Source organism: Hallella mizrahii (assembly GCF_009695775.1).
Classification (GTDB): domain Bacteria; phylum Bacteroidota; class Bacteroidia; order Bacteroidales; family Bacteroidaceae; genus Prevotella; species Prevotella mizrahii.
In genome coordinates this window covers 1-57,671 of sequence record NZ_VUNG01000024.1, presented here as the reverse complement: position 1 = coordinate 57,671, position 57,671 = coordinate 1, and the positions used below count along the sequence as shown (strand labels likewise).

46 protein-coding genes and 1 tRNA gene (1 of these 47 running past the window's edge) are annotated in these 57,671 nt (G+C 52.0%); 20 read left to right on the top strand and 27 right to left on the bottom strand.

Annotation, left to right across the window (positions count from 1 at the left end; translation table 11 throughout):
- Positions 1 to 917, bottom strand: the 5' portion of a protein-coding gene (locus tag FYJ73_RS09765) for a C1 family peptidase (protein ID WP_154534535.1). 490 nt of this gene lie to the left of the window's left edge; the window shows 917 of its 1,407 coding nt (coding positions 1-917); it begins with the start codon at positions 915 to 917; the stop codon falls past the left edge of the window.
- Between the two features lie 129 nt (positions 918 to 1,046).
- On the opposite strand from FYJ73_RS09765, the gene dxs reads away from it, so the two are divergent.
- The 4 genes from dxs (at position 1,047) to FYJ73_RS09745 (ending at position 6,888) form a co-directional block, all read left to right on the top strand.
- The gene (gene dxs / locus FYJ73_RS09760; RefSeq protein ID WP_154534534.1) at positions 1,047 to 2,957 is read left to right on the top strand and encodes a 1-deoxy-D-xylulose-5-phosphate synthase; all 1,911 of its coding nucleotides are present in this window, start codon (positions 1,047 to 1,049) and stop codon (positions 2,955 to 2,957) included.
- A gap of 4 nt (positions 2,958 to 2,961) precedes the next feature.
- On the top strand, positions 2,962 to 4,302 hold the full coding sequence (trkA, locus tag FYJ73_RS09755) for a Trk system potassium transporter TrkA (protein ID WP_154534533.1): 1,341 nt from the start codon (positions 2,962 to 2,964) through the stop codon (positions 4,300 to 4,302).
- A gap of 54 nt (positions 4,303 to 4,356) precedes the next feature.
- A complete protein-coding gene (locus FYJ73_RS09750) occupies positions 4,357 to 5,814 on the top strand; it encodes a TrkH family potassium uptake protein (protein ID WP_336509596.1) in 1,458 nt (485 codons plus the stop codon).
- Positions 5,815 to 5,925: 111 nt separating this feature from the next.
- Positions 5,926 to 6,888, top strand: a complete 963-nt coding sequence (locus tag FYJ73_RS09745; RefSeq protein WP_154534532.1) for a type I phosphomannose isomerase catalytic subunit — start codon at positions 5,926 to 5,928, stop codon at positions 6,886 to 6,888.
- 502 nt (positions 6,889 to 7,390) lie between these two features.
- On the opposite strand, the gene recA is transcribed toward FYJ73_RS09745, so the two are convergent.
- From recA to FYJ73_RS09715, 6 genes are all read right to left on the bottom strand, one after another.
- Positions 7,391 to 8,440 carry a recombinase RecA gene (gene recA / locus FYJ73_RS09740; RefSeq protein WP_154534531.1) on the bottom strand — a complete coding sequence of 350 codons (1,050 nt, stop codon included), beginning with the start codon at positions 8,438 to 8,440 and terminating at the stop codon, positions 7,391 to 7,393.
- Positions 8,441 to 8,516: 76 nt separating this feature from the next.
- Positions 8,517 to 9,755, bottom strand: coding sequence for a saccharopine dehydrogenase family protein (locus tag FYJ73_RS09735; protein ID WP_154534530.1), 1,239 nt, complete (start codon positions 9,753 to 9,755; stop codon positions 8,517 to 8,519).
- 66 nt (positions 9,756 to 9,821) lie between these two features.
- Positions 9,822 to 10,439 carry a DUF6621 family protein gene (locus tag FYJ73_RS09730; protein ID WP_154534529.1) on the bottom strand — a complete coding sequence of 206 codons (618 nt, stop codon included), beginning with the start codon at positions 10,437 to 10,439 and terminating at the stop codon, positions 9,822 to 9,824.
- Between the two features lie 59 nt (positions 10,440 to 10,498).
- Positions 10,499 to 11,539, bottom strand: a complete 1,041-nt coding sequence (locus FYJ73_RS09725) for a DUF4435 domain-containing protein (protein WP_336509595.1) — start codon at positions 11,537 to 11,539, stop codon at positions 10,499 to 10,501.
- A 124-nt stretch (positions 11,540 to 11,663) separates the two neighbouring features.
- Positions 11,664 to 12,035, bottom strand: a complete 372-nt coding sequence (locus FYJ73_RS09720) for a four helix bundle protein (protein ID WP_154534528.1) — start codon at positions 12,033 to 12,035, stop codon at positions 11,664 to 11,666.
- A 326-nt stretch (positions 12,036 to 12,361) separates the two neighbouring features.
- Positions 12,362 to 13,180 carry an AAA family ATPase gene (locus FYJ73_RS09715; protein WP_154534527.1) on the bottom strand — a complete coding sequence of 273 codons (819 nt, stop codon included), beginning with the start codon at positions 13,178 to 13,180 and terminating at the stop codon, positions 12,362 to 12,364.
- A gap of 120 nt (positions 13,181 to 13,300) precedes the next feature.
- Here FYJ73_RS09715 and FYJ73_RS09710 point away from each other — a divergent pair, with 120 nt between their 5' ends.
- Both FYJ73_RS09710 and FYJ73_RS09705 read left to right on the top strand, forming a co-directional pair.
- Positions 13,301 to 14,224, top strand: a complete 924-nt coding sequence (locus tag FYJ73_RS09710; protein WP_154534526.1) for a DMT family transporter — start codon at positions 13,301 to 13,303, stop codon at positions 14,222 to 14,224.
- A 37-nt stretch (positions 14,225 to 14,261) separates the two neighbouring features.
- On the top strand, positions 14,262 to 15,500 hold the full coding sequence (locus FYJ73_RS09705) for an MFS transporter (RefSeq protein ID WP_154534525.1): 1,239 nt from the start codon (positions 14,262 to 14,264) through the stop codon (positions 15,498 to 15,500).
- 1 nt (position 15,501) lies between these two features.
- Here the strand turns inward: FYJ73_RS09705 and FYJ73_RS09700 are convergent, their stop codons facing one another.
- Entirely contained in the window at positions 15,502 to 16,764 is a 1,263-nt protein-coding gene (locus tag FYJ73_RS09700; protein ID WP_235899310.1) for an ATP-binding protein, read from the bottom strand.
- A 226-nt stretch (positions 16,765 to 16,990) separates the two neighbouring features.
- Positions 16,991 to 17,716: a nitroreductase family protein gene (locus FYJ73_RS09695; protein WP_154534523.1), complete on the bottom strand. Its 726-nt coding sequence runs from the start codon at positions 17,714 to 17,716 to the stop codon at positions 16,991 to 16,993.
- 376 nt (positions 17,717 to 18,092) lie between these two features.
- On the opposite strand from FYJ73_RS09695, the gene FYJ73_RS09690 reads away from it, so the two are divergent.
- From FYJ73_RS09690 to FYJ73_RS09665, 6 genes are all read left to right on the top strand, one after another.
- Positions 18,093 to 18,584 carry an RNA polymerase sigma factor gene (locus FYJ73_RS09690; protein ID WP_154534522.1) on the top strand — a complete coding sequence of 164 codons (492 nt, stop codon included), beginning with the start codon at positions 18,093 to 18,095 and terminating at the stop codon, positions 18,582 to 18,584.
- The gene (locus FYJ73_RS09685) at positions 18,581 to 19,252 is read left to right on the top strand and encodes a DUF4974 domain-containing protein (protein ID WP_154534521.1); all 672 of its coding nucleotides are present in this window, start codon (positions 18,581 to 18,583) and stop codon (positions 19,250 to 19,252) included. Before FYJ73_RS09690 ends, FYJ73_RS09685 begins: the two co-directional genes overlap by 4 nt.
- Positions 19,253 to 19,254: 2 nt before the next feature.
- Positions 19,255 to 21,798 (top strand): outer membrane beta-barrel family protein, encoded by a 2,544-nt coding sequence (locus FYJ73_RS09680; protein ID WP_154534520.1) that lies wholly within the window; start codon positions 19,255 to 19,257, stop codon positions 21,796 to 21,798.
- Between the two features lie 307 nt (positions 21,799 to 22,105).
- Entirely contained in the window at positions 22,106 to 24,202 is a 2,097-nt protein-coding gene (locus FYJ73_RS09675) for an outer membrane beta-barrel family protein (protein WP_154534519.1), read from the top strand.
- Positions 24,203 to 24,339: 137 nt separating this feature from the next.
- Positions 24,340 to 25,779: a sensor histidine kinase gene (locus FYJ73_RS09670; RefSeq protein WP_206081758.1), complete on the top strand. Its 1,440-nt coding sequence runs from the start codon at positions 24,340 to 24,342 to the stop codon at positions 25,777 to 25,779.
- A gap of 82 nt (positions 25,780 to 25,861) precedes the next feature.
- Positions 25,862 to 26,572, top strand: coding sequence for a response regulator transcription factor (locus tag FYJ73_RS09665; protein WP_154534517.1), 711 nt, complete (start codon positions 25,862 to 25,864; stop codon positions 26,570 to 26,572).
- A 122-nt stretch (positions 26,573 to 26,694) separates the two neighbouring features.
- Here FYJ73_RS09665 and FYJ73_RS09660 read toward each other — a convergent pair whose 3' ends face one another.
- The 5 genes from FYJ73_RS09660 to FYJ73_RS09640 form a co-directional block, all read right to left on the bottom strand.
- Positions 26,695 to 28,962: a TonB-dependent receptor domain-containing protein gene (locus FYJ73_RS09660; RefSeq protein ID WP_154534516.1), complete on the bottom strand. Its 2,268-nt coding sequence runs from the start codon at positions 28,960 to 28,962 to the stop codon at positions 26,695 to 26,697.
- A 43-nt stretch (positions 28,963 to 29,005) separates the two neighbouring features.
- Positions 29,006 to 29,362 (bottom strand): GntR family transcriptional regulator, encoded by a 357-nt coding sequence (locus tag FYJ73_RS09655; protein WP_154534515.1) that lies wholly within the window; start codon positions 29,360 to 29,362, stop codon positions 29,006 to 29,008.
- A 26-nt stretch (positions 29,363 to 29,388) separates the two neighbouring features.
- A complete protein-coding gene (locus FYJ73_RS09650; protein ID WP_154534514.1) occupies positions 29,389 to 30,168 on the bottom strand; it encodes a GIN domain-containing protein in 780 nt (259 codons plus the stop codon).
- A gap of 67 nt (positions 30,169 to 30,235) precedes the next feature.
- Entirely contained in the window at positions 30,236 to 31,045 is an 810-nt protein-coding gene (locus tag FYJ73_RS09645) for a hypothetical protein (protein ID WP_154534513.1), read from the bottom strand.
- Between the two features lie 54 nt (positions 31,046 to 31,099).
- Positions 31,100 to 31,924, bottom strand: coding sequence for an ABC transporter ATP-binding protein (locus FYJ73_RS09640; RefSeq protein WP_154534512.1), 825 nt, complete (start codon positions 31,922 to 31,924; stop codon positions 31,100 to 31,102).
- Positions 31,925 to 32,327: 403 nt separating this feature from the next.
- Here FYJ73_RS09640 and FYJ73_RS09635 point away from each other — a divergent pair, with 403 nt between their 5' ends.
- Together FYJ73_RS09635 and cysK are read left to right on the top strand one after the other, a co-directional pair.
- Positions 32,328 to 33,623: an O-acetylhomoserine aminocarboxypropyltransferase/cysteine synthase family protein gene (locus FYJ73_RS09635; RefSeq protein ID WP_154534511.1), complete on the top strand. Its 1,296-nt coding sequence runs from the start codon at positions 32,328 to 32,330 to the stop codon at positions 33,621 to 33,623.
- A gap of 104 nt (positions 33,624 to 33,727) precedes the next feature.
- Positions 33,728 to 34,675: a cysteine synthase A gene (gene cysK, locus FYJ73_RS09630; RefSeq protein WP_154534510.1), complete on the top strand. Its 948-nt coding sequence runs from the start codon at positions 33,728 to 33,730 to the stop codon at positions 34,673 to 34,675.
- A gap of 209 nt (positions 34,676 to 34,884) precedes the next feature.
- Here the strand turns inward: cysK and nhaD are convergent, their stop codons facing one another.
- From nhaD to rsfS, 5 genes are all read right to left on the bottom strand, one after another.
- Positions 34,885 to 36,246, bottom strand: a complete 1,362-nt coding sequence (gene nhaD / locus FYJ73_RS09625) for a sodium:proton antiporter NhaD (RefSeq protein WP_154534509.1) — start codon at positions 36,244 to 36,246, stop codon at positions 34,885 to 34,887.
- Positions 36,247 to 36,475: 229 nt separating this feature from the next.
- Complete coding sequence (gene dnaG / locus FYJ73_RS09620) at positions 36,476 to 38,449, bottom strand: DNA primase (RefSeq protein WP_154534508.1); 1,974 nt, start codon at positions 38,447 to 38,449, stop codon at positions 36,476 to 36,478.
- A 9-nt stretch (positions 38,450 to 38,458) separates the two neighbouring features.
- Complete coding sequence (locus FYJ73_RS09615) at positions 38,459 to 39,325, bottom strand: phosphatidate cytidylyltransferase (RefSeq protein ID WP_154534507.1); 867 nt, start codon at positions 39,323 to 39,325, stop codon at positions 38,459 to 38,461.
- Positions 39,326 to 39,400: 75 nt separating this feature from the next.
- Complete coding sequence (gene ftsH / locus FYJ73_RS09610; protein ID WP_154534506.1) at positions 39,401 to 41,515, bottom strand: ATP-dependent zinc metalloprotease FtsH; 2,115 nt, start codon at positions 41,513 to 41,515, stop codon at positions 39,401 to 39,403.
- 49 nt (positions 41,516 to 41,564) lie between these two features.
- The gene (gene rsfS, locus FYJ73_RS09605; RefSeq protein WP_154534505.1) at positions 41,565 to 41,924 is read right to left on the bottom strand and encodes a ribosome silencing factor; all 360 of its coding nucleotides are present in this window, start codon (positions 41,922 to 41,924) and stop codon (positions 41,565 to 41,567) included.
- 284 nt (positions 41,925 to 42,208) lie between these two features.
- Between rsfS and FYJ73_RS09600 the strand changes: the two genes are divergently transcribed.
- Positions 42,209 to 42,279 (top strand) — tRNA-Gln (locus FYJ73_RS09600).
- A 271-nt stretch (positions 42,280 to 42,550) separates the two neighbouring features.
- Here the strand turns inward: FYJ73_RS09600 and FYJ73_RS09595 are convergent.
- The 3 genes from FYJ73_RS09595 to FYJ73_RS09585 all read right to left on the bottom strand — a co-directional run bounded on the left by FYJ73_RS09595 (position 42,551) and on the right by FYJ73_RS09585 (position 44,518).
- Positions 42,551 to 43,081 (bottom strand): RsmD family RNA methyltransferase, encoded by a 531-nt coding sequence (locus FYJ73_RS09595; RefSeq protein ID WP_154534504.1) that lies wholly within the window; start codon positions 43,079 to 43,081, stop codon positions 42,551 to 42,553.
- A 135-nt stretch (positions 43,082 to 43,216) separates the two neighbouring features.
- The gene (locus tag FYJ73_RS09590; RefSeq protein WP_235899309.1) at positions 43,217 to 44,032 is read right to left on the bottom strand and encodes a DUF3822 family protein; all 816 of its coding nucleotides are present in this window, start codon (positions 44,030 to 44,032) and stop codon (positions 43,217 to 43,219) included.
- 3 nt (positions 44,033 to 44,035) lie between these two features.
- Positions 44,036 to 44,518 carry a hypothetical protein gene (locus tag FYJ73_RS09585; protein ID WP_154534503.1) on the bottom strand — a complete coding sequence of 161 codons (483 nt, stop codon included), beginning with the start codon at positions 44,516 to 44,518 and terminating at the stop codon, positions 44,036 to 44,038.
- An 87-nt stretch (positions 44,519 to 44,605) separates the two neighbouring features.
- On the opposite strand from FYJ73_RS09585, the gene FYJ73_RS09580 reads away from it, so the two are divergent.
- Positions 44,606 to 46,063 (top strand): ATP-dependent DNA helicase, encoded by a 1,458-nt coding sequence (locus tag FYJ73_RS09580; protein WP_336509594.1) that lies wholly within the window; start codon positions 44,606 to 44,608, stop codon positions 46,061 to 46,063.
- Positions 46,064 to 46,511: 448 nt separating this feature from the next.
- Here the strand turns inward: FYJ73_RS09580 and FYJ73_RS09575 are convergent, their stop codons facing one another.
- From FYJ73_RS09575 to rsmA, 5 genes are all read right to left on the bottom strand, one after another.
- Positions 46,512 to 47,420, bottom strand: coding sequence for a helix-turn-helix domain-containing protein (locus tag FYJ73_RS09575; protein ID WP_154534502.1), 909 nt, complete (start codon positions 47,418 to 47,420; stop codon positions 46,512 to 46,514).
- 22 nt (positions 47,421 to 47,442) lie between these two features.
- The gene (locus tag FYJ73_RS09570; RefSeq protein WP_154534501.1) at positions 47,443 to 48,105 is read right to left on the bottom strand and encodes a SprT-like domain-containing protein; all 663 of its coding nucleotides are present in this window, start codon (positions 48,103 to 48,105) and stop codon (positions 47,443 to 47,445) included.
- Positions 48,106 to 48,314: 209 nt separating this feature from the next.
- On the bottom strand, positions 48,315 to 49,250 hold the full coding sequence (gene rsgA / locus FYJ73_RS09565; protein WP_154534500.1) for a ribosome small subunit-dependent GTPase A: 936 nt from the start codon (positions 49,248 to 49,250) through the stop codon (positions 48,315 to 48,317).
- A 10-nt stretch (positions 49,251 to 49,260) separates the two neighbouring features.
- Positions 49,261 to 49,821: a ribosome recycling factor gene (frr, locus tag FYJ73_RS09560; protein WP_154534499.1), complete on the bottom strand. Its 561-nt coding sequence runs from the start codon at positions 49,819 to 49,821 to the stop codon at positions 49,261 to 49,263.
- A gap of 75 nt (positions 49,822 to 49,896) precedes the next feature.
- On the bottom strand, positions 49,897 to 50,703 hold the full coding sequence (rsmA, locus tag FYJ73_RS09555) for a 16S rRNA (adenine(1518)-N(6)/adenine(1519)-N(6))-dimethyltransferase RsmA (RefSeq protein WP_154534498.1): 807 nt from the start codon (positions 50,701 to 50,703) through the stop codon (positions 49,897 to 49,899).
- 588 nt (positions 50,704 to 51,291) lie between these two features.
- Here rsmA and FYJ73_RS09550 point away from each other — a divergent pair.
- The 4 genes from FYJ73_RS09550 to FYJ73_RS09535 all read left to right on the top strand — a co-directional run bounded on the left by FYJ73_RS09550 (position 51,292) and on the right by FYJ73_RS09535 (position 57,454).
- On the top strand, positions 51,292 to 52,311 hold the full coding sequence (locus FYJ73_RS09550; RefSeq protein ID WP_154534497.1) for a lysylphosphatidylglycerol synthase transmembrane domain-containing protein: 1,020 nt from the start codon (positions 51,292 to 51,294) through the stop codon (positions 52,309 to 52,311).
- 35 nt (positions 52,312 to 52,346) lie between these two features.
- Positions 52,347 to 53,801 (top strand): aminoacyl-histidine dipeptidase, encoded by a 1,455-nt coding sequence (locus FYJ73_RS09545; protein ID WP_154534496.1) that lies wholly within the window; start codon positions 52,347 to 52,349, stop codon positions 53,799 to 53,801.
- A gap of 549 nt (positions 53,802 to 54,350) precedes the next feature.
- The gene (locus FYJ73_RS09540) at positions 54,351 to 55,277 is read left to right on the top strand and encodes a magnesium transporter CorA family protein (protein ID WP_154534495.1); all 927 of its coding nucleotides are present in this window, start codon (positions 54,351 to 54,353) and stop codon (positions 55,275 to 55,277) included.
- A 191-nt stretch (positions 55,278 to 55,468) separates the two neighbouring features.
- Positions 55,469 to 57,454: a DUF349 domain-containing protein gene (locus FYJ73_RS09535; RefSeq protein WP_419471146.1), complete on the top strand. Its 1,986-nt coding sequence runs from the start codon at positions 55,469 to 55,471 to the stop codon at positions 57,452 to 57,454.
- Positions 57,455 to 57,671: the final 217 nt, after the last annotated feature.

Genomic DNA, 57,671 nt, shown 5'->3' with positions numbered 1-57,671 from the left:
CGGTCATATTCCACTTCGTACGTCTTATGGTAAGGCCGTCGTGGGTCGTTCATCACCATGATGAACGTGCCGTTGAGCGGTTCGCCTACCGTAGCCTGATAGAACGACTTCGGCGTGTAGGTCTTTGCGGATCCCACGGCCTTGCCGTTTTTGTCACGGAAGGTGTAGGTAAACTCCTTGACCGGCTCGCCCAGCGTCAGCGTGAGGATGTGATAGATGGTCCCGAGCATCTCGGTCTTGCGCTTCTTGATATCGGTAGCTTTCTTGCCGTCAGCGACCATTCGACGCAGTTCCAGACCGAACTCACGGAGTTTTGACGACACCATCTTCTGCATCTGCGAGGTATTGTCGCTGGAGAAAGTCTCCGGCATGACATTCATCGGCACCAGTCCGTATTTCTCGCTCAGGTCAGCAACGCCACAGAAGGTGCCGCCGTCTCCGATGGGGTTGCGGAAGAAAAATTGCACGCGTGTGTCGTCCATCGGCTTGCGTGCACAGTCGATGACCCCTTGCAGCATGAGATTGGCCTTTTCCAGCTGATCATAGAAGAAGAGGTAGGAGTGAGAAAACTCCACGCGCACCGAGTCGCCGTGAGCCTTGGCAAAGTTGGCGCGCAACACGTTGAGTCCGGAGAACATCCAGCAGCGTCCTGAACTCTTCTGGTCTTCGATATTCTGCTTGGGAGTCTCCACACTGAAATAGGTATCGACTTCACCTAAGTTTTTGTAGTTCTTGGCCAGGTCATCGATCTTGTTTGAAGCGATAGCGTTGGCCAAAGCCTTGTAAGCCGGGTTCTTGCTTTGCGACTGCTCAATCTGTTGCAGCATTGAGGCAGAGATGCCGCCGTCGCGTGTCTGTGCCAGCATGGAACTGGAGGCAGCCACGAGGAGCACAGCCAGAAATGTTCTTTTCTTCATATTTGTGAGATTATGGTTGATGTTCATGCAAAGATATTGTTCCTTGCAAAGGTAGCAAAAATTATGGTCTTTTCACTATATTATCAATTAAATATTGTACCTTTGCAAGGCTATAGCAAACGAAATTGAATGGATAAGAATAAATACGGACTTCTTAGTCAGATCAAATATCCTTCCGAATTGAGGAAACTCAGCGTCGAGCAGTTGCCGGAGCTTTGCCGGGAGCTCAGGCAGGATATTATCGACGAAGTGTCAGTCAACCCCGGACATTTCGCTTCCAGTCTTGGTGTGGTGGAGATCACCGTGGCATTGCACTATGTCTTTGATACACCCGAAGACCGTATCGTATGGGATGTGGGCCATCAGGCCTACGGCCATAAGATTCTGACGGGCCGAAGAGACACGTTCTGCACCAACCGCAAGATGGGTGGTGTGCGTCCTTTCCCTTCACCGGAAGAGAGTCCATACGACACCTTCACCTGTGGCCACGCGTCGAACAGCATCTCTGCCGCGCTGGGCATGGCAGTGGCAGCCCGCAAGAGCGGACATCCCGAGCGTCATGTCGTAGCCGTCATCGGCGACGGTGCCATGAGTGGCGGACTGGCTTTTGAAGGACTGAACAATGTCAGTTCCACGCCCAATGATCTGCTGATTGTTCTCAACGACAACGATATGAGCATCGACCATGCTGTTGGCGGCATGGAGAAATATCTGCTCAACCTCGACACCAACGAAACTTACAACCGACTGCGCTTCAAGGCTTCGCAATGGCTGCACGCCAAGGGCTATCTCAACGATGACCGGCGGAAGGGAATCATCCGACTCAACAATGCCTTGAAGAGCGCCATCAGCCATCAGCAGAATATCTTTGAGGGCATGAACATTCGCTACTTCGGACCCTTTGACGGACACAACGTGAAGGAAGTGGTAAGGATCATGCGTCAGCTCAAGGATATGCGGGGCCCTAAGCTGTTGCATCTCCACACGGTCAAAGGCAAAGGTTACGAGCCTGCCGAGAAAGCCGCCACCATCTGGCACGCTCCTGGCCGCTTCGATCCGGAAACGGGCGAGCGCATTGTGCCCGACACAAGCAACGAGCCTCCAAAGTTTCAGGAAGTCTTTGGCCATACGCTGTTGGAGCTGGCAAGGCGCAATCCCAAGATTGTTGGGGTTACTCCCGCCATGCCTACGGGTTGCTCGATGAACATCATGATGAAGGAGATGCCTGACCGTGTCTTTGACGTGGGTATCGCTGAGGGTCATGCCGTGACATTCTCCGGTGGTATGGCCAAGGACGGCTTGCTGCCTTTCTGCAATATCTACAGTGCTTTTGCTCAGCGCGCCTACGACAATATCATCCACGATCTGGCTATCCTCAACCTGCCGGTAGTGCTTTGTTTAGACCGTGCTGGTCTTGTCGGCGAGGACGGACCGACACATCATGGTGCTTTCGATATGGCGGCTTTGCGTCCTATACCCAACCTTACCATTGCCTCGCCGATGGACGAGCACGAGTTGCGCAAACTGATGTATACCGCCCAACAGCCAGGGATGGGGACCTTCGTGATCCGCTATCCACGTGGTCGTGGGCATCTTGTCGACTGGCAGTGCCCGCTTGACGAGATAGCTGTCGGCACCGGACGTGTCATCCATGAGGGCACCGATGTGGCAGTGATCACCATCGGACCCATCGGCTACGACGTGGAGAGTGCCATCCAACAGATCGAGAGCGAAGATCCAAACCGCAAAAACCATGTGGCTCACTACGATCTTCGCTTTCTCAAACCACTCGACGACCATCTGCTCAACGAGGTCGGCTCGAGGTTCAAGCACGTGATCACTGTAGAGGACGGCGTGCGCAACGGCGGCATGGGATCGGCAGTGCTTGAGTGGATGAGCGATCACGGCTACCATCCCGATGTCGTCAGACTGGGACTGCCCGATTGTTTTGTGGAGCACGGCACCGTGGCCCAGCTGCGGGAGAAGTGGGGACTGGATGTCCCAAGTATTAAAAAGACGATAGAAGAAAGTTTGACATAGACTTATGAAAATCATCATTTCCGGCGCATACGCCATTGGTACCTATTTGGCACGGTTGCTCTCCCGCAATCAGGAAGAGATCACCGTGATCGATGACGATGAGGAACGGCTGGCCCGCATAGGCACGGACTATGATTTGCTGACTCTTTGCGGCTCGGCCTCCAGCGTGAAGACACTCAGGGAAGCCAATGCCGGTGACGCGGATCTGTTTATTGCCGTGACACCCGACGACAATGCCAACATCAACAGTTGTGTACTCGCCCACGCCCTGCACGCCCGCAAGACGGTGGCAAAGATCGACGACAGCGAGTATATGGAGCCCGACATCCGGCAGTTCTATAAGGAGCTGGGTGTTGACGAGCTCATCTATCCAGAGATGCTCGCCGCACGCGACATTATCAACGGATTGCGCATGTCGTGGGTCAGACAGCGTTGGGATGTGCACAACGGCGCACTGGTGATGCTTGGCATCAAGTTGCGGGAGTCGTGTGAAATTCTCAACCGTCCCCTCAAGGAACTTTGCGGTCCTGATGACCCTTACCATGTGGTGGCCATCAAACGCAAGGACGAGACGATCATCCCCGGCGGCAATGACGAGCTGAAATGCTACGACTTGGCCTATTTCATGACCACGAAGCAATATATCCCTTATATCCGCAAGATAGTCGGCAAGGAACATTATGTCGACGTGAAGAACGTGATGATCATGGGCGGCGGTGCCACTGCCGTGCGTGCCGTGCAGACCATGCCGGAATATATGAACACGAAGATCTTTGAAGTGGATCCTGATCGCTGTGACGAACTCAACCAGTTGCTCAACGACCAAGCCCTGGTCATCAATGCCGACCCGCGCGATATGGGCGTGCTGACCGACGAGGGTATCTACAACACCCAGGCTTTCGTCTCTCTCACGGGCAATGCCGAGACCAACATCCTGGCCTGTCTGGCAGCCAAGCGCATGGGCGTACGCAAGACCGTGGCCATGGTCGAGAGCATGGGCTATGCCAGTATGGCCGAAAGCCTCGATATCGGCACGATCATCAATAAAAAAGCCATCGCCGCCAGTCGCATCTATCAGCTCATGCTCGACGCCGACGTGATGAATGTCACCTTCTTGCTGTCGGCCAATGCCGACGTGGCAGAGTTTATTCCCAAGCCCGATTCCAAGGTGACCAGGAAAGCGGTCAAGGATCTAGGACTGCCGCAAGGCATGACCATCGGCGGACTGGTCAGAGACGGAGAGGGAATGCTGGTATCAGGAAACACACAGATACAGGCCGGCGACGATGTGGTGGTGTTTTGTCACAACGTCAACATGAAGAAGATCGAGAAGTTCTTTAATTGATGCGCGTCACTATCGCATCTGCAGACAAGTTTTAAGAAATAGGAGACAATAGGTGTGATCAACTTTAAAATCATTTATAAGATCCTGGGCTCGCTGCTCTTCCTTGAGGCTATTATGATGCTGGCGTGTCTGGGCATTGCTCTGTACTATGGCGAGGAAGACACCTTTGCTTTTCTCGTCTCCGTCCTCGTCACCGTGCTCTCGGGCATTATCCTCGGGTATAAGGGCCGCAACGCCGACAATATCATGTCGCGCCGTGACTCTTATCTGATTGTCACGCTCACCTGGACCGTATTTTCTCTCTTTGGCACGATTCCTTTCATGGTGGGTGGCTATCTCCATAGTTTCACGGATGCTTACTTTGAGACGATGTCGGGCTTTACCACGACGGGAGCCACCATCATCGATGATGTGGAGATTTTGCCCCATGGCATATTGTTCTGGCGGTCGTTGACTCACTGGATCGGCGGTTTGGGTATCGTGTTCTTCACCATCGCCGTGCTGCCGCAGGTGGTCGGCGGAAGCACGAAAGTGTTTGCCGCTGAGGCCACCGGACCGATCAAGAGCAAGCTCAGCCCAAGGCTCTCGACGAGTGCCAAATGGATTTGGCTCGTCTATCTGTTTATCACCTTTGGCTGCATGGCCGGTTTCATGCTCTTTGGCATGAACTGGTTTGAGGGGATCAACTATGCTATGTCGACAGCAGCGACAGGTGGCTACTCGATCTATAACGACAGTATCGAGCATTTCCATTCACCCGGAATGGAGTATACCGCCACGTTCTTCTGCTTCATCTCGGGCGTCAACTTCACGCTGTTTTATTGCGCGGTGGCGAAGAAAAAGGTACGGGCACTGTGGCGCGACACTGAGTTCCGGCTCTATCTGATACTCACAGCGCTGTTCACGGTCTTCATCATGATGGAGCTCATCGCGCGTAACCACTATGGCTTGGAGCATGCGTTCCGCTCTTCGCTGTTCTCCGTAGTGTCGTTTATGACGACGACGGGACTCTTCAACGACGATGCGGGCAAATGGCCTCATGTCACGTGGGTCGTTCTGGCCGTGTGTATGCTGGTCGGGGGCTGTTCGGGGAGTACGGCCGGCGGCATGAAATGCGTGCGCATCACCATGCTCTTTAAGGTGCTCCGCAATGAGCTCCGCCAGCGTCTCCACCCCCATGCCGTGCTGCCGTTGAAGATCAGTGGCGTGAACATCACTTATCCTCAGCGTGTCTCGTTACTGGCGTTTTTCACTGCCTATCTGTTGCTTATCTTCATCTCGGCTTTTGTGATGATAGCAGCGGGCATCGACAACACCAACGCCATCACCATCGCCATGAGCTGTATCGGCAATGTGGGACCGACATTGGGTTTGGAGATAGGCCCGACGATGTCGTGGTCGATGCTTCCCGACTTTGCCAAGTGGATCTGTACCATTATGATGCTCTTTGGCCGTTTGGAAATCTTCTCGGTGATCGTTTGTCTCACGCCTTCGTTCTGGACGAAAAATTAGTAAGATAGTGTCATGTTTGGATAATTGAGATGGTATGATGTCTTTTGTATTTACGTAACTTTGCAGTGTAAAATCGTATCTATAAATAGACATTAAATAAACTGATAAGACATGAAACCATTACGTTTTAAACCGCTTCTGAAGCAAACGCTGTGGGGTGGTGACAAGATCATACCATTTAAACATCTCCATGAGAATCTCGAAAACGTAGGAGAGAGTTGGGAGATCTCCGGTGTTCCCGGCAATGAGACCATTGTTAGCGAAGGGAAATATGCCGGCCAGCCGCTGAGTGCTGTCGTGGCAGACATGAAGGAGAAACTGGTGGGTGTGGCCAACTATCAGCGCTTTGGTAACGAGTTTCCGTTGCTCATCAAGTTCATCGATGCCGCCCAGCCTCTGTCCATCCAGGTGCATCCGACCGACGAGATAGCCCATAAGCAAGGCAAGGAGCGCGGCAAGACCGAGATGTGGTATGTCATGGACTCTGATCCCGATGCCAGCATGCTTGTGGGACTGAAGGAGAAGATCACTCCCGAGGAGTATAAGGAGATGGTGGCCAACGACACGATCGTGGACGCTATCGACCACTATGACGTCAAGGAGGGCGATTGCTTCTTCCTCCCCGCCGGACGTATCCACAGCATCGGCAAGGGATGCTTCCTCTGTGAAATCCAGCAGACGAGCGATGTCACCTATCGCATCTATGACTTCAAGCGTAAGGACAAAAACGGCAACTACCGGCAGCTCCATACCCAGGAGGCTGCCGAGAGCATCAACTACACAGTGTTGCCCAACTACCGCACGGAGTATGTACCCGAGGAAAACAAAGGCGTCATGCTCGTGCAGTGCCCTTATTTCCATACCCTGCTCTACGATCTGAGCAGTCCTGTGACCATTGACGTATCGGCTTTGGACAGCTTCATCATCACCATCGTCACAAAAGGCAGTGGTAAGCTCACCGACAACGAGGGCAACGTCATCGATGTGCAGGCGGGTGACAGCCTGATCTTCCCCGCTACAACCAAGCAGATCAAGACCGAGGGAAAGATGAAACTCATCGAGACCTACGTGTAAGCTAAACGAAAAAACGATTAGATAGATGATAGCGAAATAGCAAGTAGGAAAGACCTGCTTGCTATTTCTTTTTACAAAACACCTTCCACTTCAACTTGCAATCTAGAGAAGAGAAAACTGATATTCTCTCCTTAAAAACTCAAAATGCCGTCGTGTCCCCTCGATTTCTGTTGGGTCATGGGTAGAAAACAGTTGTTTGATACGGTCATTTCAGTTGTTTGACTCGGTCATATCAGTTGTTTGATCGGATCAAAAGCCTTTTCTGACCGAAAATTTTCTAGATAATTTTGCAAGAAAAGCCCTTCCTAATTTTCATGAGAAATGTATATATTTGTAACACATTGATTATCTGGTAGATACAAAAAAATTGCTATTTTTCGCGAAAATCAGAGCCAAGGAGGTCTTCGTGAAAAAGAATCGATTCTCAGAGCTCGTTTCTTGTCAGAAAAAACAACAAAGGGAAGAACCGCTCTGCAGGCTCTTCCCTTTGGCTTGTGGGTGATTATTCTTTGTGATCCTTGATGGCTTTCATCACCAGACCTGTAATTTCTTCCGAGAGTTCCGGGTTGTCGTTGATCAACTTGATGGTGGCGTCGCGGCCTTGGGCCAGCCGGCTGCCGTTGTAACTGAACCAGCTTCCGCTCTTCTGGACGATATTGTACTCCACACCGAGGTCCACGAGCTCGCCGGCCTTGTTGATGCCTTGTCCGAAGAGAATGTCGAACTCAGCTTTGCGGAAAGGAGGAGCCACTTTGTTCTTCACCACTTTCACGCGCACGTGGTTGCCATAGACTTCATCACCGTCCTTGAGCTGGCTGGTACGGCGAATGTCGAGACGAACGGAAGCGTAGAACTTCAGTGCGTTACCGCCCGTGGTGGTTTCAGGGTTGCCAAACATCACGCCGATCTTCTCACGCAACTGGTTGATGAAGATGCAGCAGGTGTTGGTCTTGGAAATCGTGCCGGTGAGCTTGCGCAGTGCCTGGCTCATCAGTCGGGCCTGCAGGCCGACGGCAGAGTCGCCCATGGTGCCCTCGATCTCTTTCTTCGGGGTCAGTGCAGCGACAGAGTCCACCACGAGGATGTCCACGGCCGATGAGCTGATGAGCTGGTCGGCAATTTGCAGTGCCTGCTCACCATTGTCGGGCTGGGAAATCCAGAGGTTGTCAACGTCCACACCGAGTTTCTCAGCATAGAAGCGGTCGAAGGCGTGCTCTGCGTCGATGAAGGCGGCGATGCCGCCCTGCTTCTGTGCCTCGGCAATGGCATGGATGGCCAGCGTCGTCTTACCTGACGACTCGGGACCGTAGATCTCGATGATGCGGCCACGGGGGTAGCCGCCTACGCCCAAGGCGCAGTCCAAGCCGATGGATCCCGTGGGGATGACCTCCACGTTTTCCACCTTCTCGTCGCCCATGCGCATGATGGAGCCCTTGCCAAAGTCCTTCTCGATCTTTGCCATGGCATCCTGGAGCGATTTCAGTTTGCCTTCACGCTCTTTCTTATCTTGTGCTGCCTTTTCTGCAGCCAATTCTTCTTCTGTCTTTGCCATTTCTGTTGTTGTCGTTTTAGGGTTTATGGAGAGGATGAGTATCGATGCTCATCCGCATGATGCCAGGGTGGAAAGCTTATAGTTCCAAGTCACCGTCGTGAATCTCGTGCCAGGGCAGTCCCTGCTCGCCGAGAACTTTCAAGAATGGATCCGGATCGAACTCCTCGACGTTGTATACGCCGGGTTTGCGCCAGATGCCTTTGAGGAACATCATGGCACCGGTCATGGCCGGCACGCCGGTGGTGTAGCTTACGCCCTGCATACCTGTCTCCTTGTAAGCGTCCTGATGCTTGCAGTTGTTATATATATAATAGGTGTGCTCCTTGCCGTCTTTGATGCCACGGATGCGGCAGCCGATGGAGGTCTCGCCGTCGTAGTTTTCGCCGAGGTCCTGCGGGTTGGGCAGTACGGCCTTGAGGAACTGCAGTGGTACGATGTTGACTTTCACCATCTTGCCCGAGCCGTCGGCGAGCGGTGCTTCATAGGTCACCTCGTCGATGCGCGACATGCCGAGGTTCTGAATGCAGTCGAGATAGGTCAGATATTGCTTTCCGAAGGTCATCCAGAAGCGTGCGCGGCGGATTGTCGGGAAGTTGATCACCAGGCTCTCCAGCTCCTCGTGGTGCATGAGATAGCTCTCGCGGGGACCGATGTTGGGGTAGGTGAGTGCCTTGTGCACGGCGAGCGGGTCAGTCTCGATCCATTTGCCGTTCTCGTAATAGAGACCTTTCTGTGTGATCTCGCGGATGTTGATTTCTGGGTTGAAGTTGGTGGCGAAAGCCTTGTGGTGGTTGCCGGCATTGCAGTCTACGATGTCGAGATCGATGATCTCGTCGAAGACATGCTTGGCAGCGTATGCGGTGAACACCTGGCTCACGCCCGGGTCGAAGCCGCAGCCGAGGATGGCGGTGAGCCCTGCCTTCTTGAATCGGTCGCGGTAAGCCCACTGCCAGCTGTACTCAAAGTGGGCCTCGTCCTTGGGTTCGTAGTTGGCGGTGTCGAGATAGTTGACGCCGCAGGCCAGACAGGCATCCATGATGGTCAGATCCTGATAGGGCAGGGCGAGGTTGATGACCAGTTCGGGCTTATAGCTGCCGATGAGCTGCTTGAGCTGCTCCACATCATCGGCATCGACCTCAGCGGTCTTGATGTCCATCTTATATCCTTTGTCGTGGATGGCCTTGACGAGTTTGTCGCATTTGTCCTTGTGGTGGCTGGCGATCATCAGCTCAGAGAAGACATCCTGGTTTTGTACCATCTTGAAGGCGCAGACCGTAGCTACGCCTCCGGCTCCAATCATTAATACTCTACTCATACTGTAATATATCTTTTTATTGTTTTTGTTTTGTAGTGAGCTCTTGGGTTCCGCTTCTTTGTCGGCTTAGTCCTCAGCCTTCAGCTCATCGGCCTTGATGCCGAGGGCGTTCATCAGTGAGTAGCCGAGAATCTCCTGCCGGAAATTGCCACCGGGCATGGGCTGCATGGCGAAGACGGTGACGCGCTTGTCGTCAGGAGCTTCGCGCAGGGCATGGCTCACGATGTCGTAGGTCTCACCTTCCTCGCCGTTGGGGATGATCATCAGCCGGCGCACCTCGTCGTGCTCAAGGATGGTGCGGATGGCATCCTGCAGGTAGTCGTCTTTGTCGACCATGCTGCCCGTGGGATAAGCGTTGACGAGGAACTCGCCGAGCTTGTCGTCGCGGAAAGCCTGGGCGTTGAGCTCTGTGTCGTAGACCGATGGCGAGAAATTGTCGAGCTGTTTCTTGCTTTTGTCGTGAATCAGAACCAGTTGGGTCTCGTGTGGCTTGCTGTCTTCGCGCAGTCCGCCGTCCAGGGCAATGTCCACGGCCCAGCGGCTGAGATCAGCCTTGGGGATGCGTCGGCCGATCATCCGCTCGAACTGTACGCTCAGGCGGAAGGCGACGAGGTCGATATAGTCGGCATCGGCAAGAATGATGTTTTCGCTAAGTTTTACGTTTTGGGTATTTGGCATGTTCATATTGCAAAGGTACAGCAAACGTCGGGAATATCAAAGGAAAATAGTGTTTATTTTTTGTTTCATTGATCCTTCTGCTTGTTGTCTGGCAGACTGTTGGCCAACGTATTGCAGCTTTGTACAAATGTGTTGAGATCTCTTTCGATCTGATGGTATTGTGGGGAGCGCAGGAAGCCGGCGTTTTTCTTGAGCATGGAGGTGATGTCGGCCAGGCTGTTGGTGTAACACGAGAGCTCGTTGCGGCGTTGGGTGCCGTGCACGCTTTCTCGGGCGATCTCACTCTGCCGTTGTCTGACGAGTTTGTCGCAGACCTTGCTGAGCATCGGCACGACGACCTTGTCGAAAAGGTGATGGCCCTGAATATACATGTAGGTGTTGTCGGGAGTGACCCCTAATTCTGTCAGGCTCACCTCTACTTGGTGATAGCTTTTCTTTTCGTTGGGATGGCTGCGCCATAGTTGCGCGACTTTCTTTTCTGCTTTGTTTTTGACTCTGCTGATGGGTTCCCAAGGGTTGGAAAGGGAAAAGCCGCCTGGCTCGATGATACGCAGAAAGTCGGTGAGCGTGAACTCGCTGTAGTGGGGGGTGCGGTAATACCAGATGTTCCAGACAAAGAGAGAATAGATGGCGCGGGAGTACTGTCGCAGATACTCTTCCATGTCGAAGATGCTGTGGTCGTTGAGCGTCACGGCGACACAGACTTCGTGGAGCGAAGGAGCGTAGCACTGCATGTTCTCGATGGCGTAGGCATAGGTGTGGAAGACGTAAGGATTGGAGATGACGGCACGCGAGGTCTCGGTCTTGCCCTGGATGAGATAGTCGTAGTCGGCGTCGACACAAGCGATCATGCTCTGTCCGGTCTTGCCGGAGAGCAAGCGCATGAGCACGGCTTTCTTGCCCCGCTCGAGATGCTGCATTCTCGATGGTAGCATGATCTCGAAATAGAGACTGTCGGTCTCAAACTGGCTGAGGATCTGCCGCCAGAAAAAGACGTCGTCGTAGCTTTCGACATAGGCAACGACTTTTTTGCGCGCGCGTTTGGACTGGAGCCGGTTTGCAGCCTCGAAATAGCTGGAGGTGAGGTTGTCTCTTAAACGTTTCACTTATAAGTTGAGAATTGAGAGTTGAAAAGTTGAGAGTTGAAGAGTTGAGAGTTATATCGCCCAACGGAATAGGGGGGCGAGGAACTCCGTAGATCTTTATAAAATTCAGATTATCAGCATATTCTCAACATCGGGCATGTTGCTTTGCAAGAGAGTTTTCTTTGGTTGTGATGATAATAGAGGTGAGGATCTTGATGATTTCAACTAAGTCATCATGGATGGATGCATATTCAGCCTGAGAGATATACTCTGTTGCTTGCAGTAGATCAAGCCAGTAATCGGTCTCGTGTGCTTCTTTGAGTGCGATACTCATCTTAGAGACAAAGTCTGCTTTGCTTTGTGCTTGTGTGCCCTCGCGCACATTAGCACCTATGCTTGTTCCGCTGCGCATTATCTGTTTAGAGATGCATTTCTCTTGTCGGCAGAGCAGATATTTTTGCAGTTTAATGATCCTTATTGCAAAGTTCCTGCTTTTATTATATATAATGCTATTCATAAAAGTTGAGAGTTGAAAGTTGAGAGAGTTGAGAGTTGAAAGCTGAGAGTTGAGAGAGTTGAGAGTTGAGAGAGTTGAGAGTTGAAAGCTGAGAGTTGAGAGAGTTGAGAGTTGAGAGAGTTGAGAGTTGAAAGCTGAGAGTTGAGAGAGTTGAGAGTTGAAAGCTGAGAGTATAGAGAGTTGCAAGTTGAGTGTGAGAATTGGAAGGATAGGGTAAGAGTCCGCTATGCGTATCTTTTATTTTGTAGCCCTCTGTCCTACGGTTGTATCAACTCTCAACTCTCAGCTTTCAACTCTCAACTTTCTCAACTCTCAACTCTCAACTCTCAACTTACCGTGATGTCGCTGACCTCGGTGACCTTGTCCATCCATCCGTTCATGATCACGGCGGGGGAGTGGGTAGTGAGGATGATCTGCACGTTGGGGTTGAGACGGAGGATGAGGTCGATGAGCTGTTTCTGCCATTCCACGTGCAGGCTCACCTCGGGCTCGTCCATGAAGAGCACATAGTTCTTCTGATCCTCCACGAGCACGGTGAGCAGGATGACGAGGATCTGCTTCTCGCCGCTGGAGAGCTGGTAGGGAAGGAGGGTCTCGCCGATCTGCGTGAACTTGATTTCGTTTTCCGTACGGATAATCTTCTTGCCGGTCTCGGCGAAGAGGCTGTCCATGATGTCCTGGAAGTCCTTCTTCGGTTGCGAGAGTGCCTGTGCCTTCTCTGCGGCGTCGGGCTCACCGCTCTGCAAGGTGGCGATGATGCGGTTGCCGATGTTGACCTGGTAGTCGAGATATTTCCTTTGCAACAGGAAGATCTGCCAGTCCATCTCGGTGGCGAGGGTAAGTCCCATCTTCGTCACCGCCTCTGAGTTGATGATCGGACGGTCGAAGCTGCGGATGATGTCGAAGCGGATAAGGCGCGCGTCCTCCGGCTCCACCTTCAGATGTACGCCCTTGAGCAGATGGCTGGGGAAGTCGCCGCCGGAAGAGAGACCTTTGACCACTTTGTTGAGAATGGTCGACTTGCCCACACCGTTGACTCCGCTGAGAATGTTGACCTGCCGGTCGAGGTCCCAGATGATATGCTTGCGCCCGCTCCAGAGGGCGTCGATCTCTATCTGCTTGATATAGTCTGCGTATTTCTGCATAGTTGTTTCGGTTTTTCTTTTGGCAAATATAAGGAAAATATCGGTAAGTTGTATCTCTGAAAGGCAATTATTAGTAACTTTGCATATGAATTTGACAATAATAAGAAAAGGAAAGAAAAGATGAAGGATAACCGTGTGCCCCTGCAGGCACATCTGAGTATGTTTGCTGCCGAGGCTATTTGGGGGCTGATGGCGCCGATCGGCAAGGCTGCGATGAACAGTGGTTTTGATGGCATCTCTGTGGTGTCGTTTCGTGTGGCGGGGGCTGCTCTGCTCTTTTGGGTGACCTCGCTGATAGGTCCGCGCGAGCATATTCCGGCGCGCGACATCGTGAAGTTGGCGGGCGCAGCATTGCTCGGCATCGTGTTTAACCAAGGACTGTACAACATAGGACTGAGTATCACCTCGCCCGTCAATGCCAGCATCGTCACCACGTCGATGCCTATCTTTGCCATGGTGCTTTCCTTCTTCATTCTCAAGGAACCGATCACGTGGAAGAAGGCACTTGGCGTGGCTATCGGTTGTGGTGGCGCGCTCATCCTCATCCTCAGCAGTGCGCACGCGGGAAGTGCGAAGGTCGGCAACATCCGCGGGGACCTGATGTGCTTCGGTGCACAGTTCTCTTTTGCCCTTTACCTGGCTCTCTTCAATCCGATTATACGTAAATATAATGTGTTCACGGTCAACAAGTGGATGTTCACGTGGGCTTCGCTCTTCGTCCTGCCGTTCACTTCCTGGCACGTCAGCCAGTTGCCGTGGACGACGTTCACGGCGGCCACGTGGTTAGAGGTGGGCTATGTGGTCGTCTTCGGTACGTTTGTCAGCTATCTGCTCAGCGTGGTGGCTCAGCGCGTGTTGCGGCCTACGGTGGTGAGCGTATATAATTATGTGCAACCTATCGTGTCGGTGATCGTCAGTGTGGCCGTGGGACTGAGTGTCTTCACGCTGCCTCAGGGCGTGGCCGTCATCCTGGTCTTCTCCGGTGTGTGGCTCGTCATTAAGTCAAAGTCGAAGAGAGACGAACAGAAGAATGTTGAGTGTTGAGTGATGAATGAAATGTGAGAGATAATTAGTTTGAAAGATGAGTGAGAAGAAAAGGCGGATGTCGGCAGCGATGACGTTCATTGTGCTCTTCGGCGTGGTGAGCTTGTTCTCGGATATGACCCATGAGAGTGCGAACAGCATACGTGGAGCGTTCCTCTCGTTGGCCGGTGCGTCGGCGACTGTCATTGGCTTTGTGTCGGGACTTGGTGAACTCGTGGGCTATGGCTTGCGCTATGTCTTCGGACGACTGACCGACCGGACACGTCGCTATTGGCCGATGGTGCTCTTCGGCTATGCGCTTGATGTGGTGGCTGTGCCGGCATTGGCACTCGTTGGCCGTCATGGTTGGGCGCTGGCGTGTGCGTTGCTCATCGTTCAGCGGTTGGGTAAAGCTATCAAAAAACCGGCGAAAGACACGGTGATGTCTTTCGCAGCCTCGCAGGAAGGGGTGGGGAAGAGTTTCGCCATCCAAGAGTTACTCGACCAAATCGGTGCCGTGCTCGGACCTCTGTTGCTCTATCTCATCATGCTCATTCAGCACCGCGACGACACGTTCAGCGACTACCGCACGTGCTTTGCCTTTCTCGCTATTCCTGGTGCCATCACCTTATTATTATTATGGCTGACGTACAAGCGCTTCCCGCATCCCGAGAACTTTGAGCCGGAACCGAAGGAGTATGTACCCTTTCGTGTCAGCAAGCGCTTCGTGGTGTATATCGTTGGCATCAGCCTCTTTGCCTTTGGCTTCGCCGACTACTCGCTGATCGTCATGCACTTCTCGCGTCAGCATCTCTTCACGGCTGCTGTCCTGCCGTTGCTTTATGCTTTGGCGATGCTCACCGATGCGGCTTCCGCCTTTGTCTTTGGCTGGCTTTTCGACCGTCATGCCCGTTTGTCGCTGGTTGTCTCCACATTAGTGGCCGCTCCCTTTGCTGTATTCGCTTTCTTGGGCGGTGACGTGACGAGCCTGCTTGTCGGAGGGACGAACACCGGCATTGCTTTGACTTGCGCTATCATCGGCGTGGTGCTGTGGGGCATTGGCATGGGTGCGCAGGAGTCCATCCTCAAGGCTTCCGTGGCTACAATGGTGCCTAAGCGCAGCCGTGCCACGGGTTACGGCATCTTTGAGTGCTGTTTCGGTGCTGCCTGGTTCTTGGGCAGTTGGCTTCTCGGTGTACTCTACGATCAGAGTCTCGTGGTCATGGTCGTTGTCAGCGTCGCCGCTCAGCTCCTTGCCGCAATCATGTTTTGGTGGAAGGTGCCAAAGGAGGAATAACTTATAGGAATATGATGTCATAGATAGGCAGATAGGTGATACCTTGCTCCTGATAAATGCGACGCTCATTGGAGAGTACAAAGGCTTGGTGGATGTTGTATTCACTGATGCTGAGGAAACGGTCCAAGGCACTGTGCACCTTGTAGTCCTTACCAGACTTCACCTCAATGGGGACGACGGACAGATGCTGCTGGTCGTCGATGAGATAATCCACTTCGCCCAACTTCTTATTGTCATAATAGAACAGTCCATGTCCATGTGCCCGCAGTTCTTGTGCCACTACAGACTCATAGACTGATCCCAAGTTGATGCTGGCGATGTCTTTCAGAATAGGCATTATGTTTGTGCCATAGAGCACGTCGGTGAGTAGCCCCACATCGTTGAGGTAGAGCTTTAGCAGATTCTTACCGCTGTTCTGTACCAAGGGATAGCTTGGCTTGCTGATGGCTTTCACTTCCAGTGCTACTCCGGAAGAGATAAGGTATTCAAATTCATCGAGGTAGTCGGTCATGCGCTTGCCTTGCTTCCCTTCTATGTCTTTGGCAACGATTCGTTTCTTTTTGTTTTCCATGTTGGACGGAATCATGCGGTAGATACGCATGATCTGTAGCTTGCGTGCAGATTCCTGTTCGTATTTAGCGGCATCATCACCATAGAGTTCGTGGATGTCAGTCTGTATCTGTCGCGTTTCCACGATATTCTGAGTAGAGAGAAAGGTGTTGACGGCATCGGGCATGCCACCGGTAAGCAGATAGGAGCGGAAGAGAGACATCAGCTTCGTATGAATGCTTTCGGGTAGAGAACGCCTATTCTCATAGCTCTCTTTCATGGCTTGGATGAGTGGCTCGCCCACACCGTTGGCCCAAAGAAACTCTTCGAAGTCAAGTGGATACATGTGCTCGCGTATAATGCTTCCAATAGGGATGGACTGCGTCTTCTTCAGCGTGACGCCCAAGAGAGAACCGCTGGCTATAAAGGTGAACCGACGGTCCGACATGAGAAATTTCACTAAGGTGAGCAGATGGTTGTAAGCTTGGATTTCATCGATGAAGACAAGTGTATTCGCCCGGTCTTTCATCCTGTCACCGGCCACCACGCTTAGTGCAAGATAGAAGTCTTTCACGGTCTTTGCCTCGGCAAAGATACGGTCGCCTAACTTGTCGGCTTCCATGTTTATCTCGATGTAGTTGGGAAACAACTCTTTACCCACTTGCCGAATGATAAATGACTTGCCTACCTGCCGTGCTCCATCGATGATCATCATCTTGTTGGAATCACTTGATAAATAAGCTCTTATGTCTTGCTCTATTTTCCTTCGTAATGCCATAGATACACTTTTCCTTGGTTTTTACCCTTGCAAAAATACACTTTTCCTACGAAATAAGCAAGCGAAAACTATACTTTTCCTGCATTTTGGGACCTCTAAAACTACACTTTTCCTAAAATTGGGGCAACAACCTTCTTGTCTTGGCAAAGACAAGAAGGTTTTGCTACACCCTGTGATAGGTCTCGCTGAATGGCTGGCGATAGCGGTCGCCCCATACACCATCAGGTTGGCGGATGCCGCAAGTGATGACCATGTTGATCTCTACTTTACGGGGTAAGCCGAGGGCCTTCTTGACCAGCAGGCTGTCAAAGCCTTCCAACGGACACGTGTCGTAGCCTGCCTCGCTCATGGCCAGCATAAACGTTTGTGCAGCCAAGGCACAGCTCTTATGTACGACGACGCGTATGTCTCCCTCCGATACCTGGCGTACGATGGGACGGCTCAGACCAATGAGTTGGGCCAGCAGTTTGCGCAATAATCCCCATAGGCCGAAGCCGCGCGAGTAGAGGAAGGGCATGACCTTGCCGTAGTAGGTGTCCCATTTCTTGATGCGCTTCTCCTGCTTCTCCTTCGGAGCATGACGTCGTTGGTTGCCCTCCTCAAACTTACGGGCGGCTTCGGCGTGCTGCTTATAGAGGTCCTGGCGTGTGACGAAAACCACCATCTCCTGGGCTGAGCGTGCCGAGAGCTGGTCGAGGCAGGCGTGGGCGAGCTTCTCTAACACCGCTTTGTCCGTGACGTGATAAGCCTCCCACAACTGCATGTTGGAACTCGTCGGTGCCAGCGTTGCCATCCTGATGCATTCTTTCACCCGTTCCGGGTCAAGCGGCTTCTCAGGGTCGTAGTGACGAATGGCGCGACGATGGTCTAAAATCTCTTGTAAACTCATGGTTATTTGCTTTATGTGTTACTGATGAGTGGCAACTATGCCGTTGCCCTACATTCTATTCCTCAGTAAAGTTAGGTATAAATAGTCTTTCCGCCAAACGAAAGCATCATTTTCTGTTGAAAAAGAGCATCTTTTTAGTATTTCCTGTCATCAATTGTAGGTTGGGAAGGTGGCCTTAGCTTTGGTAGCTCTGCTGGTGGATTTGGGGAGAAAATTGCACCTAACATGCGAAAAAGCGTAGGGCTCGGTCTTCTGTGTGCTTGAAAAAGAGTATCTTTGTAAATATGCTTATCAAGTTGAACGGGAAATTTTAGCGCGGGGGGTTAACATTCTCTTCGCTGAAGGGTATTGATAATAAAAAAACACAAGACAGACGATGGACAGACAACACGTTGAACAGCTCTTCCGCCAGCACTACCGCCACATGTATGCCGTGGCCTGCTCCCTGCTCTACGATGGGCAGGAGAGCGAGGACGTAGTGAGCGAGGTCTTCGCCCAGCTACTGGAGAGCGACACCGAGCTGCTACCCGTCTCAGCCGAAGGCTACCTGATGGTGGCCGTACGCAACCGCTGTCTGAAACGGCTGCGCGATAAGAGCAACCGCGAGCGCATTCTCCGCCTCTATACCGACGAACTGCACGACGGTGATGACTGGCTGGACGACGAGCGACGACTCAAACAGCTGCGCCAACTCGCCCACACACTGCTCTCACCACAGGAACTGCACCTCTTCACCCTGCGCTTCCTCGACGGCAAGGACTATAGAGCTATCTGCGCCGAGACGAGCACGAGCCGCATCGCCGTGTGGAAACATCTGTCGCACATCGTCAAAGTGTTGAAAGAAAACATCAATACCCCGGAGCCATGAACTATTCAGACGAAGAGAAAATCAAGCGTCTCCTTGACGCACAGGAGCACCCCGAACACTACACCGACGAGGAGCTCTGTGAAATCATACGCGATGCCCGACCGCTTGCCCAGTTGAAACGTGCCCTCGCGAAAGAGCGGGCCGAAGACGAAGACATCGATGTGGAAAAAGCATGGAAAGCATTCAGCCAGTCACATCCCGAGAGCTCTCATCCGCTTTCCCGCCATCGCATTCCCCGCTGGCTGCGTGTGGCAGCTGTCTTCCTCGGCTGTGTCCTCCTTGCTGGTGTGACCTTTGCCGCTATGACACGGCTGGGCTGGATTCAAAGTCCTTTTGCCGCAGAGAAGCCGGAAGTGGCGCAGCACGCTCCCGTCACAGCGGCGTTGCGTGACACCACCGCCACCGCCGACAGCATTACGCCAAAGCAGGAGACGAAGAAGCCGGCGCCCGTTGTCAAGGTCTTCGACAACACCACTTTGTCCGACATCCTCTCTGCGATGGGGCAGTACTACGGATTGAAGGTCGTCTACAGCACCGCAACCGCCAAGGCCATCCGCCTGCACTTTGAGTGGGACCAGGCTAAGTCCGTTGATGCCAACATTGCCATCCTCAACGGCTTCCAGCAGATTTCCATTACACGTAATGGTGACACCCTTAACGTAGAATAGCTATGAGAAAGATATACCTATTATTATATATTCTCCTGTTAGGTGCCGTCCAAGTCCGTGCCCAGCGTGTGAGCCGCGACTTCCGCAACGTGACGATGCCCACGGCCCTGCAGCAGCTCGGTGGCATGACCCATCGCTACACCATCAACTTCATCTACAACGACTTGGAAGACTTTCACGTGACGGCATCAATCAAGGGCGCAACCATTCCCGAGGCCATCCGCCATCTCATCGGCTTCTATCCCATCTCGATGACGATGGTGGGCGACAGCATCATCAACGTGGAGTGCTCGCAGAAGACAGTGTTGAGGTACAAAGGCCGCGTGGTCGACGACAAGGGGGAGCCCGCCGAGTATGCCAACGTGGTGTTGCGCTCGCCCGCCGACTCCTCGTTTCTTGCCGGTGGCGTGAGCAACGAGAGTGGCTATTTCGTCATTCCCTGCAATGCCCGGCGCGTCATCGCCAAGGTGACCTATGTGGGCTACAAGTCTAAGCTGTGGACTGCCGCCTCGCCCGATCTCGGCACAATACGCCTGCAAGCTGACCGCTATACGCTGAAAGGCGTGACGGTACAGGGGCATAAGCTCAGTTACAAGCCTTCGCCAAACGGATTGAGTGTAATGGTGAAAGGTTCTCAACTAGAGCAATTCGGCTCAGCGAAAGAGATGATCAAGCACCTGCCCCTTGTCATGGGTGACGGCACTGTGGCCGGACATGGCACTCCGCAGATATACATCAACAACAAGCTGGTGCGCGATGCCAGCGAACTGGAGCGACTGCAATCCGCTGAGGTGCTGTCAGCGGAGATTATCACACGCCCTGGTGCGGAGTATGCCTCCGACGTGACATCCGTTATCCGATTGAAGACCGTTCGCCGGCAAGGCGAGGGCTGGAGCGGAAGCCTATGGGGAAACTTTGGGAAAAGCAAAGGGATGCTTGCTACAGCTAATGCTTCGCTCAACTACCGTCTGCGTAATGGCATGGACTTCTTTATCCGTGCCAATGCCGCAGATAGCAAAGGCCGTATCACGGCCACGTCTAATGATCAATTAAAGGCTACCGACACATGGGACTACCATAGCCGCAGCAAGTGGAGAAATGATTATAAGTTTATTTACGGTGATGTGGGTTGGAACTGGGAAATCAACGACAGGCATTCGCTTGGCCTTACCTATTCTGCCACAGGCACTGTCAAGGGAAAAAGAACCATCACAAAGACAGAGCAGGTGTGGCGCAATGGTGAGCATTTCAGTGATGACGACAATCAAAGCGTCACCAAGTCGAAACCTAATTTGGCTAACAGCGTCAACACCTACTATGTGGGCAGATTGGGTAAGTGGGGAATCGATTTCAGTGCCGATTACTATGGAAGCCACACTGACATGGATATGGCCGGCGGTACTGACGACTCTTCGGTTAGTAGCAACACGAGCACGAGGAGCAACTTGTGGGCCGAGAAGCTCACGGTCTCGGCGCCGATGCCCGCTGGAACGTTCTCCTTCGGTGAAGAGACTTCCTATACCAACAGAAAAGCAGATTTCACACAGAGCGGATTTTCTGCTGACACTCATATCCGGCAACGCACTGCTATCTGGTCACTCTATGCAAACTATGCGCTCCCCATTGGCAAGAAGTTGAATTTCTCGGCTTCTTTGAGGCTTCAGAACGAACACAACCGCTATGATGTGGATGGTAAGAAAGACGACGAGCTAAGCCACGATTATCATGTGCTTATCCCCAAATTATCAATGAGCTATGCTGACGACGGGTGGCAGCACTCGTTAGCATTTGCCACATACCGGTACAATCCGCCTTATTCGATCATGTCGTCCTCGGTGAACTACCGTAGCAAATACGAGTACGATACGGGCAACCCCTTCTTGCAACCCATGACTACGTATTATCTTTCGTGGACGACAGTATGGAAATGGATGACGGTGGAAGCCTATTACGCTTATATCAAAAACTCATTCCGCACCTTTCAAACGGCTTACGACGATGTGAGTCATCCCGGCGTCATCATCACAGACTACCGCAACACGCCAAAGACACAAAACTACGGGGTGACACTTAATACCTCGCCTACCTTAGGCATTTGGCATCTTAACTACACCGCTAGGCTCTTTTTCTCAGATGCCGACTTGGCTCCCATGGGCATCACGCACTATTGGAATGGACTTTGTACGCAGTTCAGACTTGACAACACGTTCACACTGCCCTATAACTGGACAGCGAACATCACTGCGAGCCTCACGCCTTATAACAAGTCTAATGTAGCTATAACTAAGACGGTGGCCAGTGTAGACCTCCGTATTTCCAAACAGTGGCTAAAGAGTAAGAATATTCAACTCTCGCTTTATGCCAACGATATTTTCCACACCAATTACAAGGAGATGACGGCCTATGGAGGCATTAACGTCCGTACTCAGTTCAAAGAATACGACAGTACACAGTGCGTGGGTATTGAGTTCACTTACAGTTTCAATACTGTACGCAGCCGTTACAAAGGCATACGCGCAGGTAGTGAAGAGAAAAATAGACTGTGAGAATGCCAAAAGAAGCTTGTGTTATAAAAGCTATGCCACATGTTCATCGTGCGGCATAGCCTTACTTTGTTAATCATAACTAAAACTTTGGCTCTTTCCTGTCTTTTTATAAATCGTAATTTATAAATTCGCTATATTTGTGGAAAGTTTTAATTACGATTTATGGATTATGCTTTGTAGAGAAACTGGCGTAACACCGCAATGATGTTAAGCCTATTTAAGCCTTGGCGTTAAGGATGTATAAGCCGAAAGGCTTGGGACTCTTGCTTTTTCGGCCTACCTTTGCAGTGAGAAAAACTAATGAGAGATGGAAAGAAAGGTAATGATACTGATGCTCTGCATGGCAGCGACTGCTGCTTATGCGCAGACAGACGGAGCGGGCACAGCCACAAGCTCTGCCGACTCACTACGTATGGACAGCATCATCCACGCCCTGCCAGAGGTGATGGTCAAAGGCGAGCGCCCTATCGTGAAGGTGGTGGGCAGCAAGCTGACCTACGATATGCCGTTGCTGCTTAAGAAAGAAAGCGCTGACAATGTCTATGACGCGCTGAAGCTCATCCCCGGCGTGACTGACAACAATGGTACGCTCACACTTGCAGGCAATGCCTTCAACGTGCTGATCAACGGCAAGCACTATCAGATGGATGCCGCTCAACTCAATGCCTTGCTGAAGAGTCTTCCCGCTAACAGATTGAAGCATGCCGAAGTGATGTACACCACACCTGCCCGCTACGAGGTGCGTGGAGCGAGCATCAACCTCGACATCGCCTCCGACAGTTCGCAGCCCGACGGATGGCAGGGAGAACTCACGGGAGCCTGGAACCAGGAACACGAGGCGATGTGGAGCGGAAAGACCGGACTGGTCTATCATAAAGGAAAACTCGACTTCGATGTGAACTATCAACACAATAATGGCAAGACCTACGGAACAACGGACGAGACTTCGCTCCATCATCTTGACGACGGGACGACACACGACATTGAGACGCACGAGGCGCAGCGCAGCCGCGATCACGAGCATCTGTGGCGTATGGGACTTGACTATGCCTTTACCGACAATCATCGGCTGAGTCTGAGCTACACCGGTAACTACGACACGGAACACGCACGCGAAGACGTGACGGGTAACGTGATGGCGACCAATGCTTATCGGACGAGAAAGACCATGCACGACGTGATGCTCGACTACCAGTTGCCTACAGGCACGAAGGTCAACGTGGAATACACCTATTATAATACGCCCTCGACACAGCATCTCATCAGCACGCTGCCTACGGGTGAGCTCCACTTCGATACCGACGAGCACCAGCGCATCAATCGCTGGAAGTTCCATCTTGGACAAGAGCACAGCCTTGCGGGCGGATGGGGACTCAACTACGGCGTGCGCTATAGTCTGACCAATGACCACAGTTGGCAGACATTTCTGCCTACGGGCAGCAACACCGCCGCCAGTCCCACCAATTCATACAGTCGCCAGAACGAGGACATCGTCAACGTCTATGCTGGTACCAACGGCAAGATAGGGGAGAAGCTCGACTTCGAGGTCTCGCTGGCTGCCGAATATTATCACTCACCGGCCTGGCATCAGTGGAATGTCTATCCCACGCTCTCGCTGACCTACATGCCCAGCAGCGGCCACATGCTTCTGCTCAACGTCAGTAGCGACAAGAAGTTCCCGGACTATTGGACACTGCAAAACTTCACGTCGTTCAGTAATGGCGGCTACAACGAAGTGGTGGGCAATCCGAGCCTCAAGCCTTCGAGCAACTATCAGACACAGTTGGTCTATGTGCTGCACAACAAATACCAGTTCGTGGCATGGTTCAACTACACCGATGACTACTTCACGCAGACACCTTACCAGCGCCATGATCGGCTGACCGTGCAATACAAGTTTCTCAACTTCGACTACTCGCAGCAGTGGGGCTTGCAGGCTTCCGTGCCTCAGCGCTTCGGCAACTGGCTCGACAGCCGTCTTACTGTTCTCGGTGTGTGGATGAAGGAGAAATGCTCGGCGTTTTACGACATCCCCTTCAACCGCGACATCGCTTGGGTGATGGCCAGCCTGCGCAACAACTTCACCCTTGTCCCCAACCATCTCTATCTCAATCTCGACGGCATGATACGCTCCAAGGCTCATCAGGCAATCTACGATCTGCCTTCTTCGGGCAATGTCGACCTTGGACTGAAATATATCTTCAGGAAGAAGCGTGCCACGCTCCATGTGTTCTGCAACGACCTCTTTGAGACTTCCGTCATCGACCCTGTCATCCGCTTCGGCAACCAGAATATGAAGATGGACTTCTCGTGCTACCGGCAGGTGGGCGTGTCGCTGGTCTATAGGTTCGGAGGATACAAGGACAAGAGCAAAGAGGTAGACACGGCGCGGTTCAAGCAGTGATGCTAAGCAGGAGGATGCTGCAAAGCGGGCGGATGCTGCAAAGCAGCATCTTACAGAACTGTGCCATACCCTCACTGCGGCACATTATAGAGAAGGAAGGGCCGGAAATAAGCAGAAAAAGTGTTATCTTTGCGTGTATGAAGTGGAAACGAAACCTTATCGCCATTGCCATAGCACTGTCGGCGGTCATCGGCCTGCTGTGTTTTTGGCTTTTCCGACAGTACAACATGCAGCACGCACGGATGCGCCAACAACTTGATGACGCCATCGCCGAATGCGACTATGAAGAGCTGCTGATCCGAGGTCAGCGGCTCTACCATAAGCAGATGACGGCAGAGTATGCCATTGGTGATCAGGATAAACACCAGGAAACGTTGTGGAAAGCGATACGTATCGAACGGAAAGGAAACGTTGTCAAGAAGACCACGATAGAGAAATACAAGGTCGTGAAATCTGACAGTGCTAAGAACGGAAAGGAGAAAATACTATCTCTCGACACTGCCAGATCCCATCCCTTCGCCTCCATCATCAAAGAGATGCGTAGAGGTTTGCATGAGGTGGTGGACACCGCTGCCCTACCGGACGTGGCTACTTTCTATAATCTGCTGGACGCGAAGATGGCCGCTTGTGGTATGGAAGGAACAATGAAGGTAGAACTGTGGAAAGACAATCGGATGATTACGCATACAGAAAGGATTGGCTACAGTCACAACCACGCTGTGGAGATTGCCCGGTTGCAATGGGACGTAGACGGTCATACGCTTAGCTACCGCGTGTTTTGTGTACCCTTGGGGTGGATCGTGCTTAGCAACATGGAGGGTGTCATCGGCCTATCGGTGGTCGTCATCCTTTTGTTGTTAATGGTGTTCTGGATGTTGGGACGTACCATCCGGGAGTTGCAAGCTGTCGACGAGATGAAGAGCGACTTTGTCAACAACATGACGCACGAGTTGAAAACACCGGTCTCTGTGGCATACGCCGCCAACGATGCACTGCTCAACTTTGGTCAGTCGTTGCCGAAAGAGAAGCGGACTGAATACCTAAAGATAGCCTTGCAACAACTGAAGAAGCTCGGACAACTCGTGGAGCAGATCCTTCAGATGACCATGGAACGGCGCACGACATTGCAGCTCGATATGCAGCAAGTCGATGTGTCGCCCATAGTGGGAAGCCTTGTTGAGGAGTATCGCTTGAAGACCGATAAGCCCGTGGCTTTCCATATTGTAGGTGGCGACAACCATCCTATGGTATTTGCCGACGCGGCTCAGTTGCAGCATGTGTTAGGCAACCTCATAGACAATGCCTTGAAATACTCAGGAACCACGGTTGATATTACCATCAGTCTGTCTGATGGGGTTATTACCGTGGCAGATAATGGTATCGGTATTGCCAAGGAGAAGCTGGACTATATTTTCGACAAGTTCTACCGTGTGCCGCAGGGCAACCTTCACGATGTGAAGGGCTATGGTCTGGGGCTCTATTACGTGCGCAATATCATGGAGCGCATGGGTGGCGAGGTCAGCGTCAGAAGTACGTTGGGGAAAGGCACGGAGTTCATATTGATGTTCGGTCAATAAGTAGGAGGTGCGGCACCCGTCGTGTAATGTATGGGGCGTGACGCCGCATCTTCTACAAAGTTGTATAGAAAAAACAGAAACGATGGAGCAAAAGATAAAAGTATTGTTGGTCGAGGACGAGGCATCGTTGGCCATGATCATGAAGGACACGATGGAGCCTATGGGCATGAGTGTGACGCTTGCTGCTGACGGCGAGGAAGGACTGCGTGCGTTTTTTGCCGACAAGCCCGACGTGTTGATCGCTGACGTGATGATGCCGCGTATGGACGGCTTTGAGATGGTGAGGCGTATCCGTGAGCACGACAAGTTGACACCGGTGCTCTTTCTCACCGCCCGCTCATCGGTCAACGACGTGGTCAATGGTTTCAAGATGGGTGGCGACGACTATCTGAAGAAGCCGTTCAGTCTGCAGGAACTCTTGGCGCGTGTCAGCCGATTGGCTGAGCGACAGCAGCTCTATCGTCAGTCCTCATCATCGGAGTCGGAAGATGGTGACCGCTGGATAGACATCGGAAGCTATCGCTTCAATCCCGTCACACAACAGTTGGCGTGGCAGGAACATGTGGAAGAACTGTCGCACCGCGAAGCCGAGTTGCTGCGGATGTTGGCAGAACACGCCAATGAGGTGGTGGAGTCGCGCGCCATCCTCTTAGCCTTGTGGGGCGACGATACGCTTTTCAACGGGCGCAGCCTGCAAGTGTTTATTACCAAGCTGCGCCATCGCTTAGAGCGTGACCCGCAGCTGCGCATCGTCAATGTGCGTGGCATCGGTTACAAGCTCATCATCACTTGACGAGCTTTTGTTTCATAGCCTTTGAAATAACAAAAGTAAATTGAAGGAACAAACAGAGCATCCATAGTCTGAGCGTTTTCAGACCATGGATGCTCTTGCTGTTTTGAATAGAGTAGGATGGACTACATGCCCATTTTGCTTGTCGGTGAGTCTTTCTTTTGTGAGTCGTTGAAGTCGTTGTTGATCTTCGAACTGTACTGTCCGAACTGCTTCTTTGTGTTGCCGAAGTTCCATTTCACTGACAGGGCTAAGACCTGTAGGGGGATGGAGACGTGGGTATGGTTGCTGAAGTCGGCACCGGCACTGTGCTGGTTGATGATCAGGTGGCTGCGGAGCGGGTTGGCATAGCGGGCCGAGAGCTCTAAGCGATCCTTGAGGAAGGTACGGGTGAGTGAGGCGTTGAAGAACTGCATGCCGCTGTTGTAGCCCATGAGGTTGTACTGGCGTGTTTGGGCGAAGAGTCCGAATGAACTCTTGATTTTCCATGGCAGTTGCTGCTCCAGTCCGACATAGGCGTTGCCTGACCATCCCCAGTTGTGATAGTCCAACTCTTTGGCTTTCCAGTCACCGTAAGACACGTTGCCGCTGAGCATCAGCGTGGAGTTCTTGCAGGCTGCCCAACGGATGAAGGCATCCACGTAGGTGTTTCTGCTCTTGCCGTTGTTGGCGTAGGTGCTGTTGTATTTGTTGTCGGCATCCACGAACTGGTAGTTCTCTATCTCATTGCCGATGTAGTCGTGGCTGAGGCTGACGTTGAACATCACCTTCGGCATGAAGAAGTTGTAGGCCAGCGTCACGTTGTGCGACTTCACCACGGCGAGTGACGGGTTGCCGTAGGTAAGCGCTGTCGGGTCGGTGCGGTCGGTGTAAGGGTTGAGCTGGCTGATGCCCGGTCGCGAGATGCGCATGGTATAGGTCAGACCGAGGTTGGACATCGGTGTGATGTTGTAGCCGATGCTTCCCGAAGGCACGAGGTTGCCATAGTCCTTATGGAAGTTGCGGTCGCTGTGCTCAGCATATTTCACGCTCTCGAAGGTATGCTCGTAGCGCAGGCCGAGGCGTGCGTTGTACTTCTCCTTGGTGAGCTTATACTGTGCATAGCCTGCCACGATGCTCTGCAAGTTGCGGTAGAGCATGCTGCCGGCGTCGTTGAGCACGTCGTTACCGTCAACGATGTCGTAGAGTCGGCTGTCGCTCTTGTTGTGTCGGCTGATGAACTTCGTGCCCGTCTCCAGCGTTTGTCCTTTGCCAAGGTCCAAGGTCAGGTCTGCCTGTCCGGTGTGGCTGGTGCCCCACGTACGTGAGTCGGAGAAGAGATCGGTAAGGGTGAGTCCCGTCACACCCGACACATTATTATATATAGTCCATGTACGGTTACGGGCCGGGTTGTAGTCGAAGAGATAGCTCAGCGTCAGCGATGAGGTATGGTCAGCGTTGAGCCACCGCTGATAGTCGGCACTGGCATTGGCGCCCATAAAGCGGTTGCGTTGGTTGGAATTGTAGACATAGCTGAAGCCATTGCCGTAAGGGCCTCCCGAGAAGGAGTTGCGCGGTTGCATATTCTGGTTGGTGTAGCCGCCATTGACACCGGCACTGACGTTGATGGTGCTCAAAGAGTCGAGGGCGTAGCCTAAGGTGAAGTTGCCAAAAGAGAAGGGATGCTTCTGCTTGAACTCCACGTCTGTGGTCTGCAGCGACTCACCGAGAGAAGTCTGTTGCAGACGGGTGTTGGTCACCTTGAGGTTGCCAAAGTCCTGCCAGGCAAACATGCCCATGGCGCTGTAGGTCAGCTTGCCATGCTGTCCGCCGATGTAGGCATTGGCACGCTCGCCCTTGTTGCTGAGGGATAGCTCGACATTGCCGTTGTAGCAGTTGCTGCAGTCACTGTTGGGTTGTCCGCTTTGGTGCACCAGCTTGATGTCGAGCACGCCACTGGTACCCTCAGCATCGTATTTGGCACCCGGAGAGGTGATGACGTCGATGCTCTTCACCATGGAGGCAGGCATCGACTTCGCCACTTGTGAGAAGTTGTTTTGGAACATCTGGTTGGGCTTGCCGTCGACATAGACCTTGAAGTTGGAGGATCCTTTCACGGTGACGTTGTCTTGTCCGTCCACGGTGACCATAGGTACCTTGCGCAGCATGTCGAGGAGCGTCATGGTCTTGGCGTCGGCGTCCTGCTGTACGTTGTAGGTCATCTTGTCGGTCGTCATCCTGACGACGGGCTTTTGCGCCACCACCTCTACGCCTTGCAGGTCGAGGCTGTCGTGGATGCCTTGGAGCTTGAGGCTGTCGGCGGTGTTGACCGGAGCCTGGGCCAGGGCGGCGAGAGGGGAGAACGAAAGGAGAGTGATGGCAAGCGCCTGCTTGCCTTTGATATTGTTTTTCATTGTCTTGCTATTGTTTTTTGGTGGGACGCTGCAAAGCAGCGTCTTACTGAACAGAGGCTACCGCTTCCTTGAGCTCTTCCCAAGAGATGTCGAGGAGCTTCATTTGGCGGGCAAACTCGGGGAGGACGGTCTTGAGAAACGTCTGACGCCGTGTCTGCTTGATGTGTCGCTGCGCATCTTCCGCTACGAAATAGCCGAGGCCGCGCTTGTTGAAGATAATCCCTTCCTGAGCGAGCTGGTCGTAGGCTTTGACCGCCGTGTTGGCATTGACGCCGAGCGTGGCGGCATATTCGCGCACGCTGGGTATGCGGTCGAAAGCTTTGTAGACGCCCGCGAGGATCTCGTCGCTCAGGCGGTCGGCTATTTGCAGATAGATGGCTTTATCATTGTTGAATGCCATATACGTGAGTGTTATGAAAGGTGAGGCTATTTGCCAAGTTGCAGTCTGTCGGTGTCGATGTCACCGCTTCCCGATACGCTCTTTTCGAGCGACTGCAGTGTTCCGGAGAGATCGATGTCGCCGCTTCCCGAGATGCTGATGTCTGCATGGCCGCAGTGGTCGAAGTCGAGGCTGCCGTCGCCACTGCCGGCGATGGTGAGCTTGGTCGTCTTTACCTTAGCGAGTTTACTCTTGATATCGCCACTACCGCTGATGCTGAACGAGGCGTTGCTGGCTTGGAGCGTGCCGGTCTCGATGTCGCCGCTTCCGGCAACGGTGTAGGTGAGGTTGTCGGCGAGTGTGACGTTCTTCAGGTGGCTGTCGCCGCTCCCTGCGATGGACAGCGTCAGGTTCTGCCCAGTGATGTCAGTCTCGGCATAGAAGTCGCCGCTTCCCGCTGTGGAGACATCGGACAGTGAGGGTGCGCTGATCCACAGTTCGGCATCGTCTTCGTAGGTGTTGATGTGGAGAACGGTGATGCCTTTCTGCTTACGTTCTTCCTTCTGTGTGATGACGAGCTCTCCATGGCTGGAGGTGATGGTATGGGTGGCGTACCAACGCGGAGTAGCTTTCAGTACAACCTTGTAGGTGTTGGATTGCGTAAAGTGGATGTCACAGCTTGTGTAGTTCTTGATGCTTTGGAAGTCGCGGAGGTTGAGGGTATAGGACTTCGTGGGCTCATCACTGTTGTTAACTTTCTCGATACGGCAAGCGGAAACAGAAAGAATGGCCACAAGGGCGATAAACATAAATGCTAACTTTTTCATGGTGATACTTTTTTAATGATTGAAAGATGTTGCTGAGCATCGTCTTACAAAACGAAATGGTTGCCTTTTATTTGTTGATCCATTGGTTGTTGATGACCTGCAGACGGGTGTAGCGGCGGAAGGCGAACCAGTAGCAGAAGATGATGAGGGCGATGCTGACTACGAAGTAGAGGGCTTTCCACCATGCGTCGTAAAGGATGATCGTGTAGCCACTGTTGATGAATTCAGAGAGAAGGTTCGCTGCCAAAGCACCAAGCATGAGGAGCGCGATGCCGAGACCCATCCACGTAAGGACAGCCATCACGAGTGGATGCTTGTGGTAGATGCTGCCGAAAAGCAGGAAGCAGGCGTGCTGCGTGATAGTTCCTAAGAGAATCACGAGGAAGCCTTCAACGGGGGATGGGTCGCCATTGAGATTGGTATAAAAATGGAAGATGCCATTGCCGTTGTTGAGGCCTTCCGTGAGTGCGCTGGTAGCCCACTGTGCCGCGTCGCTGTTGATCATCAAGCTCATGAGATATTGCAGCACGTCGCCGGCAAAGAAACCCGCGATGGCGGCCAGCGGCATGGCAACCACGAGTACGAGGTAGCGGGCGATGAACTTCTCTTTGTTGGAGGCAGGGAGCATGAAGTTGTTGATGCGCTGTTGACGGCTTCGGAGGCTGGAGAAGATGAGCGCACCGCTGCAAAGCAGATAGGCAGACAGCGCTACGGAACTGATGATGCCCATGGTGTAGGCACTGCTCGACGACGACTTGAAGACGAGCGTGAGAATCTGTGGAATGACAACCAGGCCGAAGAAAGTCAGGGCCATGGTGGCTATTTGACGTTTGCTGAGCAGCAGCTCCCAACGGAGCACTTGCAGAAATCGTGACATAGTAATGTATAATGTATAGTGTATAATGAATAATGTATAAATAAGTGCTAAGCACTAAGCATTTCCGAGCTTTCCGCTGATCGTAGCGTTGAAGAGCAGCTCCAAGTCTACTTGCGTCTCTTCACCTTCGCCACGTGGCATGATGACGGCGTTGCCTTGCAGTGTGGGTTCGGCGTAGAGCACCGTATTGTCCATCTCCTGCGGCGAAAGGTAGCGGAAGGCATAGCGACGAGAGATGTCTGCGATGGAGCTGTTGAGCAGCACGCGGCTTTGGTTGATGATGACCACGTGGTCGAGCAGACTCTCGATGTCGTGTACCTGATGGGTGGAGATGATGAGCGTACGGTTATCCTCCATGTAGTTGGCCACCACCTTTCGGAAGAGTGCTTTCGACGGGATGTCGAGTCCGTTGGTCGGCTCGTCCATCATCAGTAGGCGGGTGCCCGTGGCAATGGCGAAGCTCATATACACCTTTTTCTTTTGTCCCATGGACAGCTCCTTGAGGTTGGGACGTGCCGGCATCTCGAAGTCGGTGAGGCATTTGGCCAGCAGGTCATCGCTGAAATGAGGATAGAAGGCGCGCATCATGTCGGCGAAGGCTTCAAAGCTCATGTCGGGCATGGCATACTCCTCAGGTACGATGAATACTTCCTGCAGCATTTCGGGAAGGCGCAACCGGCTTTCCATGCCGTTGACCGTCACCGTGCCACTGTCGGGTCGGAGCAGTCCACTGATGAGATAGAGTAGGGTGGACTTTCCCGTGCCGTTCTTGCCCAGCAGTCCGTAGACGCTTCCGGGTTGCAACTGCAAGGCGAAGTGGTCAAACACTTGGTGCTTGCTGCCCTGATAATGAAAACAGAGGTCTCTTACATCAATCATATTGTTCTTACGTTTAATTGTTACCTATATTAGTGTACTACTTTAATAGTACACTGCAAAGATACTATGATTGATTTGAAAAGACCAAATATTTTGGCAATAAAATGCTTGTCTTTGGTGTATATTTAACTTTTATACAGATAATAATGGCATTTTCTTTGCTTCTGTTAACTATTTTGTAAGAAAGGTCAGAGCGCGATCATGCGAAGAGTAAGCTGTGGTTATGGTGCGAAAAAGGGGTTGTACCACGTTTGTGGTATGCAATATGACGTGAATATGCGATTTCAATGATGGAAAATTCGTCGTACCTTTGCATCGTGAAAAAACAATAGATGTAGAACCGCCGAACGCAACATCTTATATATTATATAAGTGTTGAGGGAAGCATAAAAAGTAAATGACTATGAGCAACGAGAAAAAGCTTCATTTCGAGACACTGCAACTCCACGTAGGCCAAGAGCAGGCCGACCCCGCAACCGACGCGCGTGCCGTACCTATCTACCAGACCACCTCTTATGTGTTCCACAACGCGCAGCACGCCAGTGATCGTTTTCACTTGAAGGATGCAGGAAACATCTATGGCCGTCTGACCAACACCACTCAGGGAGTTTTTGAGGATCGCGTTGCCGCACTGGAAGGCGGTGTAGGCGGCCTGGCCGTAGCCTCGGGTGCAGCAGCTGTAACTTACGCCATCACCAACTTGGCATACGCTGGTGACCATGTGGTGGCAACAGATACCATCTACGGCGGAACCTATAATCTGCTGAAGCACACGCTGAGCAAGTATGGCATTGATACAACATTTGTCAACCCAGACGATTACAATGCATTGGAGGCGGCCATTAAGCCTAACACCAAACTCGTATATATTGAGACCCTTGGTAATCCGAACTCCAACATCAGCGACATTGAGCGCTCTGCAGCCATTGCCCACAAGCATGGTATCCCCTTGGTGATCGACAACACTTTCGGCACACCATATGTCATCCGTCCTATAGAGCACGGCGCCGACATCGTGGTACACTCCGCCACTAAGTTCATTGGTGGTCACGGCTCATCATTGGGCGGAGTCATCGTCGACGGTGGTAAGTTCGACTATTTCCAAAACGACAAATTCCCCGGTTTCACCAAGCCCGATGCTTCTTATCACGGCCTTGTCTTCGGCAAGCTGCCTGCTCCTTTCGTGACCCGCGTGCGTGCGCTGCTGCTTCGTGACGAGGGTGCCTGCATCTCTCCGTTCAACGCTTGGGTATTGTTGCAAGGTTTGGAGACTCTGTCGCTGCGTGTAGAGCGCCACGTCTTCAACACGCTGAAGGTCGTCGACTATCTTAAGACACAGCCACAGGTGAAGAAGATCAACCACCCGTCGCTTCCCGACCACCCCAACCACGACCTCTACGAGCGCTATTTCCCCAATGGTGCCGGAAGTATCTTCACCTTTGAGATTGATGGCAGTCAGCAGAAGGCTTGGGACTTCATCGACCATTTGAAGATCTTCTCAGACTTGGCCAACGTGGCCGACGTGAAGTCGCTGGTCGTACATCCCAAGAGTACCACACACTCCGAGTTGAGTGAAGAGGAGGCTTCTGAGCAGGGTATCTTCGACGGCACCATCCGTCTGAGCATCGGTACCGAGCACTATGAGGATCTCATCGCCGACCTCGACCAAGCTTTTGAAGCCGTCAAGAATGAGAAGTAGGCTTAAGCAACGATTTCCTTTGTCAAGAATTAGGGAATTGAAGATTCTCTTTTATCAAGATTTGTAGACTTGAAGTATTAGAAATCATTAAAAAGAAACACATTATGGCAAGAATATATAAGCAGATCACAGACCTGATTGGTCATACACCTTTAGTAGAGCTCAACAAGTACTCGGCTCAGCGTGGCCTGGAGACTCCAGTGCTGGCCAAGGTAGAGTTCTTTAATCCCGGCGGCAGCGTAAAGGACCGCATCGCCCTGGCAATGATCGAGGCCGCTGAGCGCGACGGCAAGCTCAAGCCGGGAGCAACGATCATCGAGCCGACCAGTGGCAACACAGGTGTAGGCTTGGCCCTGGTATCAGCCGTGAAGGGATATAAGCTCATCCTCACCATGCCCGAGACGATGAGCATCGAGCGCCGCAACCTTGTGAAGGCCTACGGTGCACAGGTGAAGCTCACCAGTGGCAAGGACGGAATGCCGGGTGCTATCAAGGCTGCAGAGGAACTGCGCGACTCTATCCCCGGCTCGGTCATCCTTGAACAGTTTGAGAATCCCGCCAACCCGCAGAAGCACTATGAGACTACGGGTGTGGAGATCTGGGATGACACCGACGGTAAGGTCGACATCTTTGTGGCTGGTGTAGGTACCGGCGGTACCATTTCCGGCATCGGTCGCAGACTGAAGGAGAAGAACCCCAACGTGAAGGTAATCGCCGTGGAGCCGACAACTTCGCCGGTGCTCAATGGCGGCAAGCCTGGTCCGCATAAGATTCAAGGCATCGGTGCAGGCTTCGTGCCTAAGACCTATGACCCGAAGGTTATCGACGAGGTGTTTGACGTGGATAACGACGCTGCCATCCTCGCTGGCCGTCAATTGGCCCAGCAGGAGGGACTGCTCGTGGGTATCTCTTCCGGTGCAGCTGCCTATGCTGCCACAGAGATCGCCAAACGTCCCGAGAACAAGGGCAAGACAATCGTGGCACTGCTGCCTGATACCGGTGAGCGCTATCTCTCGACAGTACTCTATGCCTTCGAGGAGTATCCGCTTTAACGACATCGTTTTCTCGTTTGCATCATTGCATACACTTAGGGTCCGCTGCCAGTAGTCTCACTTCCAGGAGACTGGGGCGTGGACCCTTTTTTTCATGCTCATTGATCAGTGATGAAGAGTTGAAGCAAAGAAGAAGACTGATAGAAAGCCAAAAGGCACTGACAGGGATGCTGTCAGTGCCTTTTGATGATGATAGCTTAGAGCTTTGTTTATGCTGGAGTGACCATGATGAATGTGCGAATGATCCAATAGCAGAAGATACCGCCTAAGTAGCCTAAGGCAGCTATCCAGCTCACATGCTTCATATACCAGCCAAAGGTGATCTTCTCCAGTCCCATGACCACTACACCGGCAGCGGAACCAATGATGAGCATGGAACCACCCACACCGGCACAGTAGGCGAGCAACTGCCAGAAGATGCCGTCGACAGCCATGTCGCCTGTCGGTGCCACAGGATACATGCCCATGCAACCGGCCACCAAGGGTACGTTGTCAACAATACTCGACAGCACACCGATGATGCCCGTCACAGCGTAGTGGTTGCCGTCGAAGGCTACGTTGAGGCCTTTGCCGATAGAGGTCAGCACGCCTGTCTGCTCCAAGCTGGCCACGGCCATGAGGATGCCGAGGAAGAAGAGAATGGTCGACATGTCGATGCGGTGAAGCAGGTTGACCACCCGCTTCTTTGTTCCGTGAGTCTCGTAGGATGTGGAAAGGTTGCGGTAGAACAACTCGGTGGTAATCCATAGTACACTCAGCACGAGCATGATGCCCACGAAGGGAGGCAGACCGGTGATACCTTTGAAGACGGGGACGAACATCAGACCGCCCACACCAATGCAGAACACGGCAGCACGCTGGCGGTGCCCCAGTTCCTGTTCTTCTGTCTCCACGGGTGCATCGGGACTGTCGATATCGTCCAGGTCACCATGGAGAGAATATTGCAGGATGAATGCCGGGATGACCATCGACACAATAGAGGGAATCGTGATCTCGGAGAGTACGCCTAAGGCAGTGATGACACCCTTGTTCCACAGCATGATCGTTGTCACGTCGCCGATGGGCGAGAACGCGCCACCGGAGTTGGCGGCAATGATGACGAGTGAGGCATAGATGATGCGATCCTTGTGCTCTTTCACCAGTTTGCGCAGAATCATGATCATTACGATGCTCGTGGTGAGGTTGTCGAGGATAGCAGAGAGGAAGAATGTCAGGAAGGCGATGCGCCACAGCAGTGTGCGTTTGCCTTTGCTCTTCATCACGCCACGCACCCAGTTAAACCCACCGTTCTGATCCACGATTTCCACGATGGTCATGGCTCCCATGAGGAAGAACAGTGTTGTGGAGGTGTCGCCTAAGTGCTCGGTGATGGCAGTGCCTGCCTTGTTGATGAGTTCCTGGCCGCTGAATCCCGGCAGATAGCTTCCCGGGTCGATCATGAACAACGTCCAGCAGACCACAAACATCAGCAGGGCTACGGCGGCTTTGTTGACTTTTGTCACGCTCTCCAGGGCAATGAACAGGTAGCCCACGCAGAACACGACAACAATAGCGATAGTTAATGTTGACATAAGCGTTACGTTTTTATGCTTTCTCTGTAATATAGTTAACCAAGTGCAAAGATAATCATTTTTCTAAAAGCAAGAGGCGAAAAAGCCAAATATTATGCTTTTCCGCCTCTGTTGTATCTGTTTTGTCATTTGGTGTTTATCCGTTTGATATGTCCCAGAAGCGTTCCTGACCACTCAAAGGCATACCCAGTTTCTCTCATTGCCAAAGAAAGACAATGGAAGCTATTGGTTAAAGGATGATGTTGCTGCCGAGCTGTTTGGCCAGAGCGTTGCGCATGGTCTGCAATTGTTGGTAGCGCGTCATCAGTTCTTTGAGTTTGCCGATGTCCTTGGTGCTTTGTGCGATCTCGGCCTGCACCTGTTTCAGTTGTGCCTCGACATAATCTTTGCGGAAGTCAAGCATCAGGTGCATGGCCTGGTTGCGTAGGTCGTCGGTTTCGTTCTCCATGCGTTGCTCCAGTTCTTCTTTGTTTTTCGGTGCTTCCTCCTTCTCGATGAGATGGTACTTGTCGGCTGTCATGTCGGCGGCAAGTTGTGCGATGGCGATGTTGTCGTGGTGGAGGAAGTAAGACTCAGCCTTGAATCCAGGTTCCGCACTCTTCTGTGCTGCTTCTTGTAGGATGCGGTTGTAGACTTCGTTTTGGAAAGAGAGACTGTCGGTGGTGAGACTATAGTGGATATACTGTGCCACGGTGAGCGAGTGGAGCTTACCCTCATCATCCTCCACGTTGTTGAGGATGATATGTTCACCATGCTTGATGATGAGTTGGATGATCATGCTCTCTACCTGAGTAGCCTGTATTTGCGGTGTAACGGGCATTGCGTGCTGTACGCCGGAAGTTTGTGCGGACACGGTGCTGTCTCCGGGAACAGCCGAACCGGGTGTACCGTTTTTACGGCTACGGATGAAGTTGTTCATCTGATTGATGAGCGTAGCCTCACCGATGCCGATGCGCTGTGAGCAGTCATGGATGTAGGTGTCGCGGAGAATCTGGTTGGGCACCATCGACACGGACTGTACGATGGAGCTGATGGCATCGGCGCGTTTCTTCGGATCGGTTTCTCCACGCAGCATCAAGTCGGTCTTGAACTGGATGAAGTCGGCCGAGTGGTCTTCGATGTATTTCCGGAAGTCGGCGGCGGAGTGAGAGCGTGAGAACTCGTCTGGATCCTGTCCGTCTGGCAACAGCAGCACTTTGAGGTTCATGCCTTCAGAGAGGAGCATGTCGGTGCCTCGGAGAGCGGCGTGTATGCCGGCGGCATCACCGTCGTAGATGAGCGTGATGTTCGAAGTGAAGCGGTGGAGTGTGTGGATCTGGTGCAGGCTGAGAGCAGTACCTGAGTTGGCCACCACGTTCTCGATGCCGCATTGGTGCATGGCGATGACGTCGGCCTGCCCTTCAACCATGAACACGCGGTCTTCTTTTGCTATGGCTCGCTTGGCCTGCCAGATACCATAAAGCTCGTGGTCCTTATGAAAGATGTCGCTGTCGGGCGAGTTGACATATTTTTGATTGACGCCTTTTGTGCGGCTGTCGAGTACGCGGGCTGTGAAGCCCACTACTTTTCCACTCACGCCAATCCATGGGAAGACTACGCGTCCGGCATAACGGTCGATCAGCTCACCACGGTCGGTGCGGTAGCAGATGCCCGTTTTGAGCAGATACTCTTCTTTATAGCCTTTCTGCAGAGCGACACGGGCCAGGGCATGTCGGTCAGAGATGTCGAAGCCCAATTGGAACTTCCGGATGATATCGTCGCGGAAGCCCCGACTGCGGAAATACTGCATGCCGACAGCCACGCCGTCGGCATGGTTGTGGAGCAAGTCCTCGAAGTATTTTGCTGCCCATTCGTTGACGATGAACATAGACTCACGCTGGCTCTGCTCTTCTTTTTCCTTATTGGTGAGCTCTCTTTCGTGGATCTCGATGTGGTATTTGTTAGCCAGCCAGCGCAGAGCCTCGGGATAGGTCATCTGCTCGTGCTCCATGATAAAGGATACGGCGTTGCCGCCCTTGCCACATCCAAAGCAGTGGCATGTGCCGCGGGCAGGTGAGACATAGAACGATGGGGTCTTTTCGTTATGGAACGGGCAGAGACCTTTGTAGTTGGCTCCTGATCGCTTGAGCGTGACAAATTCGGAGACAACGTCAACGATGTTGGCGGCTTCCTTGATTTTCTCTACTGTCTGACGGTCAATCATGGTTCAGTGTTAGAACGAAACAAGCGTATAGAGATACATCACAGCTGCAGGAATAGCCATCAGGCTTGAGTCGAAGCGGTCGAGCATGCCGCCGTGTCCCGGCAGGATCTTGCCGCTGTCCTTGATGCCCAAGGTGCGCTTGAAGAGACTCTCCACGAGATCTCCCCATGTGCCGAAGACCACGACGACGAGTCCCAGTCCTGCCCATTGCCATTCGTTGAGCTGATAGATAGGGCTCTCGTTGGCGAAGAGTCCGATGACGAAGGCAGCGATGATCACGATGACACCGCCACCGATGCTCCCCTCCCAGGTCTTTCCCGGTGAGATGCGTGGGAAGAGCTTGTGCTTTCCAAGCAGCGAACCTGTGCAGTAGGCACCGGAATCGTTGAGCCAAAGGAAGATGAAGACGCACAGCGGCAGGAGCATGTTGTAGTGCACGCCCGTTGCATCGGCGTTGACTTCGAAAGCCAGAATATTGATCAGCGACAGCGGCATGGCGATGTACATTTGTCCCAACATAGTATATGCCATGTCGGCCACTGCGTTTTTGTTGCCTGTATACAGTTCGCTGATAAGCAAGTAGACGATGCTGAGGATATAGGGAACCATCACCACGAAGTTGCTTACCAGCCCAGTGCGCCATCCGGCTACGGCGAGGAAGAAATAGACGCCGGCCACTGTGGAGATGAGGCGGTTGACTTGCACGTCTGCTACGAAGTTGTTTACCAGTCCGGTGTACTCCCAAAGGGCGAGAGCTGTTATGAGGGCGAAGAGTGCCACCATTGTTGTGGGAGTGAGAAATCCTGCCACCATGACGATGACAAAGAGCACGCCAGTGATGGTGCGGATAATGAGATTGAGTTTCTTGTCGTTCATCGTATTGTCGTTTAAGTTGTGTAATAGCGTATGGGCGCACCCATAGAGGCGCGCCCATACCTTATTTATAATGTATTAGTCAGCCTGCTCAGCGTCGCCTTTTTGTTCAGTGTTGGCGTGAGCGTCAGCCTCTTCAGCTTGCTTCTGTTTCTCGGCAGCTTCGTGCTCGGCCTGTGCCTTTTTCACCTCGTCGGGCATGTCCTCGAGTTTTGGCTCAGCAGCCTTGGCCTTTTCTGCCTCAAGCTTGTCGTTTTCTTCCATGAGCTCCTGAGAGCGGCTCACCCATGGGCGCTTGCCAAAGATTTTCTCTACGTCCTCGGCATAGATGACCTCCTTGGAGAAGAGCAGCTCGGCGAGTTGCTTATGACCTTCCTTATGCTGCGTAAGGATGTTCTTGGCACGCACATACTGTTCGTTGATCATCTTCAGCACCTCGTCGTCCATGATCTTTGCGGTGGTCTCGCTGTAGGGGCGTTGGAACTGATACTCCTGATTGTTGTAGTAGCAGATGTTCGGGAGCTTGTCACTCATGCCCGCATAGGCCACCATGCCGTAGGCACTCTTTGTAGCGCGTTCCAGATCGTTCATGGCGCCGGTGGATATATGTCCGGTGAAGAGATCTTCGGCGGCGCGTCCTCCGAGCAGTGCACACATCTCGTCGAGCATTTCCTCCTTCGTGGTGATGACGCGTTCCTCGGGCAGATACCAGGCGGCACCGAGAGCCTGTCCACGCGGAACGATGGTCACCTTGACCAATGGATTGGCGTGCTCGCAGAACCAACTGATGGTGGCGTGTCCTGCCTCGTGGATTGCGATGGAGCGCTTTTCTTCTTTGGTCATCACCTTTGTTTTCTTCTCTAGTCCGCCGATGATGCGGTCTACGGCATCGAGGAAGTCTTGTTTGGTGACGTATTTCTTGTCGTGACGGGCAGCGATCAGGGCAGCCTCGTTGCACACGTTGGCAATGTCAGCACCGGAGAATCCAGGAGTCTGACGCGCCAGGAAGTCGATGTCGAGACTGTTGTCGGTTTTCAGAGGCTTCAGGTGCACTTGGAAAATAGCCTTGCGCTCAGCCATGTCGGGCAGGTCGACGTGGATCTGACGGTCGAAACGTCCTGCCCGGAGCAAAGCCTTGTCGAGCATGTCGACACGGTTGGTGGCAGCCAGCACGATGACACCCGAGTTGGTGCCGAAGCCATCCATTTCGGTGAGCAGTGCGTTGAGCGTGTTCTCGCGCTCGTCGTTTCCACCCATAGCCGGATTTTTCGAGCGTGCACGCCCCACGGCGTCGATCTCATCGATGAAGATGATGCATGGTGCTTTCTGCTTGGCTTGGGCGAACACGTCGCGCACGCGGCTGGCACCCACACCGACGAACATCTCTACAAAGTCGGAACCTGACATCGAAAAGAAAGGTACGCCGGCTTCTCCGGCCACAGCCTTGGCAAGCAAGGTCTTACCTGTTCCCGGTGGTCCGATGAGCAGGGCACCTTTAGGAATCTTTCCACCCAGGTCGGTATATTTCTTCGGGTTCTTGAGGAACTCCACGATTTCCTGCACTTCCTGCTTGGCGCCTTCCTGTCCGGCAACGTCCTTGAAGGTGATTCCGAGCTCACCGGCTTTTTCATAGAGCTTGGCTTTGCTCTTGCCAACGCTGAACACGCCGCCGGCGCCACCCGTGCCGCCGCCCATGCGTCGGCCTATGAACCACATGAGCACGAAGAAGATGATCAGCGGCGAGAGGTTGATGATCAGCGACATGATGTCGCTCGTCTTGGCGTTGTCGTAGCTGTAGCTTGCAAACTTGCCTTTAGCCTGCTCGGCAGCTAAGTACTTGTCGAGCTCGTCGACGGAGCCGAACTCTACATTGACGTAGGGGTCGTTGCCTGTCTGTTGTGCAGTCTGTTGGAATACGTTTTGGATATACTTAGGCTTGACGTACATTTTCAGCGTGTTGTCGTTTTTGTTGACGACGATACGCTGGGCATAGCCTTTCTCCACGTAAGTCTTGAAATCACTGTATTTGGCATCCTTGCTTGTGCCTGCGGCCTGCGCCAGGGAGTCGCCTCCGCCGGTGAAGAAGAGCACGGCAAGGCCAATGAGCACGATGATGTAGATCCAGTTCATGTTGAACCGTGGCATCTTCGGCTGATTGTTGTGCCTTGGAAATTGATTGCTGTTTCTGTCCATTTCTGAGGAGTAGAATTGTTATGTATGTTAGGATTGTCTTGTCTGTCGCTTAGTCCACGTCGGGCAGTTCGGTGAGTTTGGCATCTTCCCAGAGGTTCTCCAGGTCGTAGAACTCTCGGGCTTCCGGCATGAAGATATGCACGAGCACGTCGACATAGTCAATGGCCACCCATTGGTTATTGCCCAGTCCGTTGACGCCAACAGGTTTCTCACCGGTTTCCTTCCGGCAGATGTCACCGACGCTTTCGGCGATTGCCTCCACCTGTGTGGGCGAATTGCCCTGGCAGATGACAAAGTAGTTGGCGATGGCGCCGTCGATGTGGCTGAGGTCAGCAATGACGATGCGCTGTCCTTTCTTCTCTTGTATGCCCTTTGTGATGGACTTTACGAGATTTGTTGCTTCTGTCATGTATCAGTTTAAACTTGGTATACCTTATTAATATATATATGCTTCGAAATGCAAAGATACGGGATATTATCGAAAGAAAGTAGCCTTTCGATGTTTATTTGATATTTTTTAGGAAGAATAAGTGGGATACAGAGAGACTTGGAGGATAGGAAGGTGTGTTAAAAGAGGAGAAAATGCATTTTTTATAAAAAAAGTCTTCAAAAGTTTTGGTGATTCAAAAAAAGTCCGTACCTTTGCACTCGCAATACAGAAGCAAGGGAGTTGCTTCTAAAGCAATTGAAAATTGGGATATGGTGTAATGGTAACACAACAGATTCTGGTCCTGTTTTTCCTGGTTCGAGTCCGGGTATCCCAACAAAAGATCGCTGAATAGCTAAGCTGTTCAGCGATCTTTTTTTGTGCTTGTCTATAGGGGGGCAAGGAGAGATGGCGTCACGACATATCGTGACGAACAGAACAAGGAAAACCATAACACCGGAGCACGGAGCCAGAAGAAGAAGGCTCTGCTCAATGCCGGAACACATGGCCGGAAAAAGGAGGCTCCGCTCAATGCCGGAACACGTAGGCCTGAAAAAGAAGACTCTGCTCAACGCCGGAGCACGGAGCCAGAAGAAGAGGGCTCCGCTTTACCGAAACAAACTGAAGTTGACGCTGCCGTAGTGGCGGTGGTCGATGAAATGAGGATGCGACTCAAAAGAGTGGTCTTTGCCGTGTTCCAGGACGAAGATGCCTTCGGGAACCAGCAGATCGTGCTCGAAGATGAGGTCGGGCAGGGTGGTGAGCTGCTCAAGTGCGTAGGGAGGGTCGGCAAAGATAAGATTGAATTGCTGGTGACAGGATTTCAAGAATCGAAAAACGTCGCCACGGATGAGCAGGTTGTTGTCTGCTCCAATTTTCTTCATGCACTGAGCGATGAAGCGTGCGTGGTCGCGGTCGGCCTCCACGCTGATGACCTGGGCGGATCCCCGTGAGAGCATCTCCAGCGAGATGCTGCCAGTGCCGGCGAAGAGGTCGAGAGCGGTGATGCCGTCGAAGTCGAGGTAACCGCCGAGTACGTTGAAGATGTTTTCCTTGGCAAAGTCTGTAGTGGGTCTTGCCTTGAAGGTACGCGGCACGTCGAAGTGCCGGCCTTTATAGATGCCTGTGATGATTCTCATTGCTTTCTTTGTGATCAGGGTGAATGTTGTATGACGGGCCTAAGGGAGCTTTTGGTTCAAGACGGACAATAGTCGGAGTTAGAGCGTTACTATACCGAAGGTCTATCCTTGTTGAACGTTACAATGTCGAGGAGCTTATCCGAGATAGAGCGTGACCATGTCGAGGGGGATGCCTTTGATGTCGGTGATGGCGGCCCGGTTGAAGTCAGCCTTTGGGTTGATGAAGGATACCTTGGACAAGTATTTTTGTAGCATGGCGGTGAGGTCTTCCTTTTCGCGGATGTCTCCTGCGAGGTAGAGTTCGTCGGCTCGCTGGTCCATGGCGAGTTGCTTCCAGATGAAGAGGAGAAAAAAGACAGCATCCTGCCACTCTTTAATGGGATATTGATTGGCGAAGACAAACCTGTTTCGCTCAAAGCTGAATGCCTCCATCTTTCCGTCGTGGAAGTGTGCATAGAGTTTGCGGCGGCTTGAGACGAAGCTGCGGCGGTGCATGTAAGTCCATACGGGGCGCATGAGCGCGATGAAGCGCACATCGCTGTAGTGGTCCTCCACGACGAGCCGTAGGTCTTTGTTCAGTGCGAAGAGTGCCACGGCATTGAGGTCGGGAAGGATGTTGCTCTCCACGGCGTATCCCTCGTAGCCCGTGATGGCCTGGTGATAGAGTATGTCGTTTTTTGTCTCGTCATATTCCTCTATAGGCACAATCACCACGGGTGTGTCCACAAGCACCTGTGCCCTATGTGTAGACCTTTGCAAGATGTCGGCAGTCTTGAAGGCTTCGCGCAGGTTGGCGGCCATTGACACACCGCTTTTTGCCGTGTAGGGCTCATAGATGATGTTGTGGGGATGGTCGGTGTCGGCGATGGCAAAGATGAGAGAGCCCTTGCTCACACGAATGGTCATACGGGGCGAGAGTCCCTGAGGTGTGGTATTGTTGTTGTCTTGCATAGCTTATTCCCAGTTACCGGCGTTGTCGTTGGGTTGTGTGGTGTCGCCGAATTTCAGTCCGGGGAATCGCCCAGACTTGTTGGCGGCCTGCGTGAGATTGTCGATATTGTTTTTGTCGAGTCCCTTGAGATATTCGTCGTAAGCGGCGCTGCACTCCATGAGCGGTATCTGCCGTCCACTTTTTGCGATGGTCGTAGTGGCGTCGATGGAGAATCGCTTGCCGTCGGAGTAGGGAATATACTGCAGGGAGTCGGCAAGCAGTCCGCTTTTGACCAGATTGCCAAAGTCAGCCGTGTAGACTCCGTAGCGTAGGCGGTATTTCTCCTCGGCGGTGCGTATCTTCACCAATCGTTCCTTGACGGTTTTTTCCCTTATCTGCTGTTGATGCTCGAAGCGCATGGGCGAGCTGACGCTCAACACGCACAGTACAGCCAGGGCGAAGACGCAGGCAAGGAGCCCGTAAGTGTTTTTATGTTGAATGTTCATCTTTCTCGATAATTATTGCTACCTTTGCCCATCAAGGGTTTCGTAGTTGCAAAGATACGAAGAATTATTGTTTCATCAAAGAGAAAAGTGAAGATAGCGCAATTTATAGATATGATTGTGGGCCAGTTTGGCTTCCATCCCACAGTTTGCCAGCTGACGGCATTGCAGACGTTTGGTCAGTTTTTAGCAGACCGCAGACCCGAGTCGGTGATGATCCTGCGTGGTTCGGCAGGAACGGGCAAAACCTCTTTGGCAGCTGCCATGGTGGGCACGCTCCACCGGTTGGGACAGAAGCTCACGCTCATGGCACCTACTGGGCGTGCTGCCAAGGTGTTTTCCCGTGGCAGCGGTCTGCCGGCCTATACCATTCACCGTCGCATCTATCGTGAGCGTATCTACCAAGGACTCGACGGGCAGTTCAACCTCAATGACAACCGCAACCATCGTATGCTCTTCGTTGTCGACGAGGCGTCGATGATCGGTTCCGGCTCAAAAGGCGAATCCGCCTTTGGCTCGGGTTCGTTGCTCGACGACTTGATTAAGTATGTCTACAGTGGCGACAACTGCCGTCTGTTGCTCATTGGTGACAAGGCACAGTTGCCGCCGGTGGGCGAGGATGAGGCTCCGGCACTATCGTCCGACGTGCTTCGTGGGTATGGTCTTGTGGTCTATGAGTGTGACCTTGATGAGGTGCTCCGCCAAGGAGAGCGGTCGGGCATTCTTTTCAATGCCACGCGGCTGCGCGACATGATCGTGCGCGACGAGACGACCCAATTGCCGCCGGTGACCTTTGAGGGCTTTGCTGATATTGTCAACCTCAGGGGTGACGAACTCGTGGAGACTCTTGCCTCAAGCTACAGCCAAGTGGGGATGGACGACACCATCGTTGTCACGCGGTCGAACAAGCGTGCCGCCATCTACAACCAAGGCATTCGTAACACCATCCTCGACCGTGAGGACGAGCTCTGCTCGGGTGATCTGTTGATGATCGTACGCAACAACTACTACTGGACCGAGCGTGAGCAGGCTGCTATCCGCGAGAGTGTGAGCAAAGGCGAGCCAGGGCAGCCGTTTCCCGTGAGCTTTCTCGCCAATGGCGACAGGGCGGTGGTGGAGCGTGTGCGCAATATCCGCGAGCTCTATGGCTTCCGCTTTGCCGACGTGTGGCTACGTTTTCCTGACTACGATGACTATGAGATGCAGGTGACGGTGAACATGGACTCTCTGCTCACCGAGGCTCCCGCGCTGACGCTTGATCAGAGCGAACAGCTCTTCAATCAAGTAATGGAGGACTATGCCGACCTCAAGACCAAGCCAGAGCGGCTGCGGGCGGTAAAAAACGATGCTTACTTCAATGCCCTGCAAGTGAAGTTTGCTTATGCCGTCACTTGCCACAAGGCGCAGGGTGGACAGTGGAGTCACGTCTATGTTGACCAGGGTTATATGACCGACGACATGGTCAACGCTGACTATTACCATTGGCTCTATACGGCCTTTACACGTGCTACAGAGAAACTCTATTTGGTCAATTGGAAGAATGGGTGAAAAGAATTGGTTGGCCATGAACATTTACAAAAGACTCTCTTCTCGGCCGACGGTTCCAGAGAAACGACTAAAGAAAAACAAGGGATAAATAGGGCTGAAAGGCGCAGAAAACAGACGAAAGAAGAAGACGGTAGTTTGACAGTTACAAATCGCTGAGATGATCATGCGAAATCACCGAGATGACCGTGTGAAATCACCGAGATGACAGCAAGAAAAAGGTACCTTGACGATGAAGGGTTATCGTCAAAGTACCTTTTCCTTATGGTTCCTTGAGAAAAGAAAAGTGTAAGTAATTAAGTGTCAACAGATTGAAGAAGAGTGGCCGAAAATTGCGAAAATCAGGTCAAAGGAGGGTTTCGTTCAGAAAATAGCCGTATAGGAGGCGGAAAGATGTCAGTTTGTCCAACATATCTGCCTTTTCTGTGTGGTACCGGATTCTTCGGGAAGCTTATTTCCCGGCTCTGTATTTCTTGCGTATATTGGCAGGCGAGGCGTTGAGGTGCTTGCGTGTGTAGGTACCGAAGAAGCTCAGACTTGGGAATCCCATGTCGTTGGCGATTTCTTTGACAGTCTTTGATGTGTAGCAGAGTTGGCGTCGGATCTCTTGTGCCACAGTTTCGTCGATGAGTTGCTTGGCGGAGTGCCCCGTTTTATCCTTGATGATGTGTGAGAGGTATTTCGTGGTGATGCACAACTCGTGGGCGAAGTAGCTGACGTTTCTGACCTTGCCTTTACTCATAGCCAGCAGTTGCAGGAAGTTCTTGAAAGTGTTGTCGGTCTGGCTGTATTGCTCGTTCTCGGGGATTGTGTCCATGCGGTTGAGCAGCATGTCGGCGATCTCGTAGATGATGCTTTTGTGTAGCGTGTGCAGAATGTTGCGCTGGAATTTTGTCGGCTTACGTTTTGAGTAGGACTTGTAGAGCTGGTAATATTGCTGTCCGACCTCTTTCTCGTCGTCGGTGAGGTGAGTCTTTGGGTGATTGGCAACGAACTCGATGGTTGGCCACAGATTTTTGTCGGCCAGCAAGCTGTCGTTGATGACAGATGGAGAAAGGCTGAGTACCAGCATCTGTAGGTCATCGGAATAATTGAAGTCTTCTAAGGAAGTACGTGGGAGAACAATCATCAGATCTCCATGGGAGAGGGTTGTAGTCTGTTGGTGGTTGATGGTGGCGGACAGAGTCCCTTGTTGACAATAGGCCACGATGAATCTGTTGGGGATGAAGAAGTCGATTTGCTGCGAGGTGTCGGCAAAATCGTCATAGAGGATAAATTCTGGCTCTGTCTCTGGAGTGGGACGGATGTCGGCAGTGGCGATGATGTTGTCGTTGGGGAGTGTTTGCTGTGGTGTGGACATGGGTTCTGGGATGCTAAGTTGATTAAAGGCTGAAGGGTGTCATGGTTTGCGTCTTCTCTTGATAGGTTGCGGGGTCGACGCGCCGTCCCCGCAGACTGCGTACGCGCGGCATGTTGTCGAACCATGGATCTTCGGTGACGAACCAACAGAAGTGGCTAACCTCGTTGATAGAACGCAACCGGTTGTTGAGCTCTCGGGCGAAGCGTGGGTTCACCGCGGAGAGGAAATGGTGACCGTCGTGCATCTCTATGGCGAGCACCAAGTGCTGTTGCTTATTTGGGTTTTCGGAAGTGTGGGCCGGGAGAGCTGACTTAGCGAGGTTGCGGGTAGAGCTACTTACGTGTATGTCCCAGCCATCGCGGTTGAGTCGGTCCATGATGCCCCGGAAGACAATGCCGTGGGGCGAGGAGTCGCGGATACCCGTGTATGCGATGGAATAGTGGATCATCTCATGGAGCAACACGCTTTGGAACTGGTGCTCGTTTTGGTCGTAGTAGTTGCTCATGCCCAGTGTGTAGTCGTAGTTGATGACCTTTCGCCACGTGCGCTTTCGCTTGAAGGAGAGAGAGCCCAGTCGCGTACGCGACCGTCCGATGTGGTAGCGTGGCTCGGGCAGCCCGCCGTCGAAGTATCGACGGTTGAACGTCTGAAAGTTGGCGCGTAGCCATGAGATAGTGATTTGCATGAAAACGATCCTTTACTTTTATCAAAGCAAAGTTAGTGTTTTTCCTTTTATCTACAAAGCGAAGAGGGGGTAAAGTTAGGCTTTCGGCAGTTTTTCATGAAAAGCGGTAAGCAAAACCAACTCTTACAATGAACGACAGCGATCATTGGAATTTCTTTCGGGGAGGCACTATAGATAGTAGGTTCCACCGACGTTGCAGTGACATACGGCTAATAGGCCTCGCGATATTTGCTCTCGTCCTTATCTTTGAGCATGCCGAGATAGCTCTCGTAGCGCGACTCGGCGATGTAGTGGTTGCGAACCGCCTCAATCACGGCGCAGCCCGGCTCATGGGTGTGGGTGCAGTTGGCAAAGCGGCAGTCTTGTGAAAACTTGAAGATTTCGGGAAAATAACTGGTGATCTCCTCTGGTTCCATGTTAAACGTGCCGAAGCCTTTGATGCCCGGTGTGTCGACAACATAGCCATTGTTGTCGGGCAATGGCACCATCTCGGAGAACGTAGTGGTGTGCATGCCTGTGTCGTGTGCTTCGCTGATGTCGGCTACACGGGCTTCAGTGCCGGGAATCAGCAAGTTGAGAAGGGTAGACTTGCCCACACCTGAGTTGCCACTGAGCAGTGTCACCTTGCCGCTGAGCAGTGTGCGCAGTCCGTCGATGCCATCGCCGGTGAGTGCCGACACCTGGTGACAGGGATAGCCGATGTTGTCGTAGAGCGTCACCATCATGTCCTGATAGTGACGCTCTTCGTCGGTGAGCAGATCGGTCTTGTTGAACACCAGTACCACCGGCACGCTGTATGCCTCGGCAGAAGCCAGGAAGCGGTCGATGAATGTCGTAGAAGTCTGCGGGTGCGCCACGGTGATGACGAGCATTGCCTGGTCGAGGTTAGCCGCGATGATATGGCTTTGCTTCGACAGGTTTTGTGACTTACGGATGATATAGTTCTTTCGGTCTTCGATCTCTGTGATAAAAGCAGTACCCTCCCGGTTGATGTCTATATGCACCCAGTCGCCGACGGCAACGGGGTTGGTGCTTCTGATACCCTTCAGCCGAAAGTTACCTTTTACTTTGCTGTCAACGAGCTGGCCGTCATCGGTCTTGACGGTGTACCAAAATCCGGTGTTTCTTACGACAAGTCCTCTCATGTGCCATGGATTAAACGGTCATCACCTCTTTCTGCTTGGCAGCCAGGGTAGCGTCGATCTCCTTGATATATTTGTCGTGCATCTTCTGCAAGTCGGCTTCAGCGTCCTTTTCCTGATCCTCAGAGAGTCCGTCCTTGATAGCCTTCTTCAACTTCTCCTTGACCTCAGCGCGTGCGGTACGCACCTGCACTTTCACGCCCTCGCCAATCTTGTTGCACTGTTTTACGAGCTCTTTGCGGCGGTCCTCAGTGGGCTGTGGAATGCGCAGGATGACCATCTCGCCATTGTTTTCCGGTGTGATGCCGACATCGCTGTCCATGATACCTTTTTCGATGTCCTTGATGGCCTTGCGGTCCCAGGGACGGATGGTGATGGTGCGAGCGTCAGGGATAATGATAGAGGCTACCTGGTTGAGGGGCATCATCTGACCATAGGAACTTACGCGCACGCCATCGAGAATGGCAGCGTTGGCACGGCCGGCACGGATGCGTGCGAGCTCCTCTTGAAGATACTTCGACGCCTTCTTCATTTTTTCCTCGGCGCCATTGAGGGTTTGCTTTACGTCTAACATATTTTTAGTGCTTAGTTTTCTAAGTCACAAATTTAAAAAGATTTTCTGGACGATGCAACTATTTCTCCAACTTTTTTATAGCGCAGTGTTGTTTACTTTGTCTGCAACCATGGAGGTGAGCTCTACAAACTGCTGGACAGAGAGCTGTTCGGGACGCTTCGTCATGATGTCTTGCGCGAAGAAGTCAGGCGTGGGCATGGTCTGAGGTGTGAAGAGCTGGCGCAACGAGACGCGCAGCATCTTGCGGCGTTGGCCGAAAACCGTCTTCACCACACGTTTGAAGAGCACTTCGTCGCAACCGAGATCATTTACGTTGTTGCGTGTCATGCGTATTACGGCACTCTTGACCTTTGGTGGCGGGTTGAAGACGCCCTCGTCGACGGTGAAGAGATACTCCACGTCGTACCACGCTTGTATCATCACGCTGAGGATGCCGTAAGCTTTGTTGCCCGGTGCAGAGGCGATACGCTGAGCCACCTCGCGCTGAATCATCCCCGTGCAGCAGGGAATGAGATCTTTATAGTCGAGCATCTTGAAGAAGATTTGGGAAGAGATGTCGTAGGGATAGTTGCCGGTAAGCACAAACTGTTTGCCGCCGAAGATCTTGTTCAAATCCATGCGCAGGAAGTCTTCCCCGATGATCTGGTCGCGCAGCTCGGGATAGCGTTCGTTGAGGTAAGCCACGCTTTCGGAGTCGATTTCCACGGCTTTCACCTCCCGGTTTTTCTTCACCAAGTACTGTGTGAGGACTCCCATGCCCGGTCCGATCTCCAGAATGGGCAGAGCCGGGCAGGCGTCTACTGTGTCAGCGATGCGTCGTGCCACGCCAAGGTCGGTGAGAAAGTGCTGACCGAGGTTTTTCTTTGGCTTTACTTGTTTCATGTTGCAGATATGTATTTTTCTTTGGTTACAAATGTACGAAAAACATTGGGGATAGACAAGAAACGGGATAAAGAATTGCCGTCAACGCACAAAAAAAGACCGGAAACAGATTGCTCCATTCCCGGTCTTCTATGTATTCTCTCTATTTTATTTCAAATCTATAAGGCTGTTTACTTGCCCTCGACCATATGGTCCATTGTCAGAGCCAGTGCAGAAGCACCTACGAAAGCAACAGCTACCAATGTGATAAATGTCATCATACTCATAATCTTTTTACCTTTCTTTACTTTTAATTCTACTTTTGTTATCCTTTGTCCGTGGTCTCGTGTTATGGAGATCTTCTTGTGGACTTGTTATCCTCTTGACCACTTGGGGTCTCTGTTTTACGTTTGCAAAGGTAGGAGTTTTTCTCTGTGTGCGCAAACAATAGTGGTTTTATTCGCGAAATATGTGATTTTAATTGATACGTGTCAAGCAGATTGATGTGTATCAATGAATTCTATAAGGGAAAAGGCGTACATTATAAAATGATTATTTTTCTAAAAAAGTTTCGTTATTCCACTGAATTGCATTACTTTTGTATGCTATATGAAGAAGAGAAACACCATCAACAACATAGTGAAGGTGGCATTGAGCCTGATGCTGGGCGGTGCCATCCTCTATTGGATGTATCGTGGTTTTGATTTCCAAGGCATGAAGCAGGTGCTCCTCCATGGAATGGACTGGACATGGATGCTCCTTTCCTTCCCCTTCGGCATATTGGCTCAGGCTTTCCGTGGCTGGCGTTGGCAGCAGACTTTGGAGCCTGTCGGGGAGAAGCCCCGCGCCTCGGTGTCGGTCAACAGTGTTTTTGTGTCCTATGCCGTGAGCTTGCTTATACCACGTGTAGGTGAGTTTGCGCGTTGCGGCATCCTTCGGCGATGGGACGGTGTGTCGTTTCCCAAGGCTTTGGGGACAGTGGTTACGGAGCGTGCCATCGACTCGTTGCTGGTGCTGGTGATGATCTTTGTCACGCTTCTCTCCCAGTTTCGCGTTTTCCAATCATTCTTCCGGCGTACGGGCACGCGTGTCGATGAACTGTTGGCAAGCTTCTCGTCTACCGGCTGGTTGGTGACAATGATATGCGGTGTCGCCGTGGTGATACTTCTCTGGGTGCTGCTCAGAAAGATGTCTATATATAATAAGGTGAAGGAGCTCTTCCATGGACTGTGGCAGGGAGTGATGTCGGTGCGCTATGTCAAGAATGTGCCACTGTTTATCTTCTACTCCGTTGCTATCTGGGCATGCTATTTCCTCCACTATTATCTCACCTTTTTCTGCTTCGGGGCGACCCGTCATCTGGGTTTCGCCTGCGCGATGGTCACATTCATCGTCGGCAGTATTGCTGTCATCGTGCCCACGCCCAACGGTGCCGGCCCATGGCATTTTGCGGTGAAAACTATGCTCATTCTCTATGGCGTGGCGTCTACGGCAGCCTTGAATTTCGTGCTCATCGTCCACAGCATCCAGACCTTGCTCGTCGTGGTCATCGGCATCTATGGATGGATGGCATTAAGCTTCACGAAGAAAAAGACGAGCAACAAGCAAGAGACAATTATCAGTGAATAGATAAAATATTTATTGTAACCATTAAACGTAATATTATGAGTGAAATCAGCAATCTGCAGCCAGCAGCCATCTGGCGCAACTTTGACGCACTGACACAGGTGCCACGTCCGTCGGGTCACTTGGAGAAAGTACAGCAGTTCCTTCTCGACTTTGCAGCCAAAATCGGCGTAGAGGCCTTCAAGGACGCTGGTGGAAATATCGTCATGCGCAAACCGGCTACCCCAGGCTATGAGAACCGTAAGACTACACTGTTGCAGGCTCACATGGATATGGTGCCACAGAAGACTCCTGACAGCAAGCATAACTTCGAGACAGACCCGATTGAGACCTATGTCGAGGACGGATGGGTACACGCCAAAGGCACAACGCTTGGCTCTGACGACGGTATCGGTGTGGCTGCCATCATGGGCGTGTTCGAGAGCAACGATCTCAAGCACGGACCTTTGGAGGCTTTGATTACACGTGACGAGGAGACGGGTATGTACGGAGCCAATGAGTTGCCCAAGGGAGAACTCAATGCTGACTACTATCTCAACCTTGACTCAGAGACATGGGGCAACTTCTGTATCGGTAGCGCAGGCGGTATCGATATCACCGCAACAATGCAATATCAGGAAGTGGAAAACGATCAGGAAGCTGCCGTTAAGGTGACCTTGAAGGGATTGCGTGGTGGACACTCTGGTCTGGAAATCAATGCTGGTCGCGCCAATGCCAATAAGGAGATGGTGCGTCTCGTGCGTGAGGCTATTGCCGAACTTGCTGCCCGTCTGGCCAGTTGGGAAGGCGGCAACATGCGCAATGCCATTCCTTCTCATGCTGAGGTGGTGCTTGCTTTGCCAAAAGCCAATGTGGAGGCACTGAAGCAGATGGTAGAGAAACAGCGGCTGGCCATTGAGGATGAGTTCAAGACTATCGAGAGCAACGTGCAGTTCTTCTGCGAAGACGTTGACAAGCCTGCTACTCTGGTGCCGGAAGAGATTCAGGACAACCTTGTGGACGCCATCTATGGTTGCCACAACGGCGTGGTGCGCTTCATTCCTGTCAAGCCTGACGTAGTGGAGACTTCTTCAAACCTCGCCATCATCTCTATTGGTGAGGGGAAGGTCGCCATCAAGATCCTGGCTCGCTCCAGCCGTGAGGATATGAAAATGTATGTCGCTACACAGTTGGAGAGCGTGTTCTCTATGGCTGGGATGAAGGTAGAGTTCTCTGGTTCCTACGGTGGTTGGGATCCTAACCCCGACAGCTCTCTGCTGAAGTTGCTTTGCAAAGTCTACAAAGAACAGAACGGCAAGGACGCAACGGTCGTCGTGGATCATGCCGGACTGGAGTGCTCGGTGATCCTGGAGAAGTACCCCAATATGGAGGTAGTCTCTCTCGGTCCTACGCTCCGCAGCCCCCACACCGTCAACGAGCGTTTCGAAATCGCTACAGCAGAGCCTTTCTGGAAGCTGCTGACAGCAGTACTCGAGCAAGTTCCAGAGAAGTAGACGATAAAGACAAGTTCTTTTTAAGACATAAAGAACATGTTTTCTTTATAAGACATAAAGGCATAAAAGACATATTCTAAAGGACAAGTCCTTTTTTAAGACATAAAGACATAAAGAACATATTTTCTTTTTTGTCTTTATGTCTTATTTGTCTTTATGTATAATGAAATATGTCATTATGTCTAAACAAGAAGAATATGTCTTTTATGTCTTTATGTCTAAAAAAAGGAATACGTCTATTACATCTTCATGTCTAAAGTAAAGAAGAATATGTCTTTTATGTCTTTATGTCTAAAAAAAGGACACGTCCATTATGTCTTTATGTCTAAACTAAAAGAAGCATGTCTTCTTGTCTTGCTTTTGGCATCTTTGTCATCAAAAAGAATATTAAATCGTTGGCTCACTCACTTATTTTTTCTAATTTTGCAGTCAGTTAATCAATATTCATCAATTTATGGACGATTATCACGCGGAAAACTTCAAGTGTTAACGTGAGGATTCGACTCGGAGAGTCAGTCCCCACACTTCTTATCATGGAGATTGGCTACAATGAGAACATATTGGAACATTGAGAAAAAGCTGAGCGCCCTCCAGGAGTGGCAGCCCAACTGCTGGATTCAAGTAACGTGCCCCACCGACGATGACCAGCGCGAACTGGTGGACAAATTTAATATTCCCGACTATTTCCTTAGCGACATCAGTGATACGGATGAGCGTGCCCGCTATGAGTACGACGATGGTTGGATGCTCATCATTTTGCGTATTCCTTACGTCAAGGAGGTGAAAAGCCGTACTCCTTATACTACAGTGCCGCTTGGCATCATCCATAAGCGCGATGTGACCATCACCGTTTGCTTCTACGAGACGAACATGATGATCGACTTCGTCAGCTATCAGCAGAAACGCGGCGAAGGCTTCACCGACTATGTCGACATGATCTTCCGTCTCTTCCTCTCCAGTGCCGTGTGGTATCTGAAACGGTTGAAGCAGATCAACACCCTTATCGAAAAGGCTAAGCACAACCTCGACAGCGAGATCAACAACGAGAGCTTGATCGGACTGTCAAGGCTGCAAGACTCGTTGACCTTCTTCATTACCTCCATCCGTGGAAATGAAAACCTGCTGCAGAAACTGAAGTTCAAACTGCAAGTCGATGAGTTGGATGCCGACCTTATCGAGGATGTCAGCATCGAGATGACCCAGGCGCGTGAGACCACCAACATCTATTCCAATATTCTGGAGTCGACGATGGATACCTATCAGAGCGTCATCAACAACAATATGAACACCACGATGCGTAACCTTTCGTCGATCAACATCGTGCTGATGTTCCCTACGCTCATCGCCAGTTTCTATGGTATGAACGTTGTCAATGGGCTTGAGTCTTCGCGCTATGGCTTTGTCATCACCATCGCCATATCTGTTGTTGTGACCGCTATCAGCCTGTGGTATTTGAAACGAAAGCGGCTCCTTTGATGCGCTATACGGCGGCAAACTTAAGTTTTTTCGTAAAAAAACGGTGGTTTTTGTTGGAATTACAGTTTTTTTGTTTAAGTTTGCATAATAATATCAAATAGCATGTGTTGTCTGCTCCCCTTGTTGTCTATTTATAGAGGCGGGGGAGAGGCAAGTGATAAACCGAATCATAAACTTAAAACGGTGTAATGATGGACTCTCAAGAAAACGCCTTGGAGCAGGATAAGAGCCTGGCCCAAGGAGCCACGGAAGGCGAACAGAATGCTGTGCAGGCACAGGACGAGAATGTAGAAAACACAGAGGCTGCCACTGAGAAGCCTGCCGCAGAATCGTCTGAGACAGTGCAGCAGGAAGCGTCTACAAACCAGGAACAGTCGGCTGATAGCCAAAGCCAGGAAGATAAGCCACAAAAGGCTGAAGCCTCGGCAACGGATCAGAATGGTGACAGTTCCGCCGGTCAGCCTGCTCACAAGGCCTATGCCTCTAAGCAGGAAGTGCTCGAAAGAATCAAGGAGATTGCTCGCAACGAGGACAAGCCCGATAAGGATGAAGTGGAGCACTTGAAGTCTTCCTTCTATAGATTCCACATTGCCGAGCGCGAGAAACGGCAGAAAGACTATCTCGAAGCCGGCGGCGATCCTGAGAAATATCAGGTTCTGCCCGATGACGACGAGGAGACTTTCAAGGCAGAGATGCAGATCATCAAGGAGAAGCGCGCCAAGGCTTTCCAAGAGCAGGAGGCTGAAAAACAGGCCAATCTGCAACGTAAGCTCGATATCATAGAGAAGATAAAGGCAATGGCTACCTCTCCCGAGGAAGCCAACAAAAACTATAATGAGTTCAAGGAACTGCAAAAGGAGTTCAAGGAGATCAAGTCTGTGCCGCCGGAGAAAGCCAATGAGGTGTGGCGCAACTACCAACTCTATGTAGAGCAGTTCTATGACTTGCTCAACCTCAACCGCGAAGCGCGTGAGTACGACTTTAAGAAGAACCTCGAAGCCAAGACAAAACTCTGTGAGGAAGCAGAGGCTTTGGACAAGGAGCCCGACGTGGTCAGTGCCTTCCATCAGTTGCAGGAGTTGCACGCACAGTATCGCGAGATAGGACCTGTCGCCAAAGATCTGCGTGAACAGATTTGGGCGCGCTTCAAGGCTGCCAGCACGGTCATCAACAAGAAACACCAGCAGCACTTTGAAGAGCTTCGTGCCAAAGAAGAAGAGAATCTCGCCAAGAAGACGGAGCTCTGTGAGAAGGTGGAAGCCTTAGCCAAAGAAGAAAATAAAGGCATTGGTGATTGGGAGAAACACTCCAAGGCTATCATCGCCTTGCAACAGGAGTGGAAGACCATCGGCTTTGCGCCACAGAAGATGAACGTGAAGATCTTTGAGCGCTTCCGTGCCGCCTGTGACGACTTCTTCAGCCGCAAGAGTGAGTTCTTCAAACAGCTTAAGCAGCAGTTTGCTGCCAACGCAGAGAAGAAGCGCGAGCTCATCAAGAAGGCTCAGGAAATGACCGACTCCACTGACTGGAAGGCTACGGGTGATAAGTTTGTTGCTCTGCAAAAGGAATGGAAGACCATCGGTGCCGTGCCAAAGAAGCTCGGTGACCAGCTGTGGAACGAGTTCCTCACGGCTTGCAATCATTTCTTCGATGCACGCAACGCCGCTCATGCCGGCACCCGTACTGAGGAGAAAGCCAACCTGCAAAAGAAACGTGATATCATCGCTCAGCTCAAGGAACTTGCAGAGAAGGGCGTAGAAGACGCACAGGACAAGGTTCAGGAACTTGTCGACGCATATAATGCTGTCGGCCATGTGCCTTTCAAGGAGAAAGATAAGATCTTCAAGGAGTACCACGATGTGCTGGACAAGATCTATAGCGACCTGCATGTATCCGTGGCCCGCCGCCGTCTTGATAACTTCAAACAGAACCTCCGCAACGTGGCCAAGCGTGGCGAGGATGCCGTGGACAACGAGCGTGGCCGTCTGGCCCGCCGCTATGAGCAGCTCAAGCAAGAGATTGCCACCTATGAAAACAACCTCGGCTTCTTGAATATCTCAAGTAAGAAAGGCAACAGCCTTGTTGACGAGATGAACCGTAAAGTGCAGCGACTCAAAGATGACGCTGAGCTCGTGCGCCAGAAAATCAAGGCTATCGACAGTCAAGATAATAATTAACCTGCCAATCATTATAGAAGATCCCAAGCTTTGAGACGCGAGTCCCATGCTTGGGATTTTTTTGTTTGTGGCAGAAGCAACATTTATTACCTTTCCTGTTTTCCTATTTTGCGCCACCCAAGACCGATTTTATGGTCAGTTAGATACAGTTCTCTCAAGACGCGTTATTTTTTAGCGTCATTTTGCAACACAATGTCGTATAATTCCTTTTGTTTGC

Bases quoted from the DNA above. Each gene is read 5' to 3' on its own strand.
- FYJ73_RS09745 (WP_154534532.1), top strand. From the start codon at position 5,926: ATGAAACCATTACGTTTTAAACCGCTTCTGAAGCAAACGCTGTGGGGT.
- FYJ73_RS09720 (WP_154534528.1), bottom strand. From the start codon at position 12,035: ATGAATAGCATTATATATAATAAAAGCAGGAACTTTGCAATAAGGATC.
- rsfS (WP_154534505.1), bottom strand. From the start codon at position 41,924: ATGACAGAAGCAACAAATCTCGTAAAGTCCATCACAAAGGGCATACAA.
- FYJ73_RS09690 (WP_154534522.1), top strand. From the start codon at position 18,093: ATGGACAGACAACACGTTGAACAGCTCTTCCGCCAGCACTACCGCCAC.
- FYJ73_RS09715 (WP_154534527.1), bottom strand. From the start codon at position 13,180: ATGCAGAAATACGCAGACTATATCAAGCAGATAGAGATCGACGCCCTC.
- FYJ73_RS09665 (WP_154534517.1), top strand. From the start codon at position 25,862: ATGGAGCAAAAGATAAAAGTATTGTTGGTCGAGGACGAGGCATCGTTG.
- dxs (WP_154534534.1), top strand. From the start codon at position 1,047: ATGGATAAGAATAAATACGGACTTCTTAGTCAGATCAAATATCCTTCC.
- FYJ73_RS09655 (WP_154534515.1), bottom strand. From the start codon at position 29,362: ATGGCATTCAACAATGATAAAGCCATCTATCTGCAAATAGCCGACCGC.
- cysK (WP_154534510.1), top strand. From the start codon at position 33,728: ATGGCAAGAATATATAAGCAGATCACAGACCTGATTGGTCATACACCT.
- FYJ73_RS09735 (WP_154534530.1), bottom strand. From the start codon at position 9,755: ATGAGTAGAGTATTAATGATTGGAGCCGGAGGCGTAGCTACGGTCTGC.
- FYJ73_RS09710 (WP_154534526.1), top strand. From the start codon at position 13,301: ATGAAGGATAACCGTGTGCCCCTGCAGGCACATCTGAGTATGTTTGCT.
- FYJ73_RS09635 (WP_154534511.1), top strand. From the start codon at position 32,328: ATGAGCAACGAGAAAAAGCTTCATTTCGAGACACTGCAACTCCACGTA.
- FYJ73_RS09670 (WP_206081758.1), top strand. From the start codon at position 24,340: ATGAAGTGGAAACGAAACCTTATCGCCATTGCCATAGCACTGTCGGCG.
- FYJ73_RS09575 (WP_154534502.1), bottom strand. From the start codon at position 47,420: ATGTCCACACCACAGCAAACACTCCCCAACGACAACATCATCGCCACT.
- FYJ73_RS09585 (WP_154534503.1), bottom strand. From the start codon at position 44,518: ATGAACATTCAACATAAAAACACTTACGGGCTCCTTGCCTGCGTCTTC.
- rsgA (WP_154534500.1), bottom strand. From the start codon at position 49,250: ATGAGAGGACTTGTCGTAAGAAACACCGGATTTTGGTACACCGTCAAG.
- trkA (WP_154534533.1), top strand. From the start codon at position 2,962: ATGAAAATCATCATTTCCGGCGCATACGCCATTGGTACCTATTTGGCA.
- FYJ73_RS09680 (WP_154534520.1), top strand. From the start codon at position 19,255: ATGAGAAAGATATACCTATTATTATATATTCTCCTGTTAGGTGCCGTC.
- ftsH (WP_154534506.1), bottom strand. From the start codon at position 41,515: ATGGACAGAAACAGCAATCAATTTCCAAGGCACAACAATCAGCCGAAG.
- FYJ73_RS09540 (WP_154534495.1), top strand. From the start codon at position 54,351: ATGAGAACATATTGGAACATTGAGAAAAAGCTGAGCGCCCTCCAGGAG.
- FYJ73_RS09590 (WP_235899309.1), bottom strand. From the start codon at position 44,032: ATGCAAGACAACAACAATACCACACCTCAGGGACTCTCGCCCCGTATG.
- FYJ73_RS09640 (WP_154534512.1), bottom strand. From the start codon at position 31,924: ATGATTGATGTAAGAGACCTCTGTTTTCATTATCAGGGCAGCAAGCAC.
- FYJ73_RS09645 (WP_154534513.1), bottom strand. From the start codon at position 31,045: ATGTCACGATTTCTGCAAGTGCTCCGTTGGGAGCTGCTGCTCAGCAAA.
- FYJ73_RS09730 (WP_154534529.1), bottom strand. From the start codon at position 10,439: ATGAACATGCCAAATACCCAAAACGTAAAACTTAGCGAAAACATCATT.
- FYJ73_RS09535 (WP_419471146.1), top strand. From the start codon at position 55,469: ATGGACTCTCAAGAAAACGCCTTGGAGCAGGATAAGAGCCTGGCCCAA.
- FYJ73_RS09545 (WP_154534496.1), top strand. From the start codon at position 52,347: ATGAGTGAAATCAGCAATCTGCAGCCAGCAGCCATCTGGCGCAACTTT.
- FYJ73_RS09705 (WP_154534525.1), top strand. From the start codon at position 14,262: ATGAGTGAGAAGAAAAGGCGGATGTCGGCAGCGATGACGTTCATTGTG.
- FYJ73_RS09695 (WP_154534523.1), bottom strand. From the start codon at position 17,716: ATGAGTTTACAAGAGATTTTAGACCATCGTCGCGCCATTCGTCACTAC.
- recA (WP_154534531.1), bottom strand. From the start codon at position 8,440: ATGGCAAAGACAGAAGAAGAATTGGCTGCAGAAAAGGCAGCACAAGAT.
- nhaD (WP_154534509.1), bottom strand. From the start codon at position 36,246: ATGTCAACATTAACTATCGCTATTGTTGTCGTGTTCTGCGTGGGCTAC.
- FYJ73_RS09615 (WP_154534507.1), bottom strand. From the start codon at position 39,325: ATGAACGACAAGAAACTCAATCTCATTATCCGCACCATCACTGGCGTG.
- FYJ73_RS09660 (WP_154534516.1), bottom strand. From the start codon at position 28,962: ATGAAAAACAATATCAAAGGCAAGCAGGCGCTTGCCATCACTCTCCTT.
- rsmA (WP_154534498.1), bottom strand. From the start codon at position 50,703: ATGAAACAAGTAAAGCCAAAGAAAAACCTCGGTCAGCACTTTCTCACC.
- FYJ73_RS09650 (WP_154534514.1), bottom strand. From the start codon at position 30,168: ATGAAAAAGTTAGCATTTATGTTTATCGCCCTTGTGGCCATTCTTTCT.
- FYJ73_RS09685 (WP_154534521.1), top strand. From the start codon at position 18,581: ATGAACTATTCAGACGAAGAGAAAATCAAGCGTCTCCTTGACGCACAG.
- frr (WP_154534499.1), bottom strand. From the start codon at position 49,821: ATGTTAGACGTAAAGCAAACCCTCAATGGCGCCGAGGAAAAAATGAAG.
- FYJ73_RS09700 (WP_235899310.1), bottom strand. From the start codon at position 16,764: ATGATGATCATCGATGGAGCACGGCAGGTAGGCAAGTCATTTATCATT.
- FYJ73_RS09550 (WP_154534497.1), top strand. From the start codon at position 51,292: ATGAAGAAGAGAAACACCATCAACAACATAGTGAAGGTGGCATTGAGC.
- FYJ73_RS09595 (WP_154534504.1), bottom strand. From the start codon at position 43,081: ATGAGAATCATCACAGGCATCTATAAAGGCCGGCACTTCGACGTGCCG.
- FYJ73_RS09675 (WP_154534519.1), top strand. From the start codon at position 22,106: ATGGAAAGAAAGGTAATGATACTGATGCTCTGCATGGCAGCGACTGCT.
- FYJ73_RS09570 (WP_154534501.1), bottom strand. From the start codon at position 48,105: ATGCAAATCACTATCTCATGGCTACGCGCCAACTTTCAGACGTTCAAC.
- dnaG (WP_154534508.1), bottom strand. From the start codon at position 38,449: ATGATTGACCGTCAGACAGTAGAGAAAATCAAGGAAGCCGCCAACATC.